Genomic DNA, 57,671 nt, shown 5'->3' with positions numbered 1-57,671 from the left:
CATAATCTTCAGGTAATAACTGATATACATCAAAAATCACTCCGTAATCACATTCATCATATTCGCCGCTATCCATCATTGCCCTAATAAATGGAGTGATTTTTGAACTGATATGTTCCAAATTTCTCTGTGGGTCAACAGATGCTTCCGTATCAATATCAGTTTCCGGGAATACCTTTTCAATTCCAGCAATAATGGAATCCATGCTAATATGCTGATATCCCAATGTTTTTGCAGCTATTTGTGAAGCTGTACTTTTTCCGGCACGAGGTACTCCGGCTAATATTATATACTTTTTCACGTTTCCCTCCGCATACCATGTTTTTCTCACCTTCAGTTATTATTATCGCCCTTTTTATTTATTCAGGTATCGGTTCGAATTCTTTCAAGTCATCATCGGTAATTTCCCGGATTACCTTACAGGGGCTGCCTGCGGCAAAACACATCGGGGGAATGTCTCTTGTTACAACACTTCCGGCGCCAATTACCGATCCCTTACCAACAGTCACACCGGCGCAGATAACAACATTGCTTCCAATCCATACATTATCCTCAATTACCACTCTTTTACAGTACATTTCCCCACGGCTGCGCGCCATATAGTGCATTGGATGATTTGTGGTGCTCATTGTAACATTGGGCGCAATAAGAACCTTTTCCCCTATTATGATTTCATAATCATCAACCAATGTAAGATTGGAATTAATATACGTGCCGTTCCCAATCGAAACGGTTTTTCCCATCGCCAGTGTAAGCGGAGGTTCTATCCACACATTATCTCCGCAAAAAGCCAGCAATTTCTTTAAAATTTCCTCTCTTTTTTCAGTTTCCGTTGCTCTCGTCTGATTGAAATCCTGGCAAAGGCCCCTGGCGTATATTTGCTGATTCATGTTTTCGCCAGTATCAACCCATAATAAGCCTTCCGCCCTTCGCTCAGCCATTGACAGTGTCACAACATCATTTTTCTTCATTAGTTCTTCCTCCACTTTTATTGTCCGGTCTTATAAACCGGCAGTATCCTACGAGATCCGTTTCAGCCGCTTCTTTTCCATGAACCAACCTAACATTTTCCCAACCAGTTCTGATTTTGATTCTGATTAAAGTAATTATACTGTGGATTCCCCATAAGGGCAATCTTTATATACGCAGGCCGCACAGAATTAATAAAAAGATGAAAAAAGCGCCAATCATTATTGACTGACGCTCAGGACTGTTAAATATAAAACCAGCAAAGCAAACTGTTCCGCCATACCGGGACCTGGCAATTACCCCTTTTACCAGGCAGGCATAATACTCATCTAACCTTCTATCAGACCAAAAGCAAGGCCTGCACCCAAAACAAATGAAGGCATCCCCTGAAAATGTCATTATCCAGTATTTCCATCCTACTCACAGGCCCTGTTTATGCGTTTTATCTGCCTGAGACACGCAAAAATAAATGTGAATATATCAAACTTCTCTTATCGGAAAATACATATAGTTTATTCCCACAATACTCCCGTTTGCGTCTTTCTTTGCCAATGACAACAAAATTTTCCTTTATCACCTTAAACATTGTATTCCTCTTCCGTAAATTCAAATTCGAAGAAATACATCAGTTATCGGAAACCCTTATTAAATTTCTATCAATATAGCTTTTCACTGCAAGATCAATTGTTTCCAGGCAAGTATATTTAGGCTGATATTCTAAAAGCTGCTTTGTTTTTTCAATACTAAATACACCACTTCGCACAATATGATAATATGTATGTTCACATTCTTCGGAATTTCCTTCATACTTGCACCATTCCGGCCATGGAAGAAACTTAATTTTAGGTTCATGACCAAAATACTCATACATATGTTTTGCAAAACCATATAATGTTATATGTGTAGCAGCTTCGGCATCAAAAGCCTCTCCAAGTGCTTGGTTTCTATGAGTAATTGCTTTGTAAAATACCTGTGCAACATCATAACCATGAACATGATGCAGGATTTCCTGTCCAAAGTTTGGAAGTGCTATTTCTTTTCCATCAGCAATATCCTGAAATACTCTCATTGAAGTATTTCCCCATGGATTAATAATCGTCCAACCAGGTCCTGATATCTGTCCCGGCATGATAATTGTGGATGGAAAGCCCTCCTTTTGATACTGTTCCTTCAAGTATATCTCACTGGCAAACTTGTCTTTTCCGTATTCATCCAATGGTTCTTTTCTCAAATCATCAGGATTAAACGGTATTGTTTCTGCCATTCCATGAGCCCAGCAAGATGAGCAATAAAGATAATGAAACAATCCTGTCCCCCCGAATCCTTCGACAATCTTCTTGGTTTCCTTAATATTGAAGTTTACCAAATCCACAATAATATCCGGTTCCATAGCCTTTAGTTTTTCAATGAATTCCGAATCATTCTCTCTATCCAATAAGACACGTTTCACCTTATGCCACGCAGGTGCATCTTCATAAGGCATTGACATTTTTCTGGTAATCGCTATTGTTTCATATCCGTTATCTACAAGCATAGGTATAAGATAAGTGCCAATATGTCCTGCTGCACCAATTATTACTACACGCATTTTATTTTCCTCCATAAATTGCAAACTTTTCAGTTCAACAAACTGAAATATTCATGTATCCATCTTTTCCCATAAGCCATATCTTCTCATTAGACACAATAAACATATCCTTCTGAAATCCACTCTGGGAATATATCTTTTTACAGGGGTGCCATCCGTCATGTTTTAAAAATCCCGTTTGGTAAGCCAGCGAAGAAATTGACGATTCCTTCCGAGTTGGAACAAGAACGAATACGCTACGGGGTCTGATCGCTGCGGCGGGCTTTATATACCTCATTTTCCGAAACATAATTCACAATCATTTCTACTGCCTTATCAATACCTATGGAAGAATCCAGAACAAGCTGATAGTTTTTCCCATCATCCCAGCGCTTTCCGGAAATATGGCGATAGTAGGCACTTCTGGCTTTGTCTGAACGGTGGATATTCCACTTGGCTTCCTCGGGTGTGTCACCATAAATTTCCATAACCCGCCTGATACGATGTTTCTTCGGTGCATGGATAAATACACGAACCACATTGTCATAATCCCGAAGCACATAGCCTGCGGCTCTGCCAACGATCACACAGCTGCCATTGTCTGCGATCTGGCAAATGATTTTCTTCTGAGCATCTATAGCGTGGCTGACTGCACCGGTGCTTAGATACAGGTCACGAAGCACCTCGGGAGAATTCTTGTGAATATCAGAAATAAACTCCGCATCCAGTCCGCTTTCGTGGGCAGCCAATGCGATCATCTCTTTGTAATAGAACGGAATGTCCAGGCACTGCGCCACCAGCTTGCCAATCTGCTTGCCAGAGGAACCGTGCTGTCTTGCTATGGTGATAATAACGCCCGGTTTGGATGGCTGTAATGCAGGAGCTGCACCGGAAACGGGAATCTCAGGTCTTCTGTTTTTAACGTAGTCCGCCTCCAGAAACTGACGATAGAATACGATGCCCGCAATACTTGTGATAATTTCCGTTACCGGGAAGGTCATCCAGAACCATGTAAGACCAAAGCGGGAAAATACATATCCCAAAGGTACAAACAGTACCACTGTACGGATAACGGTCAAGGCTGTGCTTTTCAAGCTATAGCCCACAGCCTGAAAGAATACCGGAAAAATCAGAGAAGTGACCATGGGCAGGAAGCTGATGCCGACGAAGCGGAAACCGATGCACCCAATCTCGATTACAAGAGGGTCTGATGTGAATACACTGAGCATCGGTCCGGGAATGGAAGCAAAGCACAGCGTTCCTATTGTCATCATTACAAGACCGAAACCAATCGCAGTCATCAATGTTTTTTTGCAACGGTCAATGTTTCTGGCGGCATAGTTAAAGCTGATGATCGGTACGATACAGGTCTGCATGGCATTCAGCGGAATAAAGAAAAACGTCTGCCACTTATAGTAAAGTCCCAGCGCAGTAACAGCCTGATCGGAGAAGCCCGCCAGGATAAGATTCAGGCCAAGGATATAAAAGGTATACGCAGACTGCATGAGGATGTTGGGCATTCCCAAATGGAAGATCCTTGCAATGTATCGGGGATAAACCGCTTTTGCAGGTGAAGGGCGATAACCCTTCTTCATAACAATCAGTGCGGCAACGATCTGTCCTGCAACGGTGGCAACAGCAGCTCCGGCAATGCCCATTCGGGGCAGTCCAAACATACCAAAAATCAGCAAGGGGTCTAAAATAATATTCGTCACAGCACCGACGATCTGCGCAACCATCGGAGTTTTCATATCGCCGTTGGCCTGCAGAACCTTTGTCCAGATACTTTCTAAAAACAGGCCGAAGCTGAACAGGCAGACGATCCTGCCGTAAGTGATTACATCCTGAATGATCGTTTCGGATTCGGTGGACATCCTGGCATAAGCGGGCATAATGAGCCAACAGATCAGGGCAAACAAAAGCCAAAGGACTGTGGCCAACGGAGTACCCACACCAGCGTATTCATTGGCTTCCTTTTCCCGGCCTTCACCAAGCTTAGCGGCAATGATGGTGTTGATCCCAACACCTGTTCCCACTGCAAGAGCGATCATCAAAAGCTGAAGCGGATATACGATGGACAGAGCCGTTAAACCATCATCGGAGAATCTTCCGATGAACAGGCTATCAATAATGTTATACAGCGCCTGAATGAGCTGTGCCAGCATTACAGGCGGAGCCAATTTCAGAAGTATTTTACTGATTTTCTCTTTTCCGTAAAATGCAATCGTATCCATTTATTCCTGTTGTTCCTCCATAACGGTACATAATGCCTTATTATAATCCGATAAAAGCCCTGTCAGCATGGCCAGCTTTTCATCGCCGAGCAGTTCCAGCGCCCCGGTTTCCATTCCTTCCAGCGAAGCCAGCAATGGCGCGATATAGCCGGTACCCTTTTCCGACAGAACAAATGCCTTTTCACGCCCAATAGAGTGCGCACTGCTGTATTCCAGCAGACCGTCCTTTCGCATTCTGGTAATGACATTGTTCATTGTCTGGCGTGGAAGTAAATAGCTGTCGCAGATTTGTTTTTGGGTACAGAACCCGAACTCTCTGATGGTATAGAGCACGAGCATCTCATGATAGCTGATCCCATGCCGGGCAGACCACTCAGAGTAAATCCCACGGGCTTTGATGATCGCCCGATTAATGTCGTTGACAACTTTCAGTGACTCTTTGTTCATGTGTACCTCCTTCAATATAATCCCAAATGGGATTATACCACGAGTCAGAGTTTTTTCAATGGGGTTCACGGAAATGTTATAAAAAAAATGTCCGCAGGATTTCTCATACGGGCATTTTTAATCAGCTATCCAATGTTTTATATCCAGTTACAGTTTTCAAATATATCTCGGGATTGCCATTCAAGATAAGGTCAGAATATTCAAGAGGTGCATTACAGATCAGATAATCAAGTTCCGCTCGTTTTGATACGCACATACCTTAGGCCTCCGTCTATTTCAGCCGTTCCTGACTGTGCCCAATCATAGCCCCTGCTATGGTTGCAAACCACCTACAAAGCACACTCAATTTGACAACTTATAGTTGTACATCCCGGAAATATGGGGTTTTAAGGTAATTCTCATTAAACTCTATAGCTTCCGCATCATCGTATACAAAAACCAGCTTCTTTGAATTAGTCCCACACAATTTCCAAACAACTAAAATTTTCCGGAATTAATGGTATGCACGAATAAATATCTAGTTCCGAAGGATTTATTTCAATTACCCCGTCAGAACATAACCACTCGCAATTCACCAGTTTTTCCAGTTCTTCAGGCTGGATGTCCGCACATACTACGATAGAATCTCCCGCAAGATTCAATATTTCCTCCCCGCCACATTTAATAATTTCCGTATCATCATGAAGGGCAACACGAACCCACTCCACCTTGGGCAACCGCTCAATTTTTTTCAACAGCTCCCACATTTCACCAAGAGAAGGCCGGCCAAACTCCCATTGATTCGGGGCAATGGAATCCTCCTGCGTATTTCCTTTAAAAAATTCATCAAGGGTTAAAAGAGGAAAGCATTCCCCGTTATCTTCCATCAGTTCTTTGAAGCTTTCTGCATCTATCATATTTACAGCCTTTCTTTTAAAATAAACACTTTCCCCATTTAAAAAGTCGCTTCACACATTGTAATACAGCGCCCAGCAAACACCCAACTTATCTGCTACAGGCCGCAAGCAATGTAACCCACGGATAGAGTTCTTCCTTCTCTCGAACAACTTTATTCAAATATCCTTATAATAGCAATTATCTATAATGAGGAATATAGCCATCTTTATATGTACAAAAACATTCTGAATAGTCATTTTCAAACACACGCAAATATTCATCCATGTGTGGTGCCAAGGTACAGTTTCTTAACAAATTTTTTTCAATCCAATAGACCTTTCCTTCATCAGTAGCTATTCTCAATTCACCGCTATACTCTTTCGCTTTGTATAAATACACAAAATACTTAAAATCATCTTCACCTTCCCAATAATAAAATCCCTTACATTTAAGATTGGAGAGAAACAGTCCTGTTTCTTCCCTAAACTCACGAACTGCAGAATCATATATGCTTTCCCCTGCTTCAACCTTTCCCCCAGGGAAAGCAACTCCTTTAAATCTTTTTATTCTGTCAATTACTAACAGCCTATCTGCAACTTCCAACATCACCATATTAGTCATTACAATCTTTGCCATTTTTCCCTCCACATCAAACCAATAATACTCCCTCTTATTTCTTCTACAGTCCTACCTTTACATAACCAGATTGCGGGTCCTGTCAGCCTGTGGTTCCCGCGGGAGTTTGCCGGGAACCACAGGCTGACAGGGCCCGCAATCGTCCTCCCTCACTGCACTACGTAATCCCGGTACTCCTCCTCCAGTTTTCCCAGGACACCCTCCATCAGCTCCCCACACTTTTCTTCCTCTCCCGAGAAGAAAGCGCTCTTAATCTCAGCTACCACAGACTCATTCCTGGAAGCCGTCCAGCCCTCCTTGCGTTCCACCACAAGCTTTTCCAGCTCCAGGGACGCCTCATAATACTCCGGATGCTCCGTCAGGAAATTCAGATACTCCTGCTCCTTCAGATGCAGCCGCATCGCCGCCAGATAGGAAAGCAGGCTGGCGGGATCTCCTCCCAGACGGCTGGCCTGCTCAAAGGACACAGCCGCTTTTTCAAATAAGAACAGCTTGGCCTGCGCGCAGCCCATATTATGGTAAACCTTCCCCAGGAAAACAGGGGACAGTCCCTCGCCGTCATGAAGCAGCTTCTGGTATTCCTGCAACGCCAGCACATAGCGCCTGCTTTCCAGGAAATAATCCGCCCTGGCCTTCTGCTTCTCTGACAGCGTCACATCCGCGCTCACCTCCACCAGATGCTGTGTTTCCCGGATTTCCCGGTCGTCAAAATACCCTGTATACTCAAAAATTACGGTAACAAAGCTTTCCGGTTTCTCCTTATTTTTTAAAAGCATATTCAGCTTCTGTCCCAGATCCGGCAGGGCGCATTCCTTCCCTATCCAGTCAAAAAGCCCCCGGGTAAAAATATTTTCATCCAGCAGATACGCATTTTCCCGCAGGAAGAAGCACAGCTCCTCTATGGAAAAAACACGGACCCTGGACTTTTCAAAGGTGTATGGATTATCTGCCAGTCTTCCCAGACATAAATGGACCCTGCTCATGCGCCTCCGCCTCCTTTCGCTGAAATATGTTAAAATCGCTCCTGCCGTCCGCCAAGACTGAAAGTCTCCTCCCATATCTTATGGGATGCCGGGAACATTTCCCCAAAGCCCAGATCCTCCATCCGCAGCTTTACTGTATCCACATCCTCCAGAGAAACCGTCAGGCGTATCCTCGTCGTTCTCACAGGCCTCTCCGGAACCCCGTCCAGCGTTACGGTCACTTCCTTTACCTCACGCCCGGAAAGAGGCGTAATCCGCAGGGAAAACGCATGATCCTCGTTCAAAAGGAAATCACATTCCCTTTTTGCATCATACCAGTTGGTTCCTGCATCCAGCAGTGCAAAATAGGATTCCTCCCCCCTGAAGGCCGCCTCCAGCCCGATATTGGCCTTCAGCATGTCCTTGCCCAGATAAACGTAGCCGCTGCTGTTCTCACCGGGCTGCTGCTTGGCCCTTGCCCCATAGCACGCTCCCTTGCTGTACAGGTTGTTTCCCAGGAAAACACGCCTGCCGCGGCAGAGGATCGGCAGCGAACGGGTATACCAGTCACCTTCAAAACCGTCGCCTATCAGATAAACCGTATCAATGATTTTTCCCTCGCACACCTTTCCTAAAATCGCTGCAAAGACGCTGTCCATCCGCTGTTTTACAGCCTCCCGTTCAGCTTCCTCCTCCGGCAGGGCCTCTCTTGGCAGCTGCGGGTAATCATCCTCCCGTATCATCACCGTCACCGGCCTGGTATGCCGGTTTACCTCAAACATGAGCAGCTTCATATGGCTGCCCGAAAAATCGCATACCATCACATGATGCCGCCAAAGCTCCTCCGGCTGGTTGATATTATAATAGAAGAAGCTCTCCGCCCTGCTTTGGCAGGAAACCCGTTCCGGCGGCAGGGAAATCAGCGCCGCCACCCGGGACAGCACCTCCACGGTCTGCTTATCCACTTTTTCCAACGTAAAAAGGAACATGCCCGCTTTTTCCGGATTGACCGCCCCCGCAAGCAGCGAAAGGCTTCGTTTGATAAACAGGGAAAGCAAAACAGCCCCTTCATAGCTTTCCCCGTCCACCTCCACGCTCTCGCCCGCCAGCGCTTTGGAAAGCAAGTTTTCCACAAGGATGCCGTCACCGGCAGACGCATTTTTCAGCGCTTCCCTTCCATAGGTCCACACATCCCGATCCGTGCGCCGGCAGAGCACCGCGGGAATCATGTACTGCTCCTCTCCCATGACCTGGGTCAGTGTTTCCGGTTTATCCGCTCCCGGCATCCAGAAGCTGATCTGGGCAAACCTGTCGCTGATGTCATATCCGATAAACGCGCCTGTCCCGCTTTTCCTGTCCCCATTTCCCAGAAACATCTTCCTTCACCTGCCTTTCTTTTACGGCAGCCCAGTTAAAATTGAACCACGGTAACAGCCCCGATGGGGCTGAACCGTTATAAACCGCCGCTTTTTTTCTGTTACTGCCCTTTTATCTGAAACAGTCCGTCAGTCATCCACTCCGTCATCAGATACTGTTCCAGAAGCTCCTGTGCCTCCGCTTCCTCTCCCATCAGGCGGGCGGAAGCGATATCGTTAATCAAGCCATACCGGCTTTCCTTCACAAAAAGGCTGCAGTCCCCCATTTTCAGCTCGCCGCTGTCCAGGATCTCCCCGCTGCCGGAATTATCCGTGATAAAATACTGCAGGCTTTCTCCTGCAAACAACACAAAACTGGCCGTATAAATGCCCGCATACATATGCTGCAGCTCCAGGGTCCGGTAAGTCTTCTGCGACGCAGAAGGCTCGCTGCCGCCCGTTCCATTTGAAACTATCCGGTAATTGATCACTGCCGGACGCTCCCTTTGGCCCCGGAAAACTACCATGGTTTTATCCATCATGGGTTCCGCGCCTTCCAGGATATCCACATACTCCTGGAACAGAGGAAGCTTCATATTCTTGCTGATAAGCTCCTCCCCGAACTGCTTAATCAGCAAATCAACCCTTTCGCCGCGCTCGTCCCGGTTTCTTGCAAAATATTCCAGAAACGCCAGGCGGCACATATCGCTTAAGGGCTCACCCCTGGCCGCCACCCTGCCGATATCAGTGATGATGTAGCGGTCCATTTTTTCCCCGTTCATCAGATACAGGCCGCTGCACCTGTGCAGGAAAGCCGCTTCCAGCTCATTTTTCCCGCCGCCCACAATATACTGCCGTAAAAGCCCGGTGCGTTCCAGCACATTTACGCCGGTATAGAGCAGCTGCACCAGCAGCCTTTCCGTCAGGTTATAGGTGTCCACCGCAAAGTTCTCCGCAGCCCTCCGGATTTCCGTCAGTTCCTTACAGCTTCCCTCATATTGCTCCACCAGGTGCTGCAGGATATGGCTGTCATATTTTTCCCTGCCGAATGCGCTGTAGCAAAACCGGGTCATGGCCGCATCCTGGGTGCACAGGCCGGTTTCCAGCATTCTGCTGCACAGGCGCAGCAGGATTTTGGCATCCGCACGTCCCAGCTCCATTCCCTGCAGCCAGGCGTAAGCCTTTTCATAAAAGGAACGGAGCACCAGAAAGCCTGCCGCCTCATAAACATCCGACGCGTCCAAATCCTCTTTTTTCAATGTCTCCAGCAGCAGATCCAGCTCCTCCAGGTTCTCCTGTCCATAATAAAAACGCAGCAGCGCTATGCGTATCGCCCGGGCAAAGGCCGGGATCACGTGCTCATCCTCCGCAAGCAGCCGGAACCTGGACGCATTTTTTTCCGTAATCCGTATTTTTCCCTTGCTGCTCTCACAGCAGAACAGATTAAAGCCAAGGGAATTTTCCACAAAGGGCTCCAAAGCGCCCGCGCACCGGGCCGGATACATCAGCCGGTCGAGTACAAAGGGCCTTCCGGCGGCATAACGGTTATGGGCTTCATCCTCCAGAAGGATCTCATAATCCTTATCATAAACCGCCACATAGGCTCTGCCATCCTCCACCGGATAGGCCTGCTCGCCCCGCAGCCGGGTATGGATGACCACCGCCTGCCGGATATCCGATCCCTCGCAGTCCAGCTGCTGCATGAAAAGAAGGGGCGCCACTGCCTGGCAGTTATCCCTGGTCAGCATTTTTTCATCCAGGACGGTCTGATACAGATACGCCAGATGCCGGTTGATGCGGCCTTTATAGAGCTGCTGCAGCACGAAGCGGTCTATCTGGCTCTTGTAGGCCAGGTACAGCTCCGGGAACTCTTCCCTGTGCTTTTGCAGATAGGCATACAGGTAGGCGCAGTGTTCATAATCCAGATTGCTCTGGTAAGCAAAATACATGAGTACAATGCGGGGGATTTCCACTTCCTTATTCAAATCCACCGACATCATATAATATTCATACAGCCTGGTAACCCTCAGCTCCTGCTCCACGCCCCTGCGGTACCACAGGTAATATTCCGGGCCGCTTTTATTTCCCTTAATGAGCAGGGAACAGATGGCGGCAAGCAGCTGCGGATCACTTTTTTTCTCATAGCAGGCCTTCAAAATCCCGAACAGGCACTCCTTATAATATTTTTCCTTTCCTGCAAGATAGACCAGATGCCCCACCAGATCCTCGGAAAGGATTCCGTTCCTGGCGCCGAAATGCAGAAGCTGCAGTTCATAGGTATCCAGCTTCATCATCAGGGTTGGGCTGAAATTCGCCAGGTGCAGAGCCTCCAGATACAGCACGGGGCTCGTCCCGCTGCGCCGGAACTGTTCCTCCAGAAACAGCCATTTCTGGGAAACGCTTCTACCCAGGGGCGCCAGCATAAACAGCAGAAGCCAGGCAATCCGCCAGTTATCCCGGTATACCCGGTAAAAATCCTCCACCTGTATGGTAACCTCTGCGGTAAAAGCCTCATCCCTGTGATACAGGCTGCTCAGATACAGATAATAACAGTAAAGCTCCGGCGCTTCATCGTCCAGGGTGATATCCAGATGTTCCAGAATCCGGCCCGCATCGTCAAAGCGCTCCTCCGTAATCAGAAGATGCGCCTGATAAAGCCGTACCGCAGGATTCTTATCATCCAGCCGCTTCATCCGCTCCACCACCTCAGCGGTCTGCGCCCTCCACAGCACTGCATTCATCCGCTTCATTTTATAATCCTGATAAAGCCGTACCAGCTCCACCGTCAGACGCTTCATCTCCTGCCGGCGCCCGGTTCTCGCCACACGATGCTCCGCCCTTTTGATAATGGTAACAGATGCATACTGTGTTCCATAGGCATGTCTTAAAATGATCCTTCCGAAATTCTTTCCTTCATGCAGCGCCTCCTGATTGACAAACAAAGGCAGGCTGCACTGGTTTCCCAGGAAATCCTCCTCCCGCAGGATTTTTTTCTCCGTGGAAAGAAAACCCCCTTCCGTTTCCACCTCCAGATAGGTACAGCCCCAGCCGTTTTTTACAATCTGAAGCGTCTCCCCTCCCTGTCCCTGAAGGTTTGCCACCACAATTTCTGTCCGGGGAAGCACATATTCCACCGGCTGCTTCTTATGCACGGAAATGAGAAATTCCTCCACGTTATGCACATTTCCCGGATCTCTGGAAAGACCTTTGTACAGATTTCGGTATTTCCGGTCCTGCCCGCCCAGAACCCGCAGGAAATCAGGTGAATAAAACAGCTTCACTGCCTCTTCCCAGCTATTTCTCGCCAGGTTCGTAAACTGGAACAGATTGCCCAGCTCGCCCTCTGAGCTGACCAGCTCCTTATGTACCACCACCGCCTGAAACGGCACCTCATACTCACCCCGGTTGGACACGATCAGGAATCTTCCCCTGCGCTCCTCCCCCTCCCGCATCCCGCGGCTGTCAAACCGGTACTCTATATTTTCCACAGAGCCCGAAAAAAAAGAAGTCAGGCACTCCATACGCTCTTCATCACAGGAAACGTACCCTTCCGTCACCTGTCCGGGTTCCCCGGTTACCGTAAAGAAGCCTTCCTTCACTTCATCCTTTTCCAGGGCCAGACCCACTTCCTGACATGAGAGCTCCAAGGAACCGCCTGTTTCTTCCCAATCCTCTGTTGATATCCGCGCAAAAAGCTCCTTCAAAGTTCTCACCTCCTCATCTGTTTTTATTCAACTATAGCTAAAACACGTTGCATAGGCCTGTATATATTCTTATAGTATAATGCCACAGTGTTTCATAAAAAAATTGTAACTGTTCAGTACCCCTCACAGTTACTGCTAAAATCCATCCTAAATCGCCTTTGGCGATGGATTTTAGCACTCTTGAATCACTTTCTTACGGTCAACGCAAAGCGTTGACCTGCGCAGCTAAATGCGCTGACCTGCTGAACAGTTACAAAAAATTTTTTTTAGTCTGTCTCTTCAATTCAGCCCATTACGCCGTTCAATTTAGCATAAATATAGGTATCTTTCCAAAGAGGCCTGTTTTCGTCATCTTTCCAGAAATAAACATTTTGTCTTAAATGTGCTTCTCTCTCAAACCCCAATGCCTCTAACAATTTCCAGGAACTTGGGTTTTCAGGATCGCACTCAGCAAAGATTCTGTGTATACCCTGTGAAAATGCCTGTCCCACTAAAGCCAGACAGCTTTCCTTTGCATAACCTTTTCCCCAATAATCCTGGTTAAATACATATCCTATTTCAAGCCACTCAAAATCCCTATTTCCCAGATACACATTTCCTATCATTTTATGGCTTTCCTTTAATTCAACAGCAGTCATTTCATCTGTTGAAATCCTCCATTCAAGATTATGCCTTACTTCATCCATGCTCATAGGCCTGTAAGGTTCAAATTTTACCACCTCCGGATTTGATAAATATTCGTACAAATCCTGTAAATCACTTTCCCTGTACCTTCTTAAAATCAATCTATCTGTTTCTGCGATTACAGTTATCCCTTCCAAAAGTATTTCTCCTTAAATCTTTTATGCCCCTGCTGCTTTTTACATTTCAATCCACGAGGTCGTAAAGACCTCGACAAGATTCAACTTTTGTTTTTTTTATCTCAAAGAATATTTCAATCCACGAGGTCGTAAAGACCTCGACTCCGGAACGTGTCATTCGGCTGTTGTTTTTATTATATTTCAATCCACGAGGCTGTATAAGCCAGGTCTTGCTCTATAAACAGTAAATAAATACAACTAATATATCCTTTCGGCATTTACTAACAGCCAACATAAAGCTATTCAATAGACATACTTGTTTTTCAAACCAAAAAGATTTAATATCAGTATACAGTATAACATTACCAATAGGAATCCTGCAACATTTCAAAATAGAAGTTCGCGGACATTATTTCATTTCATACATTCGGATGTTCCGCCGCGGCATAGTCATGGGCTGAAGCGTGCCGCGGCGGTCTCCCCAATATATAAAATAATGTTCCCGAAAAAGGAGGGTATTATGGCTGCTTTTCATGGTAGTGATTTGGAAAAAATAGAACAGATTTACGGGATAAAAAAGGAAGAGATTACGGGATTTGGGGCAAATGTTAATCCGCTGGGTCTCTCGCCTTTCATGAAAGATTATCTGGCCGCTCATCTGGATGTGCTGTGTGCTTATCCTGACCGGAACTATACGGCGCTCCGACGGGCGATAGCTGACTATACCGGCGCGGATGCGGAAAATATTATGGTGGGAAACGGCTCCACAGAGCTTATCTCTGCTGCAATACAGGCCATACATCCTCATGCCGCAGTCGTACTCGGGCCTGCTTATTCCGAGTATGAGCGTGAGCTGACCCTGGCGGGAAGTGTGCTTCACTATTATGATCTGTGTGCGGAAAAGGATTTCGTCCTGGATGTGGAGGATCTGGAACGCTTTATTATGGAACATGCCGATGGTGCCAAGGCTGCCGGAGGGAAGCTGCGCCTGCCCGGGCTGCTTGTGCTGTGTAATCCGAACAATCCAACCTCCAGCGCAGTTCCGGCCTCGCAGATGCGCCTCCTTCTTTCTTTTTGCCGGGAAAATAATATTTTCGTCATGACAGACGAAACCTATGCCGAATTTGCACCCTCCGTATCGGAAATCACTTCCATTCCCCTGGCCGGAGAGTATGACAACCTCCTGGTACTGCGGGGTGTTTCTAAATTCTGGTCCGCTCCCGGGCTTCGTCTAGGCTATGCCGTCACCTCCAACGGGGAACTGCGCGGCAGGATTGATGCCGCCAAAAATCCCTGGACCGTCAGTTCCCTGGCGGATGCCGCCGGGCAAATCATGTTCACTGATAAGGAATACATTGAACGCACCCGTTCCCTTATCGGTAAGGAACGTGAACGCTGTATCCAGACTCTGGCCGCGATTCCTGAGCTTAAGGTTTACCCCGCCTATGCCAACTTTGTCCTGGCCCGCAGCCTCAATCCGGAAATAACGGCCCGGACTCTCTTTGAGGCCGCTATCCGCCGTAAAATGATGATTCGGGACTGCTCCGACTTTCATAGCCTTAACGACAGCTATTTCCGTTTTTGCTTCATGCTGCCGGAGGATAATACACGGCTGCTTACCTGTATCCGGGAGTTGTTCGCGTAACCGAAGCCCTGCTGCAGGCAACGAAATAACAAGGTAACGGTTCAGCCAGGCCTGCTGCCCTGCCGGACGGTGGGATTTTGCTGTCCCACAAAGCGGTGGAATTTTATAATCCTGCAGAGCGGCGGGGTTTTACAGTCCTGCAGAACAGTGGTATTTATCATTGACAGCCGCAGGATACTGCAATAGAATTAAAACAGAAATAATAACGGGAAAAGGTGATGTGAATCCGGCGTATCGGATGCTGTATAACCGGCAGCATGGATATTGCTGGAGAAGAGCGGATAAAATCAATTCAACAGGAAACGAAGGGCTGTTTTAACAGCTTACTTTTTGTGCCTGGCACTTGATTTTATTTACTCTTCAACTAACACTTCAGCTTTTGAGTCTTAGCCGCAGAGTAAAATCTGCGGCTTTTTCTGTTTATGAAAGGAGCAGTAAAATGAACAACAAAATTATCGAAGCCTTGAAAAAACCAGCGGTCTATACACCGTCAGGCACCGCCTTCTGGGATGATGATTACATCTCCGGACAAATGCTTAAGGCGCATCTGGATCCGGACTTCGAGGGCGCCAGCAGGAAGCTTTTATTTATTGAAAAATCAGCAGCATGGCTCAGCGATCTTGTACCGCCATCTGATTATCCACAGCTTCTTGATATCGGCTGCGGCCCCGGCATTTATGCTGAAAGATTTGCCCGGGCAGGCTATCAGGTTACTGGCGTGGATTTTTCAAGACGTTCCATTGACTATGCCAGACAGTCCGCCCGGAGCCAGGGCCTGGATATTTCTTATCTATATCAGAATTATCTGGAGATGGAGCTGCCGCAGTCCTTTGATTTTGCCGTTATGATCTATTGCGATTATGGCGCGCTGTCCGCTGACGGCAGGAAAAATATCATGGACCGGGTTTACCGGCAGCTGAAGCCGGGCGGCTGCTTCGTGCTGGATGTATTTTCCATGGCCGCCTACCATCATTTCCGGGAACGGCAGACCTGGGAGCTTTGCCAAAGCGGCGGCTTCTGGCGTCCCGGCGAATATGCCGCTTTCCAGGGTTATTATAAATACCCCGAAAATGTAACCCTGGATCTGACAGTCGTCGTTTCCGGTAAGGAGATCACTCCCTATTACCTGTGGAACACTTATTTTACCGTGGAAAGTCTGGCCGGAGAGGCCGAAAATGCAGGCTTTAAGGTTCACGGTGTCTTCGGGGATATTGCCGGCGCACCCTTTTGCAGGGAAAACGATACCCTTTCCATATTTTTAAAAAAGTAAAGAATTCTATTGACATTCTATATTTATTGTTATATTGTATTATTAAATTAATACAGAGATACACATTAAGAAAGGAATGATGATATGGCATGGAACCTGGATTCTGACCGCCCCATCTATGCACAGCTGCTGGAACGCATCCAACTGCAGATTGTTTCCGGCACCTATGGACCGGGTGATAAACTTCCCAGTGTCAGGGAACTGGCCGCTGAAGCCAGCGTAAATCCCAACACGATGCAGAAGGCCTTTGCGGAGCTGGAGCGCAGCGGCCTGATTGTAACAAAACGTACCAGCGGCAGATTCGTAACGGAGGACAAAGACATGATTACACAGATTCGGACTCAGCTGGCAAAAGAAGAAGCATTATCCTTTATCGAAAAAATGAAAGAACTGGGTTTTGAAAAAAATGATATCCTGGCACTGCTCTCAGCCGTTGCTGAAGAGCCTGCCGAACAAAGGAGGGAGCGCGCATGAACGATCTTGTGACTATTTCCGGCCTTTCCAAGGCTTATGGTCATTTTATGGCGCTGAACAACCTGAATCTGAATATTCCCAGAGGACGCATTATCGGCCTCCTCGGTCCGAACGGAAGCGGCAAGACCACGCTGATTAAACTGCTCAATGGTCTTCTTACCCCTTCCTCCGGCCAGATCCTGATTGACGGAAAGGCTCCCGGCGTGGAAACCAAGAAAAAAGTTTCCTATCTTCCGGAACGCACCTATCTTACCAGCAGCCGGACCGTAATAGATTTGGTGGAATATTTTGAAGACTTCTACGATAATTTCAACAGGGAAAAAGCCATGTCCATGCTGGAGAGCCTGCAGATTAACCTGAACTCACGCCTGAAAACCCTTTCCAAGGGCACCAAGGAAAAGGTTCAGCTGGTGCTGGTTATGAGCAGGGAAGCCGATCTTTACATCCTGGATGAACCGATAGCGGGTGTGGATCCTGCCGCCCGTGATTTCATCCTGAAAACAATCATCGGCAACTATAACGAAAATGCATCCATCCTGCTTTCCACTCATCTTATATCCGATATCGAGGCCGTGCTGGACGACGTGATTTTCATCAGGGACGGACAGATTATGCTCTGCTCTTCCGTGGAAAATATCCGGGAAACCTATGGAAAATCCGTGGACAGTTATTTCAGGGAGGTGTTTGCATGCTGACGAAATTACTGAAACATGAATGGAAGGAAACCTGGCGCATCCCCGCTTTATGCTGTGCCATTGTCATACTGATGACCCTTACGGCCGTCATCTGTTTTACCAGGATGAGCCCTCCCGCCAATGCAGATGATCTGAATGCAGGCGCTTTTGTATTGATGATGTTCTATGTAATGACCATCACCTGTATCAGCTTTGTCATCACGCTTTATGTAGCGGTCCGTTTTTACAGGAATCTGTATACCGATCAAGGCTATCTTATGCATACACTGCCTGTAACCCCCAGGCAGCTGCTGGTTTCCAAGCTTTTAGTAAGCACTGTGTGGCTGTTCGTAGTTACTCTGCTGGTGCTCTGGGCAATTTTCATGATACTCATTTTTGCCCTGCCGGTTATGGTATTGGAGGATATGAATCTGTCCTTTTCCTTCTTTATGAAATATGCCGCTGAATATTCCAACGCGCTGTTCGGGATGTCGCTGCCGGCGTTTATCGTATTTAACTTTTTTTATTTTCTTGTTTCATCAATGAGCAGCGCTTTGGTTATTTATGGTTCCATATCCCTTGGCCAGATGTTTTCAAAGCACAAGGTGATGGGCTCTGTCCTGTGTTACATTGGCGTTACCATTTTAATCCAGACAGTGACCTCCTTCGCCATGACGCCCTATCTGACAAAAATAGTCATAACGAACCGTTCCGTTTCTATCGGCCCCGGGATCCCGGACTTCATGGGAAGTTTTATGCGCAATACCTTTATATTTTCCTTTATAGCCTCCGTAGTCACGGGCGCCGCCTGCTATGTTCTTTCCGAATACCTTATGAAAAAGCAGCTGAACCTGGATTAAGGATTTCAAACAGTATTTACAGAGGAAGCAGTCTTGGCGGCTGCTTCCTTTTTTGTGCTGACGTTTCACATTTTCAGGTGAAAATCTGCCTTCTGCCTATGTTTCTATCCTCTTTTCGTTTTCAAAGCCCTTTTCAGCTTTCGGCGGAAACTTCCTCCCGTAAGCGCATATAATAACTGTAAGCAATAAATATGAGGTTACCGCAACATATGGCAAACAAACTGCATGCCGCCCAGACATCCGACAGTCCCTATGCAGGTGGGCTGAAAATCAGTCTCACCTCCAGCCTTGGCCCGCTTCCGATAAAAGGCGCTTCCGTTACCATCTCCCTGACAGGAGATCCGGATTCCGTCGTAGAAACCCTGACCACTGATGAATCCGGCCAGACCGATACGGTGGAGCTTCCCGCGCCCCCGGTAGATTACAGCCTGACGCCTACCGACCAGCAGCCTTATTCCGAATACAACATATCCGTTGAGGCATCCGGCTTTGAGCCCGTACTCGTTTCCGGTACACAAATCCTGGCCGATGTTACCGCTGTTCAGCCGATTTCCCTGATTCCTGAGGAACGGCCCGGAAGGGAAGAAGATATTATAATCCCGGCCCATACCCTTTTCGGTATTTTCCCTCCCAAAATTCCGGAGGCTGAAATAAAGCCTGTGGATGAAACAGGCGAAATCGTTTTAAGCCGGGTCGTCATCCCTGAATTTGTCATTGTGCATGACGGTGTCCCCTCCGATTCCACCGCCCCGAATTACTATGTCCGCTATACGGATTACATTAAAAATGTGGCTTCCTCCGAGATTTATGCGACCTGGCCGGAATCCACCATTTATGCAAACATACTGGCAATTATGTCCTTTACCCTGAACCGTGTCTATACGGAATGGTACCGGAACCAGGGCTACAATTTTACCATTACCTCTTCCACCGCCTTTGACCAGAAATGGGTCTACGGCAGAAATATCTTTGAAAATATCAGCTTTCTGGTAGATACTATTTTTTCCAATTATCTCTCCCGCCCCGGCGTGAGGCAGCCGATACTTACCAGCTACTGTGACGGCCGCAGGGTGAGCTGCCGGGGGCTAAGCCAGTGGGGCTCCATGTATCTGGGGGAGGAAGGCTATGACGCCATTGACATCATCCATTATTATTATGGCAGTGACATGTATATTAACTCCGCCGACGCCATCAGCGGCGTCCCTTCCTCCTGGCCCGGCTACGATTTGACCATAGGCTCCTCCGGAGCCAAGGTGCTCCAGATGCAGGAGCAGCTCAACCGCATCCGGCAGAATTATCCTGCCATCCCCTATATAACCCCGGACGGCATATTCGGCCAGCAGACCGCAGCGGCGGTGAGGGTTTTCCAGCGGGTGTTCGGGCTGCCCCGGACCGGTGTGGTGGATTTTCCCACCTGGTACGAAATTTCCCGTATCTATGTGGGAGTTTCCAGAATCGCGGAGCCTTCCTGAAACAGGAAGGGTTTTCTCCTTTTAACCAGCCTTCTTCATGCCTCCTCCTTATGCATAAAGGCGGTACAGATACCTTTTACCGTATCCGTACCGCCCTTTTTTCTCTTTATTCTTCAAAGGTCCTCATGGCCAGTATGGTGTCCGTAATCAGATCATCCAGGCTCCAGCCCAGCATTTCTGCGCCCTGCTCAATCACTTCCCGGGAGCAGCCCGCAGCAAAGCTTTTTGTCTTGAACTTCTTTTTCACGGACTTCAGTTCCAGATCCTGTACGCTTCTGGAAGGACGCATCAGCGCGGCAGCGCCGATCAGGCCAGTTAGCTCATCTACCGCAAAAAGCACCTTTTCCATTTCCTTTTCCGGCTTTACGTCTACGGTCAGGCCATAGCCATGGCTCGCCGTCGCATGAATCAGGGCTTCATCCAGCCCCTCAGCCCTCATGATTTTCTGGGATTTTATGCAGTGCTCTTCCGGATACTGTTCAAAATCCAGATCGTGGAGCAGCCCCACGATTCCCCAGAAATCCACCTCATCTTCATAGCCCAGCTTCTGTGCAAAGTATCTCATAACACCTTCCACGGTCTGCGCATGCTTCAGATGGAATTCGTCCTGGTTGTATCTGGTCAGAAGCTCCCAGGCTTCTTCCCTTGTTGGTATTTTTCCCATGCTGTCATCTCCTTCGCTTTTTCCGGCAAAATTCTGCCCGAAGTATAATCGGCCCGCCGGCGCTTATTTCACAGCTCCCATATTATATAGCCGCTTATATAGCCGCCGCGCGCTTATTCCGCCACTGCCCGGAATGCCTCCTCCAGATCCTGAATGATATCATCAATATGCTCCGTTCCAATGGAAAGCCGGATAGTATTGGGGCGGATGCCCTGTTCCTCCAGCTCCTCTGCATTCAGCTGTCCATGGGTGGTGGAGGCCGGGTGGATTACCAAAGATTTTACATCCGCCACGTTGGCAAGTAAAGAGAAAAGCTGAAGATTATCAATAAATTTTTTCGCGGTTTCCGCTCCGCCTCTGATCTCAAAAGTAAAAATAGATCCGCCTCCATGGGGAAAATATTTGGCATACAGCGCCTTCTGGACCTCATCCGTGGTAACGGAAGGGTGATGGACCTTTTCCACCTGGGGATGGGCCGCCAGCCAGGCTGCGGTTTTCAGCGCATTGGAAACATGGCGTTCCACACGCAGAGACAGGGTTTCCAGTCCCTGAAGGAACAAAAATGCATGAAAGGGGGACAAGGTGGCACCTGTATCTCGCAGCAAAGTAGCCCTGATTTTCGTAACAAATGCCGCGGGGCCTGCAGCTTTGGTAAAGCTTACGCCGTGGTAGCTTTCATTCGGCTGCGTTAAGGAAGGATATTTTCCGCTCGCCTCCCAGTCAAAACGGCCGCTTTCCACAATCACGCCACCGATTGCCGTACCATGGCCGCCGATGAATTTGGTGGCGGAATGTACCACAATATCCGCGCCGTATTCCATGGGCCGCACCAGATAGGGCGTGGCAAAGGTATTGTCCACTGCCAGCACGATGCCGTGGGCATGGGCAATTGCTGCAATCGCTTCCAAATCCACCACATCGGAATTGGGATTTCCAAGAGTTTCTACAAAGACAGCCTTTGTATTTTCCTGAATGGCGCCTTCCAGTTCTTTGAAATTGAAGGGATCCACGAAGGTCGTAGTGACTCCGGAATCGGGGAAGGTGTGGGCAAGGAAATTATAGGTCCCGCCGTATATGTTTTTCGCCGCGACAATGTGATCGCCCTGATGGGCCAGATTCTGGAAGGTATAGGCAATCGCTGCGGCACCGGAGGCCACGGCCAGAGCTGCGCTTCCGCCTTCCAGTGCGGCCATTCTTTTCTCGAAGACCTCTTCTGTAGGATTCGTCAGCCTTCCGTATATATTGCCCCCTGCTGAAAGCGCGAATCTTGCCGCTGCGTCTTCGCAGTCATGGAACACGTATGAGGATGTCTGGTAAATCGGCACCGCCCGCGCGTCCGTCGCCGGGTCCGCCTGCTCCTGCCCTACGTGAAGCTGCAATGTCTCAAATCTGTATGCTCTCTCTGTCCTGTCTTTCATCTCGCCTCTCCTTCCTGCCCGACGGCAGCCTGTACATAGTATGTTTACAATTCCTATTGGATTAGTATGTTTTTGTTGATTATAATGGGGGATCCAGGATTTGTCAAATGGTTTTTGCAAAAGTTGGGGAAATTAGAGAGGATTTTTTTAGGAAATTGGGTCATGGCTTATGCCAGAGCAGATAGCAGGCAGTTCAGCGCAGGCAGCGTAGTGCCAGGCAGTGAAGCGCCACAGCCTGGCGCAACGGCGGCAGCCAGATATTGCGGCGGCAAAAAAGCTGTCCTGAACAAAACAACAGGGCAGCTTTTTATCAGTTCATTATTACTGCGTCTATTTTACCGCAGCCTAAGGTTGTATTTCTTCCCAGATGAAGGATACACGCCGCATTCAGCCAGGGTGTAAAGGGAGCCAGCTCTCCCTGAAATGTCATGGCGCCCAGCAGGCCGCTTAAATCCATTTTTTTATCTCTTCTGGTGGAATAGCGCTCCATATTTTTTACATAAAGCCCTGAGGATGTTTTTTGGATATGCTGCGCCGCTTCCATGAGCCAGACAATTTCCTGCTCGTTTACAAAGCCGCCGTAACGCGCGGTAAGCTCTGTTATCCTTCTGCTTATGCTCCGGAAGATGGTTATAAAATCGAGTTCGGTCAGCAGGCTGCCGCTTCTCCGGATGCGAAGCGGGGTCAGCAGCTGTATGGAGCAGTTGGTGCAGCCTTCGGTTCTGTGTTCTGAGAGGACTTCCGCTTTTATGGCCTCGGGGGCATATAGGCCGGGCTTCCAGATTGACTGAAGCTGATCATACTGCATGATTTCTTCCAGCTGGAATCTTTTGCGCTCCGCCCCTATGGTAAAGCTCCCGGCAGTTATGAGGGCATTGATTAGCTGCTCCGCATACCGGAGGGCATCGCCAAGAAGTATCACCTGAAATCTGAGTTCATCGCCTTTATTGTACTGCTCCCTGTACCCGGGCGGGTTGATGATGTAAGGATTGGGGATATCATAACCGCCTTCAGCCATTTTCCTGTTCTCGTATATATATCTGTATGCTTCCTTGTGATTGAGCAGGGCCCATCCCAGAATTCCATGGAGGGTGGAGCCCAGATAACCGGGAAGCCGGGCCGGCTCACAGCAGCGCAGGCGTATCAGGAGCGGAAGGTATTTCAGGGAGAAGTGGACGGGTTCGTTGTTTATCATGGGTTATTCCAATCTTATCCAGGCAAGGCCGTGGGGGAGTTTGTTTTCTGTGTCGATGTATATTGCGCCGGCGGCTTCGTGGGGGAATACGCCGGATAAGTTAAGGCCCTTATACCCACCAAGAATAATGAGGTATCGGTTCTGGTCGGTTGATGAAATCTCACGTAACAATGTTTCTAACTTTGATTTCATCAAGCACAGAATATCCTTCTCTTTTATCTCCCGGGATTCTCCTTCGTATTTCAACAAAATAGCGTTTATTTGTTTTAAGAGCTGCTTTAATTTATCTGTACTTCTCTGCTGCGCATCCTGCAGCACAGCTACCGGATTTTCTCCAGTAAACAGCTCACCGTTTAATTCCGTACCTGAATCAAGAGTTTCTATTGCCACTTTTGGGAAAAAAATTCCTAATTTAGGTTTTTCCTCTGCTGAATCCGTTCGGATATTCTGTAATTTATACAGATTTCTTAGCGATATGTTTTGTCCATCCACCCTTATATCATCAAATGAAATCAGCGATGAACCTACCGCCCCCTTGATTGAGGAACCAGGTATATAGTATTGTGCATTTGACGGTTCATATTCTTCATACATCCCATACTGATAAAAAGGATAAACGAATTTAATGCTGTCTGTATAGGAAAACCGGCCGTCCTCTCCTTTTATTTTTTTCATTTCTTTATTATTGCATAAAAAACAGCTTTGCTCTCTCGGTGATAAGATTATTGTCGAGAGAGGATTCAGGGTGAACTTATATTTTTTAGTGTCATTCATTAAATAATCTCCATTAATAATTCATAGGAAGCATAAATGCGTTGCCAAAAAGAATTGCATTCTCATCGAAAACTGACTGTATACATTTCCCTGCTGACCCAGGATCCCCAAGAGGGTATATGATGCTTCCCTGTTGGATAAAACTGACCACTTGTCCGCAGACATCCTTTTCCCATCCGCCCGGCATATGAAATGGCCGCCTTTCTGATGTAAATATCTTTAAATAAGACTTATTAAAATCTATTTTATCCGGAAGCAGCATTCCCAGATTCAGATATCTTACTGCATTGGATTCACTTTTCCGTGAAACGGCAGCAATATCCTTTATGACGAAAGTATTCATTCCCTGTGAAGAGCGGGCACCCAAAAAGAATAACCGTTCCTGTTCCTGTGCTTTTTTTATTATCTGAATAAGCTGCTCCATCTTTTCGCCCTTATCCGCTCCTAAATAGAAACAGAAATCTGTTACCTGTGTCCTTTCCTCTCTCCCGTCCCTTGTTCGGACTTCTTCCACAATACATTCAGGTACGGAATATATTTCCGGATCCAGTCCGGGAAGCCCATATTGCAAGCTTTCCAGGGAAGCATGAATCTGGTGGGAATTATAAACACTTATATATGGGTATGAGTTTTCTATCTGCTGTGGATTATCCATCATTTGCATGATTTTATTCTCATCCATATATTGTCTTTGCTTAATCGCTTTATACAGCTTTTTGGGTTCAGCTATTCCATCTGATTTATCCACACGATCCAGAAACCAGGTCTGAGGAACAGGAAGAAAACCCTCCGGCAACATATCTGACAGGGAACAGAAAACCTTTCTTTCTTTTACATCTGCAACAAAGCCGCCCGCATTCTCAGAGGTGGTATATTCCCCAAGCAAATAGGTAAGCGCCCCAAATATTTTTTGTGAATCAGGAAGCTGTGTTAGTCTGCCCTTTAATTTCATCCCGACTTTGTAGGTACGAATTTCCTCCATGTGACACTCACTCTCCCAATATCTTAACATGTATCTTTCCATAGCCGCGGCTTCCGGAATTTCCCAACCGATACACGCCTTCATTAAATTTTAATAATACACTCTCTACAAACTTTTTAATCTCTGCTTCGCTTAAATCATATTCTTCCAATGCATTCAGATGGTAAAAAATGATCTCCCCGCTAAAGGCTATTCCCGGACGCACCGTTTTGTAGGTACGGGGATTAGATGAAATTTTATCCGGATCGTCCTGATTTTTTATTGTATTTTTTGTATCAACAGAAAATGGGGCTTTTTCTTTTGGATCTTTCATATTAAAGTCACTAAAAATAAGCTTGGGGGTATCATTAAATGCTTTGATACCAAAAAGATATTGAGCCGAAGCATTATTAATTGCATCATCCATTTTTGCTTCCAGCCGGCTTAAACGCTCTGCCAAACTGCCATTATTTGTTTCCTGTATTTTTTTATTTTGTTCACAGCTATTTCTTTTTAAATTCTCCAGATATCTTTTATAGCTTTCTTTTATCTTTACGGCAATTTCTTCACTTTCCATATCCCTGACAATTTTGCGCATGGTTCCCTTTATGGAAGATGCGGGAATCTGAGGACGGTTATTATAATCCGTTTTGGTATATAAATCAATGCCTCCGATTTCAAAGGTTGAAGGATTATCACCGATAAAAAGATTAGCCTCTGTGATAATTTCTGCTCTTATTCTTTCCATTTGCTTTCCTTTCTTTACTTTTTGTTGGACGGGTATAATTTTTTATAAGCCAGGAGCATATCATGATACCTATAAAAAAGCATTAGGCTGTCAATATAATCGTCAGTCCATAATCCTGTAATCGATGCAAATTTACAGAAGATATTCCTATCAAACGGCGCCATAGGAGGGACTTTATGCTCACTTTGTTTTTTCTCCAGCAGTTCTTTATATTCTTCCCAGTTTCTGTTTTCGGACATCTCTATCATTGATGCACACATCTCAACATCGGGTCCTGTTTTTTTCATTCTGAAGAACATTGATGGAGTTATTTTTCTTTTCAGGAACACCGGAATTCGTTTATCATCTGAAGTCATATAAGATGTATCGCTAATAAAAGACGACCTTATCTTTTTAGCAGCCGAAAATGGTTCTTTGCGCCATTTTAATTCTTTATCCAGATTCTGCTTATATAAATACTGTAATACCCGATCGAATACAGCTTTTCTGATTCTTTTTGAGACCCTCCCGTCATACTCACTCCAAGATAGCGCATGCTCATCCGTCAATTTAAACCGTTCATCGCAAAACAGAAGAAGCAGCCTTACATATGCTTCCAGCTTTCCGCGCTTTTCTCCGTCAAAATTCAAACTGTAAACAGCTTTGTCTGATGCATTTTTTGTAATGACAGTCACCTGCCTCAACAGGGCTTCCAGCAGCAAAAGCTCTCCTTCTCTCAGCTGTTTATCCGCACTGCCAAGATATTGAGGAATCATATGGTACAAAACAGCATTACTGTATTTGACAGAAGTACTGCAAATGGATGGATCCGTAATTTTGTTCAACAAACCATAAAGGAAATAATGTGCCGGGAATTTTTTTACTATTAACAAATTAAGCGTATGTACTGTCTTTATAAAATTGGGCCAGCTTAAATAACCTGCATCATCGCCATCGGCTATTTTACAAGCCGAATCGTAAAAAGTATATCCGCCCAAACACAGCTTGGCAACAGATTCATTTACTTCACTTTCGAACGTAAGCTTCATCTTTTTAGCCGTATCCAGTTCATTCTGTACACGTTCAAAATAGTATCTGATGGGTTCTCTGTTAAAAGATATATCTATCCCCAGGCTTATTGAGAGCTTATCATTCCATTCCAACTTCTCAAGCTTATCATTTATGTTATTCAATAATATCTTGCATAAGTCCACGCCATTTTGCAAATGCGAAACAGGAACTGCAAACATGATATCGTCCCCGGCTAAATATAAAGGGTAAATCTTAAAGTCGGGATTTTTTTCCTGCAGCTTTTCTGCCTCTTTTTCCAGGGCATCCAAATTGATTGTCTCTGAAAGGATTTTGCTGACCGAATCATATATTCTGTAATCGCTGATATTTTTAAAAATATTTCCCATACCATCCAGGTCGGCCTTGATGACTGCAATTCGGAAATGGTTTGCATTTACATCCTCTGTATCAGGACATAGCTTATTAATATTTTTTACAAAAGCATGGTATTCACTGTTATCGTAGAAATACAAACTTTTTTCTGTTTTTCGGAATTGGAAAAGCAGTTCCTTATGCTCCTCAATGATTTTATTCATGCATTCTTTTTGACGAATACGGCTTTTACTCTCCTTAACAGCCTCCAGCCTGTCATTTTCAGATGTAATATCTTTCTGAAAACATTCATATTTCATCAGCAGCTTCCCGCCAAAATTTACATAATACCATTGAAAAAGCTCTCCCAGTTTTTCCCTGATTTCTTCTTCCCGCAAAGTTGTTGTAAATACACAGGAACCGGAGCACTGAAGCAAAATTTCGCTTATAAATCCGGAAAATACGCCTTTTTCACCATCTATTCCCACCTTCCGGTAAAAATCGTCTGAAATCATCCGTGATGAGCTGATAATGCTTTTCAGCGTATTATTATTTGACTGCAATTCCTGTTCCTGCGCATGAATTGCATAATACAAAAAAACCTGCACTTTATCGATTGCTATCGAAACTACATTAACCGTCATTCTTTCTATTTTCTCCTTTTTGGTTGAACATTCTTACATATTCCCGGTGTGGAAACAGTATAGGATTATTGATCAGCATCAAAAGCTGATTCAGCTGAAAATTAAACGTCAGAAGTGAAGCCTGTCTATTTTTTTCTCCCAAGATCTCATAATCTTTAAGGCTGATAGTTTCTAACTCTTTTTCTCCATTGATGTTGGTAGTATTGATTTCCTGACTACATTGATAGAAATTGAGCTCTCTGTACCAGTCTTTCAATGTTCTAAAGGCTTCGGTAACAGTGATTTTCAAATGAGAATCCGTCCTGTCACGTTTGACTGCCGTAAGGATAAAATCGAACATATTCGATTCTATTACTTCTTTACCAACGTTTTCGCTCATACTGCATAATATTCTGAGCGGTCTTGTTGACTGTTGTGCCGGGGCCGGCCCTATTGCGATATAATTCGCAAGCCTTGCTATGGATCCGGTCGCTGTTCTCAACTTTACTATGCTGTCATACCAGGCTTTTATTGTTTCAGTTTTAATATTCTGGCTTTTGCATTCTACAATTGCTGCTACTGCTTCTATCGGAATAAACTTAATTCTTCCGTAACGAAATATGTATGGCGTATAAGTCTCATCAAAAATAGCGAGATCAACCTCATGGGAAACATTTTCCTGAGAATCAATGATAAAAACAGAGCGTTCTATCACAAACTTTTTGGGTAAAATCGCTTCAAACACCTGGCTCCATACTTCTTCTCTTTCAGTTCCTATCGTGGTTCCATGTAATGCGTGTTTCATATATAACTGCTCAACAATCGAACTTTCCAACTGTTGATAATTTGTGATAATGTCTGGTATTATTTTTTCTTTTCGTTCTTCGTCATTCATTGTGCTTCTCCTTATGTATTTGAGTGTCTTTGCAGGTGGGCAATGGGAGTTAAATTATAATATATTGGTAATCGATGTAGGAATTCGATATATGAAGCTGTATAAGCCTCGACGAGCGTGAGATACCATAAATACAACTTTTAGGAGATTTCAATCCACGAGGCTGTATAAGCCTCGACTGTGGGAAGCGCTGGAACACAGCAGAAGTACGAATATTTCAATCCACGAGGCTGTATAAGCCTCGACCTCCCCTGCTGAGCGGCCTGACCCTTCTCCTCATCATTTCAATCCACGAGGCTGTATAAGCCTCGACTGGTCTCCATTGGATAATACAGACTGCGGAGTATATTTCAATCCACGAGGCTGTATAAGCCTCGACAACTGAAATTTAACGGGAAAGAAGGCGTGCTATATTTCAATCCACGAGGCTGTATAAGCCTCGACAGCAAAAATACACAACAAAATTCCTTTAAATTCTCCCAATAACATACCTATTATACAACTCTCCCCGAAAGTTGTCATTATTATATTATTTTATATTTATATTATCCTATATTTCATCATTATACAAGTGCGAATCCCCCCCGCAAATCTATGGGCACTTATGATTCGCACCAGTATTTTTCAGTTTTTCTTTACTGTTTCAATTATACACTGATGATGTTTCGCGTTTTTGACATAATTTATACCAACAAGATAAACCTCGTGTATACCCTTGTCAAAAACTCTTATATAGTTTCTTTCTTTAATCTGAGTTATCGCTTTTTCTGCACTGCTGTTATATTTTAATTCCAGTAAGATCCCTGGCCGATCCGGCTTTTTAGGTATCATAATACAATCTGCATACCCTTTACCTGCTGTTTGTTCAAATTTCAGTACATAATCATCTGCGGCGGCATAAAATGCCAAATGTATTACACATTTTAAAGTATGTTCATTATTATATTCTTTAAATTCCTGCATTCCGTCATGGACGTCTTCAAGTAAAAAACCAACTTTTTCTTCTTCACAATTTAAAAGTGCTTCCAAAAGCTCTCTTGATTGTTTTAGCAGCTGTGAAACCGTTCCCCAGGACAACTTTTTAATTGTGTTGGCAAATTCCTCCCGGATTTCTTTATTCGGAATCCTCACTTTATCTTCTGAATAACTGAGATAACCAAGATGAATCAACGCCGTGATTACCTCATCTTTATCATTAAAACTATCCAAATCATTGGAAAAACCTAACACATCAACACTTATTTCATTACCGGCTACCAGTTCAGTCACAGCTTCTCCCAAACCGTCAAAATTCATTGTAATATATTCTTCCAGTTCGGAAAAACCACCGGTTTTATTCCAATAATCTCTGCAGACACCCTCTTCCAACGCCTCTACAACAGAACGAGGATTGTAAATTCCTCCAATTTCTGCCATATGATAGCCATTGTACCATTCCCGCAATTCTTCAAAACACAATTTCACATCCTGCGAACATAACTTTTTTATCTCATTTTCAGTAAAACCAAAATAAGGCGCAAGCTTTTTAGGTTCCAGCATAGTGTATTCACGAAACATATTCAGCGCAGATCCTGTATTATACTTTTTGATAGGAAGAATCCCTGTCATATAAACCAGCTCTACATATGATTTATCCTTAAACAGCAGTTTCAAAAAACTGAGAAATTCCTCCTGTTCTTTCTTTTTACCTTTATGGAATCGAAAAACACAGTCCCATTCATCAATTAAAAAAATAAATTTGTATCCATACATCTGTTCAATCATATCTAAACAAAGCACTAAATCCTGTCCCTCCGGTAGAACTCCTGGACAAAGCTGTCCCAAATCATGAATCAGATTTTGGGAAATCCTTTCTATCCCCTGCTTAACGGTATTATTTTCAAAATAATCATTAAAGTTTATCATGATTACATTATGAGCATTTAAATGTTCATAATAAGTTGATGCAGATTTAATCTGCAGTTTTTCAAAAAGAAAGTCTGTATTAAGGCCCTTAGTATAATATGCTGCCAACATTTCTACAGCCATTGTTTTACCAAACCGGCGAGGCCTGCTCAGGCACACCCACTTTTCTTTGGTTAAAATCTTCTCACTAATAGTCTGTATAAGCATGGATTTATCAACAAAAAAACGGCTATTAAGCGATTCACGAAAACCATTCGCTACATTTTTTCGGTTCAAAAAATAAAAATAATCCTGCATAATTAAATTCGCTCCATTTATGAGTTAACTCTTCTAACACTAACGAAAATTAACATTGTTTCAGTGGACCCAGTTTACTACAGATATCAAAGTATGTCCAATAGACATTTCTTTGATTCGCTTAACTAACAAGTGTGAAAACGATTAAAAATAAATATTTATTTTTAATTTAGCAAATCAAGCGTTCACACCGACTTTCGCTCTCAATAATCAAACTAACTTTAATGTAAAGACTTACCATAAATTATTTGATTTACTCATTACATTTTAAGCTTTTCACACTACTTTTTACAATTATTTTAGTACATTAACATTTTTTATATTTTTGTTTTCAATTGTACCTTATCCTTACAGAAAAAAGTATTCAATCAATGGGACTATATAAGCCTCGACGTATTTGGACTTTCTACATCTGCCTTCTCAACCATTTCAATCCACGAGGTCGCAAAGACCTCGACCTAAACAGAGGAAACCATCATGGAGGATATTTCTATTTCAATCCACGAGGTCGCAAAGACCTCGACGGCAAACTTTGGGTATGAAGTAACCTGTGGGGCAATTTCAATCCACGAGGTCGCAAAGACCTCGACATTTCATCAAGCGCCGGAAAGACACAGTGTTAATATTTCAATCCACGAGGTCGCAAAGACCTCGACAGCAAATCCCTCCAAAAACCCAATCCCTTCCCCTGCAAAATCTATATCTATTATACAACCACCCCACGATTATTTCCACCAAATAATCATCTCCACACTATATTTCATCCATTTCTCCCCAAAAACAGGTGCGAATTCCCCGGCAAATCCATGGGAACTTACGGTTCGCACCAACTAAAATCATACTCCCGTCCTAAAAAAGTCCCCTTCTCTTCATCTCTAAATACTTCCCTTGTCTGTCCTCCCCAGCCTGAGCTTAAATTACTCTTCCCTCTTCTATTCCGCCGCAACGCCCTTCCTGCCCGCATCAACTATCTCATAAAACCACACATACATATCCTCCGGCCTAATCGAAAGCAAACGTTCTTTATCAAGCAAAATTCTATCCCCTTCTCTGTGAAAAACAGAATGAAGCGGTTCATAATTAAGAGCCTCCAGCCCCTCCATTGCCGCCCACTCCTGCAATGTATATTCTTCCTTTTCAATCAGCTTTTTTAAAGACTCATAACCAGCCTTCCGCACAAAATTCAGCCGGTCATCTGTTCCTGTCATTTCACAAAGCCTGTCATTCATACCGTTCCATAGCCTGTCGATACACATCTGCCTTTCCTGAAGGCTTTGGACTGAAAAATCTCCGGTATTTAATGCGCCCTGCAAATCCTTCTCCCAGCTGTCCGGTTTCCAGGCCAGGCTTCTGCTCATGTGAATCAGCCATTTATCATGAGGTATATATTCCCTGTTTACAATAAAAAGCGCACTAACCAGCGGTTTTATCGCATTATTAAAAACATAATGCCCCTGCATCGTATCCTGCCTGTATATCCAGATATCACCTGCCAATCTGTAATTCCAATATGCTTCCCAAAGCAATCCCCCGGCACTGTCTATATCAACCGTACAAGCCAGCTTCCTGGATTTAAATTCTGCAATTTTTCCTTCAGGATCATAAAGAATATCAGCATAGGATAAATCCCATAAAGCGGTTGAGTCATAGCTTCTTTCCAGCTCATCTTCATAATTTACCAGCTTTATATCATATAAATAACCGTCAATTACCGTAATCCCCAAAGCAACCGGACAATTTCCGTTTTTGTACCAATAAAAAGCTTTTTCATCTCATCATATCCCTAATGCAAACATAATAGCCGCTCTGACATACGCTTCCCGGATCCTGTTGAAATCCTCAGTTCCCCACTTCCATCCGCTTTCCGTCTCTGAAAGCGGATGTTTATCCGAACACAGCAGAACTGCTGCCGCAGGCATGGAATAATACCTGCTTACGGATAAAAGTGCAGACGCTTCCATATCCACGCCCACGCATCCCTTTTCCCGCCAATACGCTTCCTTGGCAAAGGTCTGGCGATAAAAGGAATCCGTCGTAACGGTAGAATTCACAACCGTATGGAATTTTCCCTGAAAATATTCCCTTACCTGATTAAAAAAAGCTTCCTCCGGCCTGACAAATTCCACCGTTTCAAAATAATGATGTGAGGTGCCTTCCTCACATAAAATGCTATCCGGCACCACCACATCGCCAACCTGGATTTCTTTCCCGAACCCGCCGCACATACCGACGACAAGGATCCGTTTCACGCCAAGCGCCCTGACCGTTTCCAGTGTATCAACAGCCGCCGGGCAGCCATATCCGCCTTTGGTAAAGCAGATGTCCGGATGCCCTTTTACCGCAATACACTCCGGATTGTCCAGAAAACAAGGAAGTCTGTCATAAAGAGTGACCGTGTCAAAATTTTCTTTCAGGAACCGCAGCCCGATTCCAAGCTCAAATATCACACAGGTTTCCGGCAGCTCCCTTATATCCCCGCTGCCATGACTGCTCCTCACATGCTTTTCCGCCGTTATAACCGCTGGCGTATTGTCCTCTGAAAATGCCCACCTCATGCCTTTCCCTCCCTGCCTGCTGCACCGCGCTTATCCCATATTTTTAATTACTATAACATACTTTTCCACCAATTACAGCGTTTCTCATCTGTATAATATTTTCCGCACCGTCTCAACCGACAGCCCATACTCCTCGGCCAATTCCTGCATTTTCTGCTTTTCCACATAAAACCTGCGCCGGATCTCTTCATTGCGCTGCTCATAATATACCCTGGCCCCGGATACGGCGCCCCATCCTTTTTTCTCTTCCTTTTCCGGAATATAAACCAGTTCACCGGAGGAATATTTTTGTATTTCCCGAAGCAGTTCGTCCGGAAAAATTTCAGAGGCATTCCGATATTTCATTTCACTCCCCTTCCTTTCTAAAACCGCTTTACGAGATTTTGTTTCGCGCGGCTTCTTCCCTTTAGTTCCGTGAAAGGAAATCCTCCAGGGAAGGGTACTCGTTTATTTTTCCTCCACGCTCTATTATAATCGCTCTCACCGCTTTTTCCAGCTCACAGCTTTGCCTGCTCACTTTTTCCAGGCAGTCAGGGTCAAAAAAGCCTAAAAGATCCATTTCCTCAAAGCCAAATTCCTCCGCAGCCACAACCAGCTCGGTCTGCAGATAGACGCAGTCATGAAAAGCTTCCTCCGGCATGTTCTGCTGGCAAAAATAGCGGATTCTTCTCCAGGTAAGGCTCATTTCCTCATACCAGCCTGACAGCTGTTCATAACCGTCTTTTTTCTCTTTTTTCATTTCAGCCGGCCTGCGCTGCTGCAGGAAGCTCCGGGCAGACTGTATCAGAAGATAAATCAGCTCCCTGATTTCTTCAATCGTATCCGCCCGAAGAAGCTGCTTTGAATAATCATAAAATTTTTCAGGAACCTCTTTCAGTTCGGGACAGTGATACATTCTGCTTTCCGCGCTGCCCTGCTCCGCCTGTTTTTCCGAAAAAATACCGCAGTCCGCAAAAGTTTGGTTCATAAACGCGGCCGCCTGCGTAAGGAGGCTCTGGATATATCCTGCTGCCATCCGGCATTTGCATAGCTTTTCTTCAAACAGAAGCGTACGGTAAATGTCCATGGCCATATCCACCCGTTCCAGAGCTCTCTGATACATCAAACCTGGATTCCTCAGGTTTTCAAACAATCTGTTTTTCAAAGAAAGAAAACGTTCCTCCTCCTCCCGGGTCCTTGCATACAGGATTTCTGAGGCCGCAAGGCACAGTGTCGGGAATTCCTCCAGATTTGCCGTCCTTTCCGTTCTTTCCCAGGAACGCGGGTACAAATCATGCCCAACTCCGTCAATAATAAAGGTCTGCGCCAATTCGTTTCCCCGTTCATTGACAGGCACATAATAGTCAAAACACTCTCCATGACCGTCGCCGTTTGTGGCATGTCCTGTTACTCCTATAAGGAGAGCAATGTCCTCCCGGTATTCTTTTTCAATTTTTTCTTTCACCCACTGCGTCAGTCTGTTTTCTGCTTCCATATTTTCCTTCTCCTTTGCCCCGCTTTTTTATTTGTTTCTTTTATAAAAAGGCCGTCCATGCTTAACTTCCGATTTATGCTTTGAACACCCTTCCTATCTCAATTATAGATAAATCCTCATTTTTCTCAATGCCGAATCCCATTATAATCATTTGTTCCCAAATGCAGCTCCCGGCATAAAAATAAAAACTTTGTAAACTTTTGTCGTAATACGCATAAAATAACATAAACAATACTAAGCCTTATAAAAGGGGGCACGAATCCAATGTTAGGAACCATACTTTTATGCGTAGCATGCATTTTGATACTTGGTTTCATTTTGTTTATATGCATATGGAAAATACGCACCAGGAAATTCAAACCTTCCAAAGATAAAACCGGACAGCAGCAGCAGCTGAACCAGGATTTGAAAGATGCAGGCTTTGCTTATGATCTGAAAAATGATTTGTTCTACTCCGTCATGGACTGCTGGCAGCGTGAAATGGGATATTGCCGGCTGTATGACGAAGGCTCCGCCGATTTTAACATGGTTATGCACTGTGAGCCCGTCTGTTTTACGTACAACGGGAAACGATGGATGATAGAATTATGGAAAGGCCAGTACGGAATAACAACCGGCGCTGAAATCGGCATTTACAATACCGCTTCCGATGATATTAAGACGAAGCAGTTCACCGGAACCTATTACGACTGCGCCTCGGACGATGAACGTCTGGATATGAGCTTTGTCCTCCGCAAAAACGGAAAGGTTCTTTTCAAACGCAGCGGGATTCACTGGTGGCTTACCGGGTTTAAGCTGGGAGAATTTTCCCACCTTGATACTCTCACCATGGATGCCAAAATCAAATTTCCAAACAGAACCATGCGGGACGCTTTTGTAAATGGCCTGGTGGATATCGGTTACCGCAAAAAAGAATACAGTGTTCATTCAAATACGGTTACCATCCATTACACAACGCCCCACAGTCCCCAGCCTCTTTCCAACAGTACGCCTCAGGGAATTCTGGTGCAGAATACAAACTCCATCAACTGCGGCCTTTACAGGCAGGTGACCGGAAAATATACGGAAACTCTCGATAAACTTGAATATCTTAAGACAGCCATGCCCGAACTGTATGAATTCTGTATGCATTCCCTGTATGCGAGATCCTTCTATGAAGCTTTTGACTGGCTGATTGACCTTATTCACAAGGGTCACAACCCCGACCCAGGTCCGGAGCCAGGTCCCAGTCCTTGTCCCGGCCCTGAACCCTGTCCTTGTCCCAAGCCTTGCCCTTGCCCTAAGCCCTGCCCTTGCCCTAAGCCCTGTCCGAAACCCTGCCCGAAACCTTGCCCCAAACCCTGCCCCTGCTCTCCTGCCACTCATACAAAACGGCTTCCCAACAGGATCTGTACTCCCTGTAACTGCCAGAAGCCGCAGAATCCCTGCTGTCCATGCACAAACAGCACAGCATGTGAATGTGAGGAAAAAAATACTGAAAAAGGGATGTGCCGCTGATGCCTTCGCTTGCCGATAAACTGAATAAAGTCTACACCTCCGCTCCCGTTCTTCCCTATGATAAAAACTCCCGCATCGTAATTATGAGCGACTGTCATCGGGGCCAGGGAAACGGAGCCGATAATTTTCTTCCGAACAGCCCGATTTTTCAAGGCGCCCTGGAATATTACTACAAGAATGGCTTTACCTATATCGAACTTGGCGATGGTGATGAACTCTGGGAAAACAGATGCATCCACACAATTATCAGAACCTACAGCCATATTTTCCGGCTCATGAACCGCTTTTATCAGGATAACCGGCTTTACATGATATACGGTAACCATGATATCGTAAAAAAAAGGAAAAATTTTTCCACATCAAACTGTACAAATTATTCCTGCGATGTCACAGAACCGGAAGATTATTTTTATAAGGATTTGAAAATTACAGAAGGAATTATCCTCGAAAATAAAGATACGCTACAGCGCATTCTCCTAATCCACGGACACCAGGGAAGTCTGCTCAACGATGAGCTTTGGCCCCTTGGCCGGTTTCTGGTGAGATATGTCTGGAAACCGCTGGAAACAATTGGCTTCCGCGCTCCCACAGGCTCCGGCCGATCCGTAAAACTGGTGGAAAAGATAGAGAAAAAACTGTGTGCCTATTCCAGGGAAACTAACCGAATTGTCATAGCCGGCCATACCCACCGGCCGGTATTCCCGAATCCGGGTTCCTGCCCATATTTCAATGACGGCAGTTGTGTACATCCGTACAGCATCACATGCCTGGAAATAGAAAATGATCAAATAGCCCTGGTCCGCTGGTCCTTTTCCACGACGGAGGATCGATTACTTTTCATCAGCCGCGAAGTCCTGAACGGACCGGAAAACCTGTCGGATTTTATACTGGACTGAAGTCCTTGCCGGGAAACCTTATTCCTTTGAAACCGTGCTGTCCCTTACTTTCCGATAAAACCAACTTCCGGCAGCTTACCTGGCTGCCGGGTCTGGGCGAACTGTATGAAAAAACTATCAGGCTGTTTGCAGCTCATTTTTCCAGAAGCATCCTGTAATGATTTTCCGTTTCTTCAACAATAGAAAAACCCAGCCGATGATATAGATGGATAACAGGATTCTTTTTAAATGCCTGAAGCCTGACTTTGGAAAATCCGCTGCTTTCAATTGTTTCTGCCAGTAAACGGGAGCCAATACCCTGATTCCGGTATTCCGGAAGAATACAGATATTTTCCAGTTCACAGGTATCTCCGTCCACACTCCAGTTTATCATGCCGATCCGTTTTCCCCGGGAATAAATTATGTTCATATTTTCCTTTGCATTTTCCATGAAGGCATTGAAATAGTCTGTCTGCTTTTCTTCATCCCAGCCCCAGATCTCAGAAACATAGGGATAATAGCATACTTTCTTCAGCTGATAAACAAAATCGTAGTCCACCGGCGTGTATTTTTTCATTGTGATTTCCATAAGCTTTCCTTTCCATAGGAAGGAATTAATTCCCGGGGCATTCCTTCACATAATTTTCCATAATGTCATCCGGCAGGTTGACTTCATAGGTACATACCATATCGCTTTTTAAAGCGGAAGTGAGGACGCGGCCGTTTAATTTTCTGTCCAGAAACGCTTCTGCAAAATTCATTGCATGTCCCAGGCTGCAGCTGCACAGGCATAATTACCGCTCCTGATACCATGAGTAATACAAATTCATATCAAAATCAGGAATCGGGCTGAAACGGTTCCCATCAAAAATCATTCTTAAATTTTCCTCCGGTTTTATTTCAGCTGTAAAAATTCCCGGCTCCTGGGATAATTCTTCATTACAATAATAATGTATCGGTTTTTCCGTTTTTCGCACAGGTCCCGCAACACAGCTTCCACCGGAAAATTTATCACCGTTTTGTATCCCGCAGACATTGGAACTCGCAATATAAATACCGTTGCTTAAAACATGATACTCTATCACGCGTTTTAAATAGCATGCATCGCACTGCGCATCCTCCGTAACCGCCGATAAATTTACATATAAATTAACTCCTTTATAACAGTAATAGCGAATCAGCTCAGGGTAACGAATCGTGTCATAGCATATTCCAAAGCCTATTTTCCCATATTCCGTATTAAGAATAAGCGGCTTACGCCCTTTAGAGAAAATCTGATGCTCATATCCACAAATATGAATTTTTTTGTAAATCTTCACTGTATTATCCGGACATGTAATAAACGCTGCATTATAAATAAGATCAGCCTCATAATATGGCGCACCAAAACATATAAGCGTTCTTGACAAGGGTACAATGCAAAGTGAAAAGTTTTAGATCTTCCATTCAATAGCAAGCTCGGTGCGAGTGGCTTCAACTTTAGAAACCAGCGTGTCAAGAACGCGCCGTTTGTCATCGAAGCTCACATCTTCCCAATGACTTAAATACCCCGTTATGCTATCGACCTGTGAGGAAGAAACAGAGTTAGCGGTGAGGTCGGCCACCAGCTTTAACTGCTTTTGCCGTTCCGCGTCCAGTTCTTCAATCCGGCTGTTTGCGTATTGCAACAAAAGCGGGTTTGCCCCAGTCAGCGTGTCAATGAGCTTTTCAATCTCGCCCTCAATTTTGGCAAGTTTAGCGCGGGCGGCGGTCAGTTTGGGATTGTACCCCTCCGCCTTATTACTACCTTTCAGCGTTTGAAATTCCCGCATCTTCTTAACCATTTCCTCATAGACCGATTTTTCCAAGTCGTGCTTTGTGAGAGTGCCGGGCCCTTGACAGCTTTTGTTTTCCAGCCGTTGCTTGCACCGCATATAAGTGACACCGTTTGGAGCGTTCAGACTGGCCAGCGCATACCCACAGCATCCACACTTGATTTTCCCGGCCAGCCATGTATTGTGGCATTTGCGGCCATTCTGGAACGTGGTATTTTGGGACAGCTTGTGCTGGACGGCCAGCCAGAGGGACGAGGGGATGCGGCCCTTGTGGGGCGCAATCACCAGAATGTTTTCCTCCCCCTCGCGGCCCTGGTACAAGTAACAGCTAAATTCACCTGTGAACAGTTCCGGTGGGCTTTCGATTTTCGCGCCCTGGGCCTTGAAATATTCGTAAATATCCATATCGGCCTGAACGTAAACCGGATTTCTCAAGAGCTGGCCCACAAAACCGCGCTTCAATGTCTTTCCATACACCATGATTTCATTCTCGGTAAAATACCGGGTAATGTCGCCGTAGGAGTTCTCCGGCTCGGCATACATTTCATACATAAGCTCGGCGTAGTCCATCTCAGCGTTTTCAACCAGCCGCTTTGTTTTGATACCGTCCATGACGATGGGCTCCGTATCAAAACCGTATGGAGCCCGGCCCCGCATATAGTAGCCCTTGGCACACCGGGAATAAAAAGCGTCCTGCACACGCATCTGGATGCTTTCCCGTTCCAGTTGGGCGAACACGATGCAGATATTAAGCATCGCCCGGCCCATCGGGGTTGACGTATCAAATTTTTCGGTGCAGGAGACAAATTCCACGTTGTACTGCTTGAACAGTTCCATGAGCTTTGCGAAGTCCACAATGGAGCGGCTAATTCGATCCAGCTTGTAAACAATCACCCGCCGGATCAGTCCGGCCCGGATGTCCCGCAGAAGCCGCTGGAAGTCGGGGCGTTCTATGTTCTTCCCGGAATATCCCTTGTCTTTGTATTCTTTCGCTTCACCGCCTTTTAGTTCATATCGGCAAAATTCAAATTGACTTTCAATGCTGATACTATCCTTTTTGTCAATCGACTGCCGCCCGTAAATTGCATCTATTCTATTATCCATAATTAGCTCCCTTCTGTTTATACGGGAGCCAACCTACAATAATATTATACCTCTGCCGCCCCCATCCAACAAGGATGCCTTTGACTACCCCCCTCTGTCCGGCATATTTGCGGAACACATCAAAAAGCTGTTATTCCACCTCGCGCCTGCGATTTTCCCGTTCCTGCGGGGGCAGAATGGGAGTAAGATTTTTAATGGTAATCGTCCGATCACCAAGTACAGCCGTTTTCATTTCGCTTTTGTATTTGGTCTGTGCGTGCATAGAATACCTCCCATTTCAGAAATGACAAAAAGGCCAGCACCGCGAAAGTGCTGGCCCTTGTCTTGACCGGGACTTCGGGACAAAATGTCTCGAAGCCAGCCGGAGCCCTGCTCATAAAGCGGGCTCCGCTTTCATAAGATAGAGGGAGGCCGCGCCCGTTTCCTTGACCTGTCCAAAGACAACCACACTCGGCTCAGCACTCCCACACAGCAGGGGACGGAGGCCTGGAGGGACAGGCGGCCAGCCTGTCCTGTGACGGATCGTGGCCGTGGGATGGCCCGGCCCACCTGCGGCGCAGGTGTTTGTCGCTCGTTCTCTTGTGGAGAAGTCACCGCGCACCCGCCGCCCGGCTCCCCGCGCTATGCTCGGAGCCGCCGCCGTTCTGCTGTGGAGAGGTAGGCAACCTACCTCTCATATACCACCAGAAAAACAGGGGGTAATGGAGATGCTTTTTAGAAATTTTCCCGCAAATATTTTTTCATGCGTTTGATCCCGCAAAGGACGGAGCACCTAACGGCGCTTTTATTCACGCCCTCCTCGCGGCCAATCTCCCGGTAGCTTTTACCGAGAATAAGGTGGGCATCCACCCGGCGGCCCTGGAGCTCCGGCAGGGAGTTGAGTGCGTTCCAGAGTCGGAAAAACATTTCCTTGCGATCCAGGAGCTCCTGGGGGCTGGGCTCATGCTGGCAGGCGGAATATTCGATCCCGTCATCACAGTCCAGGGAATAATATGCCTTGTTGTACCGGGCCCGCTCCACATAGGCGGCCTCCTGGCGTCTGCTGGCGGTGAGAGCCTCGGCCACCTCGTCAGCAACCTCGATAAATTGATCTTGTATGTACCAATAATAAAAATCTTTCAGATTGATGGTTGTCATAGCTTGTCCTCCATTTCGTTTTGTTCGGGTTGAGGGGAAACGAAATGGAGGGCAGGCGGGGATCGGCACCTGGGAGGGCCGCCCCGTACCTTGGGACACTTTGTCTCAAAGTAGACATAACAAAATGCGCCTGTACGACATAAAGCCGCACAAGCGCATAAATTGAGATATTCACCTACATTATAACAATTTTCGCAGCTACGATTAAAATATCCTTGTCCGGGGCCCTGGCTTTTTTTGATAAGTTAGGGGGGCGGGTAAGGATTGTGCGGGACACGGCGTACCTCCTTTGTTACCGCCGTGTGATATAAAAAGGCGGCGGCCTTGAAATGGTTAATTTCAAAACCGCCGCTTAACTTTAGTTTAGGCGCACATCAACACAGCCGCCAAGCCAACGGTTTTTTTATATGCCGTTTCCGTTGGCGACTGATGAATAGCAACAAATTTCAAAAAGATTTATAATGTGAAACCAATTTTTCTCTGTGCAGGCCAGGGGCAATCACGCCATTGTCCGTTGTCCTGCTCTGCTTTTCCGGTCAATAGGTCTGTGGCGGCGTCTGCAAGATAACCCAGGTAACTTCCTGCGGAGCTGTCACCGCATAGCAATTTCCACATTAGACCGCCAAAAAGATAAGATTGCGCAAATTCGCGCCAGCTATGCAGTTCCTCAACAACCTTTTGGGAGAGATCCCACAGAATACCAACTGCCTCGCTTTCTGTGATCCAGCCTAAATAGCATCCCCAGCGGGTCAGCATGGCCGCCCGGCCAACATCCCACCCAGCCATAAAGCCAGGGGCATATTGACTTTTATACCGTTGTGCAAACCTCCATACCCGGCTGGTAGACTCGCGGTCGTCCTCGTCCATCGTTTCGTCCATCAATTCCTCCGGCGAAGATGCCTCACTATAAAGCTGATACCGCAGGATATAACCCTCCTGCGCCAGATAACGGATCATATCCAAAAGATTACTCCGGCCATCTATCCCCCAGGAGCGGCGCACAAGGGACACGATTTTCTGCTCCATAACAGGAATATGTTCCTCCACATCCATACCATCCAGATTATGACTGTTAAGGGTCGATAAAATCCCGGACAGCAGGATGCCAAAGTGTTCCCATTTTACATCGTCTTTTTGATATGGGATCGCTTCTGGCTCAGGCATGGCCTCAAGCCGGGCCATTGTTTCTTCCAAGGTAGTATAAAGGTTTTCTTCCAGTTCCAGATCGAATGAGAGTTCTTCCTCATCGTCCGCATCTTCCATTTCCAGCGTTTCCAGAGCAGCCGCAAGTATGCCCATATCTTCTCCGAAAAGTTGTCCCATCAAGTCCCCAGCAGTAGCCGAAGTTGCCTCGGCAACTTTATCATTTACCATCTTTTGCAACAATTCCTCATTAACAGCCATTTGAGCCATACTGTCTGGCCCAAACATCTGTCCAAGAATTTCTACTTGACGTTGAGTATTAGCGGCAATCTGTTCTTCCACTTCGGCGGCAGATACAGATGCGCTTTTTTCAGAACTGGGAACCTCGATTTTACTAATTCGTTCTTCGTTTTTTTCCATGGTTTCTTTCATAGAAGCGAGTGCCTGCTCTTTTGCTTGCCGTGTCTGTTTCATAATCTCGTCTATATCGAACATTTTCAATCCTCCTTGTCCGGGGGGAGCGGATGCCATGCCGGAGGTTTTTTGTGACGTGTAAATAGCTTTTTAATCTGCCGTAGTATTGCTTCTATGAAATGAAACCATAGATTTCCAACTATAAACACGATCACAAGAAGCAGCAGGAACGCTCCAATTTCTCCAATAGGCATCTTTTACCTCACTTTGTTGCAAAGCGATTCATAAAGAAATCGGTAAAAGCGGCCAACTCATCATCCTGTGATACATAAACATATAGCTTTTCATCTTCCAGCCAGTCATAGGCATTGATCCCAATGTACCCTTTTTTGTCTGGATAAATGATAAAAGCATCGGTAGGGTATTTGTTCCGATAGGCTTTCAAAATTTCAGAACGGCGATAGTAGGTCGGATCGCCACAGCCGGAAAGATCGGGTACTGTGGGAATGACCACAATCGTCTGGCTGGCTTCGTTCCAGCCGACAATTAAATTTCCAATCTTTGTTTTGCTCCCATGAACAAACCCATAGTTAAACCGACTAACATCCTCGGTATATCCGAAAATCAGTCTGTAATTGTCCCCGTTCTCTACAACCTGATTAAATAGAGCACGCATTTTCTTTGCATTTGCGTTGCTCTTTTCCATGTCAATTTCAGGGCCCTTAAATAACTTGCTAAAAAATCCCATGATTTTTTCCTCCTAAATGTTTGAATATTTTTATATGAAACTGAATGGGATAGTACCCACAGCATCATAAATGAAATGATTTTGATAATAGCTATATCACTTCGGGACACTTTGTCCCAAAGTAGCGGTAAAGCAAGTCTATTGCTCTGTCAGAATATGCTCCATCTCTGCCAAACTCAAGCCGCGAACTAATATGTGATCTCCTCTCGCTTCTACAATGTAGGGTTGTAATTGTTTCAAAGCCTTGCGGTACTCCAAAAAGCCAAGGTTTTCATCTTTTGTTAAGCTAACAAAAGTCAACGCCCACAGCGAAATAGTCTCTCCCTCAATCTCGTACATTGTTTCTGGTGCTAACGGCAGGATGGTATCCACAGTTTCCGAAAGGGTGAAGCTAACCATAAGCCCACCGTTATCCAGTTCAAACACATGGGGATTTGCTTCATAGGCTTGCGACCACATATCATCCGCTTCTGTGTCATCGGAATGATCCACCCCCATTTCAAACAACAAGTGCTGATGAACAACGGCATTTCCCTTTTCGATATATTGAATGGACTCAGTTCCCCCAAAAGCCAAAGCCGGAGCAAAGAAGAAAATCTCGTTTTCTGAAAGGCCGCCATGTTTAGCAAATGCTTCTTGAAATAGACCCACTCTCAGAAACTGCGCCGCAAAATTTTCGGCGGGAATAATACGCTCAAAAAAATCGGAAAAGCTGGTAGAGAAACTGCCCGATCTGCGGTTGTGAATATCAAGCAGGCACATATCATCGGCTGTATCAGACAGCTTGCGGTAAATAAAAAGCGTTCCAAATCCAGTCATTAGAATGGGAAGGCACCCCTCCTGTTCGCCCAGCCAAAGAGTGAGCATATCAATATAATCGGTTGGATCAATAATTTTTAGCAAACCTTCACCATAATTTCCGAAACCATATTCCTGCCAAAAGTTCAGAAGTTCTGCTGGCACTTTCCCTTGAAATTGCTCCAGCGTTTCCGCAGTAGGTTTTCGCAAGTTGTTATCCGGTGGATATTTGCTTACAAAAGGATCAAATACTTTCATCGCGTGTTCTCCTTTGCGTTTTATTTTAGGTTTTATCTCTCAAAAATAAGAGCAAAAAAATCAAATTTGTTTTTATTCTGGCTAAAATGAAATCCGTCTGAATATATGGCCGAAACATGATATTCGGACGGATTATCTCATTCCAATCACTCAAGCGGTAGGCGTTGCTTTTAATTTCTCCAAGGCATCCACAATAGCGTTTATTTGAAAGTCAACTGTTTCATCGGCAACTTCGGAAACAAACAGAGGTAACGTATCAGGGATTGCCTTGCGTACAACCATCGCTGTCAGACTCAAATTTGTAAATAAATTGATCCTTGCCGCATCCGCCTTTATACCAAAGTTTTCTAAAATTTCTCCAAAAAGACGGAGCTGCTTTTGACGGAACATTTGATAGCTTTCCTTTGACAAACGTTTGAAAATGAGTTGCTGTTCTTCAATCGTTAAAACAGCGATGCCATTTTTCTCTCCGTAACAACAGGCATAGAGAAATTTCTTCACAGCATCACGCCAGCTTAAAGCAGGATCGGACATCAACCTTTGCACTTGTTCAATAATTTTAGGTTGTTGTAAGTATAGTGTTTCAACGATCAAATCTTCTTTCGTTGCAAAGAAAGAGTAAAAGAAGGTTCGTGAAATACCAACCTTTTTATATATTTGCTCCACAGTAGTATGCTGTATGCCCTGTTTTGCCATCAGCTCAAAACCAACTGTAACAAGTTCCGTTCTGATGCGCTCTCTATCCTCCTCAGAATAAGCTACCTTTGGCATCCCGTCACCTCTTCCCTGCAAAATAAAAACAAATTCTAAAAATCAACTTTATTTTAGCACATCCAATAGAACAATACAAGAGTGAAATGACATAAGTCCGATGTTTTAACGCGGGTACTTCCGAGGCCCGCACGTTTTGGCAAGCAATTCGAGTGTGCCCACACTCGAAATTTTTGCCGGGCCGCAGGCCCGCAAAAATGCTTGTTGGGGAGCTCCCCAAACCCGCAGGACTTCGGGACAAAGTGTCCCAAAGTCCCGGCGCTATGCGCCTGTTGTCTGCGGCCTGTCGCTACCGCTCCTGGGCCTTATTTTCCCGCCCGTCCGTCACGCCGAGCAGGTGGTCAATATTCGCCTTGACCGCCACGGCCTGCCGCATATCGGCCTGGGCCTGGCGGTACTCGGCATAGAGGGCCTTTTTCTTTTCCGCCAGCTCCCGGCGGGATTTTTTCAGCGTGTCTATTTTGGGGAGCTTTACCCCGTCCAGGATTTCATTCATGGCCGCCTTTGCCGCCCGGTAAGCGGCCAACTCCGCCTCATGCTGGGCCAGGTATTTTTTACTGTACCGGGTCGCCTTGTAGCCATCGAACACAGGCCGGGTCTTGGCATAGTCCACCGTGGCCTCCATAAGCCGGGCCGTTTTGGAGAGGGCGGCCTCCGTGTCCCGCAACTCCCCGGCCAGCTTGTGAAAGCGATCCACCGCCGCTTCGGTGCTGGCCTCCAGTGCGGCATAGTCGGCCAGTTCGTGCTCCCGCAGATACTGGAGCGCGGCGGCCATCTGCTTTAGATTGTAGACCTTGGCCCACCGCGCATAGGCCGGGCCCTTGCCCTGGGCCATGCGCTGTTGAATGTCAATCACCAGATCAACACGCCGGGGCGGGGCCGGAGCGTCCTGGGGAAGCTCAGGGATGGGCCGCTCCCCGGCAATTACTGCCCGGATGTCCTCCGGGTCAAAGCCCGCGCCCAGGGTAGAGGCCCGGAGCCGGGTCGGTTTATCCTGGCCGGAAGCCAGGAACGAGATCATGCCGCCCCGCCCATGCTTAACGGCAAAGCCGGACTCCTCCATGAGCCGCAGGAACACCGCAAAGTCGGCGGGCTTTTTTTCCAGGGCCGCGATGACAGCCAGCCGCACCCTCTGCTGGGCAGAGGGCGGCTTTTCCCCGATCCATTGACCGTAGTGGAGAAAGCGGCCCTTGCTGTGCAGTTTGGGATTTTGGATATAGGACAGCTCGTGCTCGATGCACACCCGGTCAGACAGCCGCCGGAGGGCAAAGGACGAGCCGATAAAATTATGGAATTTCCGGGAGCAGTCAAAGGCCATGGAGTTGTAATAAATATGATTGTGAATGTGGCCTTTGTCGGTATGCGTACAGACGAAAAACTGGTATTTGCCTTTCGTCCAGCGCATCGCCGTTTCATAGCCGATTTTATTTGCCTCCTCCGCCGTCACCTCGCCGGGCGGGAACGCCTGCCGGATCTGGAAGAACAGGGTCCCGCGCTCCACGGGCCGGGCCGTTTCCGCCTGGTACTGGCTTTTTACCAGCAGGAACTCGGCGGGAACTGTGGACGGATCGCAGAGATAAGCGGACACAGCCCCCAGCTTTTTGGGATTGAGCCCATAATCAAACCGCCCCTCCATCGTCTGGATTGCACTTTTTCCAGCCGCTACCTTGTAGGGCCGGATGTAGGTTGTGGCCGTGAATACCCCTCCTCTCTGTATGCGGCTTTCGCCACCTTGGGACAAAGTGTCCCAAAGTCGTGAAAACCGGGGAGCGGCACAGCACCGCTCCCCGGAGGGTCAAAGCTCCACCACGGCGGAGAGCCTTTCCAGTAAATCAGACAACGGCCCCCATAAGGCCGCATAGTCCCTTTGCAGGGCGGCGATCTCCTCCGGGTAGATGCCGCCGTAGGTGTTGGCCTGGATCGCCACCTGGTTTAGATTGTTTGAGCACCGCCGCTGGAGCGACACCAGCTCCCGGACGGGCGAGAGGTCAACGTGGAGCACATAACCGTTAAGGGCCATTTTCCGCATATAGGCTCCCATGTTGCGGATGCCAGCCTCGGCCATGCGCTCCCGGATCAGCTCCTGCTCCTCCTCGGACACCATGACATGAAGATGGACAGGGCGGCGGCGTTTCTTTGTCACCGCTCCTCCCGTTCCCGGCTCCGATAGGGGCGGGGCGGCTCTTTGACCTTATCCACGGGCTTTTCCTCCACAGGGGGCAGGGGCGCGCCGAACACGCCGCAAAGACGCTTGACCTCCAGATGGGCAAATTCCTGGTCGTTCTGTTTTTCCATAGATACCTCCTCAATCATAACAGCCTGGGACTTCGGGACACTTTGTCCCAAAGTCCCGTTTTTCCATGTTGACAGCATTTCGGCCATTCCGGGGCAGGGCATATAAAACTACGGCCCGCCCCAAAAGCGGCCCAAAAAAGCCTTGAAATCAGCGGGTTTTCCGGGGGCTAATTGTCAACAGATCACCCCCCGTTTCCGGCGCATATATTCCCGCTGTTGGCGGCGGTGGGCTTTTAAGGCACAAGCCTCTGAACAATACGCCTGCCGCCTGTCCGGGGCCACGGCCCCGCCGCAGATGGGGCAGGGCTTGAAATCCGGCCTGGGGCCCTCGGTAGTAAGGGCGGCCTCCAGCGCCGGATCAAGGGGCAGGACGGTCTCCCGGAAGTAGCGGCAATAGGCACCTGTCCAGCACTTTCCCAGCATATAGCACTCACAGTCCAGGGGCAGGCATCCACAGGCCCGGTCATAGTTGGCGCACCATTTCACCACCAGGGAGCGGATGGCCGCCTTTTCCTCCCGTGTCAGTTCGCGGGCCAAAGCGTCACCTCCCGCCGCCCGGCCTGGGAGAAAGTTTCTGATAACAGCAAACACAGCGCAGGCCCCGCCAGTAGGGACAGCCGGAGCAGGCGGAGCCCCTGGGCGGTTTGGCCGGGCCGGGAGCCTGGGGCCGGGGCTTTTGTTTCATCATCCGTTCAAAAGAGCTTGCTGTGAAATTCATTCCCCGTCCTCCGTATCCTCGTTTTCGTCCTCGTCTTCATCCTCGTCTTCATCCCAGGGCGGGCCGTCCTCCTCGCCGTCATAGTCCTCCAGTTCCTCGCTGTAGTCCTCCTCCGGCTCTGTTGCCGCCTGCTGTTTGGGGCGGTACACCTTAAAATAGAACGCGGCCCCGCCGCCCAACACCGCCACGGCCAGCACCAGCAGGAGCATCCCGGCGTTGCCTTTTTCTGTTTCCGGCTCCGGCTCGGCGTCGGGCTCGGCCACAGGCTCCGGTTCTGGTTCCGGCTTTTGCTCCACACCCGCGCACTCGGTCATATTGGCGGCGCACACCGCGCAGTCGGTATTGACAGCCCCCGCCACGCATTTGTCCGAGCAGGAGCAGGAGGCCAGCTCCGCACCAGCGGCCTCGGCAGCGGCCAGCAGATCGGCCTCGTCCACCGTATTCAGAAAATACGTCTGGTACTGTTCGCCGTCCTCGTCCACGGGCTTGTCGTAGTCAATGACAATGTAAAAGGTGGCCCCGCCGCTGGTCTGGACGGTAATAAACTGCTTGTTGGTATGCTTGTCATATAGCAGATCACGGGTCACAAGATTACCGTCCTCAGAAAAGCCCTCGCCGGGCTCAATCACCGGCTCCTCCGTGACAGTGGGCTCCACGGGGTCAAGCCCCTCCCAGTCCTCGCCGCCCCCGGCGTAGGCCGTTACGGGGGCAAAGCCACATAAAAGAACAGCGGCGCAAAGCGCCGCCGTCAAGACTCGAAAGCGTTTCATATTCAGTTGTCCTCCTTTCCCTCGGTAACAGGCGCGGGCTCGGACTTCGGGACACTTTGTCCCAAAGTGCCATCGTCCCGGAGCTTCTGGAGCACCAGGGAGAGCTCCGTAAGAGGGATGCTCATGCCCCGCACGATGTCCACGATCTCGCTGTTTTCGGCCTCCAGTTTCTTCTGCTCCAATTCTTTCAGCCGGGCCTGCTGTTCGCTGATTTTGGCCTTGACCTTATCAATCTCGGCCTGGATTTTCATACTTTTTGCTGTTGCCATTCAAAACCTCCATTCAAGGCAAACGCCCGTAGGCGTAAAAATGAGACTGCCAGTAGCTGGTATTTAAGTTTGCATAGCTGATGGGATCGCCACAATGGATCATCATTCCGTCCCCCACATAGATGCCCACATGGGAAACGCCCGGCGTGTCATATGTGCCCTTGAAAAAGACCAGATCGCCGGGGCGCGGGGAGCTGGTGCGGGTGCAGATGTTATAGAGCCCTTGGGCCCCCAGGCGGCCCACATTCCAGCCAGAGTGATTGATTACCCAGGACACAAAGCCGGAGCAGTCAAAGGACGTGGCCGGGGAGCTCCCGCCCCATACATAGGGATAGCCCAGGTATTTTTCCGCCTCGGAGAGCATAGCGGCGAATGTTTCATCGTCCAGATACTCCCCCGGCACCTCATATCCGGCGGGCGGGTTTGTCACATAGCGATCCACATAGGCGGAGCCGGGGAACAGGTCGGGGCGGTTTCCCAGGGTAGACATATAGAGGGAGTATCGGGCCAACTGCTCCTCGCCCATGAAATACACAGGCAGATGGGACAGGTAAAAATTTTCCAGCGTCACATAACAGATATACCAGGAATAGGGCTCGTCGTCGCTGTCATACCGTGTCTCCACCACCACGCGCTCTGTAAGAATATACTGGCGGTCAAAGAGCATCCCCAGCGTACCCTGCACCTGGGCCGCCGTCCATTCCCCCTCGTGGAGCACACAGAGAATGGAGATCAGCACATAGGGATCGTGTTCGATTTCATCCAGGTCAAAATGGTACTCGTCATAATTGTGGGTGCTGGTGTAGGTATCAAGATAGTTTTTGAGCTCCGCCTCCAGATCAAGGTAGGCCGCCTCCGCCGTCAGGATTTCCCCGTCCGGGGATGGGTAGGTGGTAGCCCCCACAGCCCCGGCCCCGGCGTTGCCGAGCAAAACCAATGCAGACGAACAGGACTGCATAGACAGAATGAGCAGGACACAGGCCAGGGCCAGGAGCATACCCAGGGGATGCCGCTTCACAAAGCCCACCGCCTGGGCCGACAGCTTTTCGGTGGCGGCGGCGGTCTTTTCAGCGGCCACGGCCCCCTGGCGGGCGGCCTCCTTTGCCCGCTTTTGGTACTGCTTGCGAAGCCGCCGTTTCTGCCAGTAGCGGGACAGGGCATTTTTCGAGAGCTCCGGGTGCTCCTGGGCGGCGGTGTAAAATTGATAGTCCGCCGCAGCCTTACCATACCGGGCCTCGGCCCGCCGGACGGCCCGCGCCGGGTGCTCCCGTATGCGCCGCCCCACGAAGCGGGAGCCCTGGCGGAACGCGGACTCGCCCAAAAGCTCGGAGTGATGGGCCCCCTCGGTGCCTACATTTTCCTGCTCCACCTCGTAAATCTTCCCATGCACAAAGCCGTGGACGGAGCCCCCCAGGGCCCCGCCCGCCCGTTTGACGGGGCCGGGCTTTTTGGGGGGCTTCTGTTTTGCCAGTTTGCCCTTTGCCGCCTCCAGTTTCTCCCCGCGTTTTTCCATGCGGAGCTTGGACGCGGCGGCCTGTTCCTGCCTGCTCTTTTGCCGGAATTTGGACTTTGGGACACTTTGTCCCGAAGTGCCCCCGGCCTGTTCTTTCGTGCCAGCCCCGGCCTCCGGGCCCGGAGCCCCGTGGGGCGCGGCCTGCTCCGGGCGCACACGGGGCCCAAGGCCAGCCTTATCCCGCCGCGCCATCTTTTAAATCCTCCGGGCGGGTGGTCAGAAGATCGTAAATCTCCCCACGGGGGAAACGATCCATAAAGGGGATGGTCACATTCCCATAGAACAGCAGGCCCTCGCCGGAATTGCTGTGTGTGATATAGGAAAGCTGATGCTCGGAAATGCCGAGCTGTTTTGCCAGAATCGCCCGGTCACTCTGCGCCTGGGACAGCAGGATCATAAAATCCGTGTTGTCCAGAATATTCTGGATTTCCGGGCTGGCCAGCAGGTGCTTGACGTTCTGCGTCAACGCGCTGGGCACACAGCCCCGTTTGCGGAGCATCTGCCAGATGGAAACAAAATAGCTGGCGGTGAGCTGATCCCGGAGCAGAACATGGAACTCGTCAAAGTAGCACCAAGTCGAGATGCCGCTCTGATAGTTGGTATTGACCGAGGAATTGACAAACTCATTTGTGACGTGCATCGCAATTTTTCGGAGATTGTCTCCCATGCCCTTGAGCACGATGCACACCACACGGCAGTCGGTTTTGACATTCGTGGGATGGTTGAACAGGTTAAGGGAGCCTGTGCAGTAGAGCTCCAGGGCCGTCGCCACGCGCCGGGCCTCCGGCTCCGGCTGTTTCAAAAGCTCCTCGTACAAGTCCTGGAGCAAGGGAATCCTACCGTCCCCCACGCCCAGGGCCAGATCCCGGTAGACCAGCCGCACACAGCGGTCTATGACGGTTTTCTCAATCGGCTGTAAGCCCTCCTTGCCGCCCACTACCAACTCGCACAGGGACAACAGAAAATCCGCTTTCATGGAAAGGGGGCTGTCCTCGTCGTTGCCGCCCATCTGGATGTCCATAGGGTTAATGTGATTAGGGCTGTCCGGGGCAATTTCAATCACCTGGCCGCCCAGCCGCTGCACCAGCGGGGCATATTCGCCCATCGGGTCTACAATGATAATCCGATCCTGGGGAATGGTAAGAAAGACGTTGAGCAGCTCCCGCTTTGCCGCGAAGCTCTTGCCGGAGCCAGTAGAGCCCAGGTAGAGCCCATTCGCGGATTTCAGCTTTTTCCTGTCCGCCATAATGACGTTGTGGGAAAGTGCGTTCATGCCATAGTAAAGGGACGGCCCGGCCATGCGGAGCTCCCTGGTCATAAAGGGAATGAAGATCGCCGTGGAGCTGGTAGTCATGCCCCGCTGGATTTCCACCTCGTTCCCACCCAAGGCCAGGGAGGATACAAAGCCCTGCTCCTGTTGCCAGTCCAGCCGCTTCAATGTGCAGTTGTATTTCTGCGCGATGCCGCCCACCGTGAAAATATCATTTTCCAGCCGCTGGCGGGTGGGGGCCAGATTTACCACGGTAAAGGTCAAGAGGAACATCCGCTCGTTGCGAGACTGGAGATCGGCCAGAAGCTCCGCCGCGTCTTTGGAAAATGTGATAAGGTCGGGCGGCAGAATGTCCGGGTCATATCCGGCCCGGACAGCTTTGCGCTGTTCCTCCACTTTCATTTTTCCAATGTCAGAAATTTTCCCCTTGATGGTTTTAATTGCCTTTAGCTGATCCACGGTCTGGATATGGAGGGTCACGGTCATTTCCGCGTCAAGCTCCAAAATTTCCGCCAGGAGCTTGTCAGAGAGCTCCGACGCCAAAATCTGCAAGTAGGAGGCCGCGCCCCAATACTGGCCCATGCGGAACAGCCGGGGCTGGCGGAAGTCAAAGCTGTCGGGGGCAATAAAGTCCTTTGTGCCAAGCCCCGTCTTTGCAATATCCCCCCAGGAGAAGCGGAACGGCTCCCGGCTCCCAGGATGCATCTGGCCGTGAAGCAGGGCCAGACGTGCCCGCCCGTCCATAGGCTCGGAGGGCACGCCCAGCCGCTTAAAGTTGCTCATAACGTCCGCCTCCACGCGCTCCAGCCGGGGCCGCGCCTCGTCCAGACTTTCCGCCGGGATGCCAAAGGTAATATATTTTGAGCGTTCAATCCCATTGTTTGACCGGGCAATCTGATTTTTCAGCATCCCGGTAAACTCGGCCCGGACGCTGTTAAAATCATCCTCGGCCTGGGGGATGTTCACCTTGTAGCGGCTCCGGGAGTGGGAACGGCGGTTAATGAAAGAAAGCTGGAACGGCAGAGAGCTGTCAAAGTAGTTGAGGAATGAGCTCCAGCTGCTAAAGATAGCCGTCTGATCCTCGGTGCTTGCCACAGAATAATTGATGTCCTCATATTCCACGGTTTTTGTATAGAGCCCGCCGGGGAGCTGGCACACGCCGTCCGGGAGCATCCGCACATAGGGGATCGTCTGCTGGGCGGACAGGGCCGCCCGGTTTTTACCCTTTGCGGCGGGGCCGCGCCTGGGTGTTTGCTTTTTTACTTGTTGCAATCGCATCCTCCTTTCCCACAGAGCCCCGCATGGTAAACGGGGCGTATAAATTCTGCGTCTGATAGGGCCTCGCGCCGGGCCGCAGGAAACGGGCCCGGATGATATTTCTAACCACCTTTTCAAAGGGGAGCCCGTCACGCTCATACATCGCCAGCAGAAACGCCGGGAGCATAACGGCCAGCATAAGGAACATGGCCCCGGTGTTGCCGATAGAGCTGCGGGCCAGCAGGTAGGACGGGATGCCCACCGCCGCCGCGCCGCCAAAGCAGACAAGCTGACGTTTGGTAAGGTTAAAGGCCATTTTCGTTTTGATTTTGGATAAGTCGTTGGGTACATTTACATAGGGCATGAAAGACCTCCTTTCGGGCCGCCCACCTTGGGACAAAGTGTCCCGAAGTCCGGGACGGTGCTCTCCACCTCGTTCCCCCACACGTCCCAGCCGGGCGGGGTCTGTCTTGCAAAGAGCTCCACGCGGGGCAGGTCGCCCAGGAGGGAAACAATCTTGTCGCGGGCCTCGTCCGGCTTTTTGCTGTGGACTTCAACGGGGGAAATGATAAACTGATGGATATTTGCGGCTTGCCGTTTGGGATGGCCCCTGGTCGCCAGCAGGCAGATTTCCGCGTTGCCCCGCGTCCAGAAGCCCAGGCCGTAAAACCAACTGTCCGCCTTTTTGTTTTTCTTCAGCCAGACAAAAGCCACGGTTTTATAAGTGAAGCCCCACGCCTTAATGAGCCGCAGGGCCTCCGGCAACTGCGGGAACGTGGCCCACAAAAAAAGTGCGCTGTCCGGGGCCGCCAGATCAGCCACCGGGAGCGCACATAGCTCCTCGATCCCCATTGTGGGGTAGTGATTTTCCGCCGCCCCCTGTACGTTCTTTGCAGAATATCGCCAGGGCGGATCGGCGTAGATGATAGAATAGTTTCCGATAGTCAGACTCCTTTCCCCCCGGCCTCCACCGCCGCCTGCGCCAGCCGGATGCGCTCCGTGGCCGGGGCATAAAAGGCCGGGGCGGTTTCAAAGCAGATAAAGCGGCGGCCCGTGTTGACGGCGGCCACGGCAGTTGTGCCGGAGCCCGCGCAGATGTCCGCCACCACCTCGCCGGGGCGGGTGTAGGTCTTGATGAAATACTCGCACAGTTCCACGGGCTTTTGCGTGGGGTGGACGGTGCGCTGTACCGATGGGAATGTCAGCAGATTTCCGGGAAAGCGCAGGCCGTCCTCGGAGCCGCCGCCGGAACGGACAAATTTCCCATAGTTGGAGCTGTTGCCGCCCCGGTCAGCGGTTTTCTTGTAGGGCTTGCCCTGCTCGAACTGCGGATCGTAGTAGGGTAGTTTCTGATAGAATACCAGAATCGTCTCCGTCCGCTTGAGCGGAGCGCGGCGGGCATTGAGAAAGCCTGTGCATCTGCTCTTATACCATATCCACTCATAGCGGAGCATGGACAGGTTAGAGGCCCCCAGCACCTTATCATAGGGGCATTGAGCAAAAAACAGCACCGCGCCCTCCGGCTTGACCGCCCAGCGCACCGCCTCCCAAAGCTCCGGGAGCGGCAAGGGCACATCCCAAAAGTTGCGGGTTGTGCCATAGGGCGGATCGGTCAAGAGCATATCTACCGAGTGCCGGGGTAGGGAGCGCAGGCCCTCGATGCCGTCCATAAGGAACAGCCCCTCCGGGGGAGTCGGAGACTTCGGGACACTTTGTCCCAAGGTTGAATGTTCTGCCATACGCGCCTCCCCTCTAATGCGCGCCGAAAATGCGCTGGGAGATACCGCCCGTTTTGAACAGCATATAGCAAAGCAGCACCGTATAGCCAACGGTGCCCCATATCGCCCCGATGGGATCTCCGCTTGTGGCGATCCCCTGGACAAGCACCGCGTAAATTGCCACACACACCAGAATGAGCATCCCCTGGAATCCCACGGCGAACAGCGAGCGCAGATAGTTCTGGCCCGTGTGTCCCAATTCCCGGTTGGCAAGGGTCGCCACAGGGATGGGGGATAGGCTGGTGAGCAGATATATTTCAATCATGCGGCCATAGACCAGCACGAAAATAATGATATTCAGCGCCCACATGGTAACGCCGATAATGGAGGACTGGAGCCACAGCCCCAACAGCGGCCCTAAATCCATACCCTCCAGCGTCGTCTCAAGCTGGGTCAGCATATCCGGCGTGATGTCCGTGGAGCCCTGGATGAGCCCCGCCGATTGTGCGATCACGCTCTGGGACACGTCAAACACAGCCATCACGATATTAAATGTGTTTGACAGGATAAGAATGGCACAGGACGTTTTGAACATCCATTTGTAGATATTCGCCACGTCAAACTCGTGCATATTGTTTTTTTCCAAAAGCATCTGGATCAGTTCATAGGTCGCAACAAAGGTCAGCACCATTCCGGCAATCGGCAAAATTACCGTTTCGGAAAGCTGGCGGATAAGGGAGAACACCCCGGCATGCCATGCCGCCGGGGTCGTTCCCACTTGTACCGCAATCTCTCCGACTTGGGCGTTTACGTTATCAAAGAGCCCCGAAAGGTTCCCCATGATCCCGCTGATTAAAAGCTCCTTGAGCCAATCCGTGAGCCAGTCGGTGAGAAAATCCATAGGCCGCCGCCCTTAAAACAGGCCAGAGAGCAGGGGGATCAGCGTTGTGCCCAGCAGGATGATGCCGCCGCCAGCCATGAGCTGTTTCATGCCTTGGCTTTTGGAACCCGGATTGTCCGAGCCGTAGCCCTCCAGCAGATTGACCACGCCCCACACGCCCAGGCCAGCGCCGAGGGCCACAACAAGGGTCTGTAAAGTGTCGATAGCAGATGCGAAAAACTGCATAGAGCCTCCTTTTCTCCGGGAAGATGCCCCGGCCATGAAAAAAGCCGCCATTCCTGGCGGCAGGTTGCCACTTCGGGACACTTTGTCTCGAAGCGAATTTATACAAAAGCGTCCGGATCGTCCACATCGTCATAGTTGAGAATGTCCTCGTCCTCGTCTGTGAGCGAAGTTTCCGACACGTCCACCTCGTACACCTCACAAGCCTCATTCAGCCCAGGCCGCCTGCGGCGGTTTATGAGCTTATCGAGGTCAAAGGCGTTTTTATTGTTATCGGCTTCCGCCGTTTGCTTATAGTTGGGATGCTGCTTCAAATCGTATTTGGGCGAGAAAAACGGAGGCAGGCCCCGCAACTGCAAAATGCACTTGTCGCCCGGCATGGTCGCCAGTTCGCTGGGGGTCATAAGCTCCCGGCCCAGCCGCTGGGTATTTTGGTTGTAGCTTTCCGACTGGCCGCGGGAGTGGCCCTCGGTCTGCATGGAGATGGTGGCCTTTCCCAGCCAGTTCTCGGAAATTTCCTTGATCGTGCTGGCCTCCCGGCCTCCCAGGAAGATCACGCTGTCCATATTTCCGAGAATGGTTTCCGCGTGCTTATCATAGATGGCCTTGCATTGTGCCAACTGCTGATAGAACAGGCACAGGCTCACCTCGCGGGAGCGGATCACCGCCACCAGCTTTTCCAGGTTTGGCACCTGGCCCGTGTTGGCCGCCTCGTCCCACAGTACCCGCACATGATGGGGCAGACGGCCCCCGTGTACGTTGTCCGCCCTCTCGCAAAGGAGATTGAACATCTGCGAAAAGGCCAGGGCCACAATAAAGTTATAGGTGGGCGTGGTATCGGAAATGGTAAAGAAAACCGCCGTTTTCCGATCCCCGATGCGGTCAAGTTCCAGCTCGTCATAACTCATAATTTCCCGGAGCTGGGGGATGTCAAAGGGAGCCAGGCGAGCTCCGCAGGAAATCAAAATGCTTTTTGCGGTTTTGCCGCTGGCCAGCTTGTATTTTTTGTATTGCTTGACAGCAAAGCAATTCGGCTTGCGCTTTTCCAGACCCTTGAACATATAGTCCACGGTGTTTAGGAAGTTTTCATCATCCTCCTTGACCTCCATGCCGGAAATCATATCCACCAGCGTATTCATGTTCCGATCCTCGGCGGGGCCCTCGAAAATGATATAGGACAGCAGGGCGCAATACAAAAGCGTTTCCGATTTTGTCCAGAACGGATCGCCCTCCTTGCCGTCCCCCTTTGTGTTTGCTATGAGCGTATCCACAAATTTGAGGATGTCCGCCTCGTTTTTGAGATAGGCCAGCGGTTCCGATAGGTAAGCCTTTGATGTTATCTCCGGCTTTTCCCCCGGTTAGC

56 protein-coding genes, 1 pseudogene and 1 CRISPR repeat array (1 of these 58 running past the window's edge) are annotated in these 57,671 nt (G+C 48.3%); of the genes and pseudogenes, 8 read left to right on the top strand and 49 right to left on the bottom strand.

Annotated elements, in window-relative coordinates; all coding sequences use genetic code 11:
- The 12 genes from DXC51_RS20930 to DXC51_RS20875 form a co-directional block, all read right to left on the bottom strand.
- Positions 1 to 301 carry the 5' portion of a hypothetical protein gene (locus DXC51_RS20930; protein ID WP_117545341.1) on the bottom strand. 275 nt of this gene lie to the left of the window's left edge, so the window shows 301 of its 576 coding nt (coding positions 1-301); it begins with the start codon at positions 299 to 301; its stop codon lies beyond the left edge, outside the window.
- Between the two features lie 58 nt (positions 302 to 359).
- Positions 360 to 971 (bottom strand): sugar O-acetyltransferase, encoded by a 612-nt coding sequence (locus DXC51_RS20925; protein WP_102289675.1) that lies wholly within the window; start codon positions 969 to 971, stop codon positions 360 to 362.
- A 623-nt stretch (positions 972 to 1,594) separates the two neighbouring features.
- The gene (locus DXC51_RS20920; RefSeq protein WP_117545340.1) at positions 1,595 to 2,557 is read right to left on the bottom strand and encodes an NAD-dependent epimerase/dehydratase family protein; all 963 of its coding nucleotides are present in this window, start codon (positions 2,555 to 2,557) and stop codon (positions 1,595 to 1,597) included.
- Between the two features lie 236 nt (positions 2,558 to 2,793).
- Positions 2,794 to 4,770 carry an MATE family efflux transporter gene (locus tag DXC51_RS29610; protein ID WP_181970150.1) on the bottom strand — a complete coding sequence of 659 codons (1,977 nt, stop codon included), beginning with the start codon at positions 4,768 to 4,770 and terminating at the stop codon, positions 2,794 to 2,796.
- On the bottom strand, positions 4,771 to 5,217 hold the full coding sequence (locus DXC51_RS20905; RefSeq protein WP_117545338.1) for a MarR family winged helix-turn-helix transcriptional regulator: 447 nt from the start codon (positions 5,215 to 5,217) through the stop codon (positions 4,771 to 4,773).
- A gap of 121 nt (positions 5,218 to 5,338) precedes the next feature.
- Entirely contained in the window at positions 5,339 to 5,473 is a 135-nt protein-coding gene (locus tag DXC51_RS30110) for a DUF6061 family protein (protein WP_330413862.1), read from the bottom strand.
- 196 nt (positions 5,474 to 5,669) lie between these two features.
- Positions 5,670 to 6,113, bottom strand: coding sequence for a YfbO family protein (locus tag DXC51_RS20900; RefSeq protein ID WP_117545337.1), 444 nt, complete (start codon positions 6,111 to 6,113; stop codon positions 5,670 to 5,672).
- A gap of 178 nt (positions 6,114 to 6,291) precedes the next feature.
- On the bottom strand, positions 6,292 to 6,729 hold the full coding sequence (locus DXC51_RS20895) for an 8-oxo-dGTP diphosphatase (protein WP_117545336.1): 438 nt from the start codon (positions 6,727 to 6,729) through the stop codon (positions 6,292 to 6,294).
- Positions 6,730 to 6,878: 149 nt separating this feature from the next.
- Positions 6,879 to 7,712, bottom strand: a complete 834-nt coding sequence (locus DXC51_RS20890; protein WP_021637269.1) for a hypothetical protein — start codon at positions 7,710 to 7,712, stop codon at positions 6,879 to 6,881.
- Between the two features lie 29 nt (positions 7,713 to 7,741).
- On the bottom strand, positions 7,742 to 9,067 hold the full coding sequence (locus DXC51_RS20885; RefSeq protein WP_117545335.1) for a DUF5716 family protein: 1,326 nt from the start codon (positions 9,065 to 9,067) through the stop codon (positions 7,742 to 7,744).
- 101 nt (positions 9,068 to 9,168) lie between these two features.
- Positions 9,169 to 12,750 (bottom strand): DUF5717 family protein, encoded by a 3,582-nt coding sequence (locus DXC51_RS20880; RefSeq protein WP_117545334.1) that lies wholly within the window; start codon positions 12,748 to 12,750, stop codon positions 9,169 to 9,171.
- A 284-nt stretch (positions 12,751 to 13,034) separates the two neighbouring features.
- Complete coding sequence (locus DXC51_RS20875) at positions 13,035 to 13,571, bottom strand: GNAT family N-acetyltransferase (protein WP_117545333.1); 537 nt, start codon at positions 13,569 to 13,571, stop codon at positions 13,035 to 13,037.
- Positions 13,572 to 14,070: 499 nt separating this feature from the next.
- Between DXC51_RS20875 and DXC51_RS20870 the strand changes: the two genes are divergently transcribed.
- The 6 genes from DXC51_RS20870 to DXC51_RS20845 all read left to right on the top strand — a co-directional run bounded on the left by DXC51_RS20870 (position 14,071) and on the right by DXC51_RS20845 (position 19,945).
- Positions 14,071 to 15,195, top strand: a complete 1,125-nt coding sequence (locus DXC51_RS20870) for a pyridoxal phosphate-dependent aminotransferase (RefSeq protein ID WP_102289682.1) — start codon at positions 14,071 to 14,073, stop codon at positions 15,193 to 15,195.
- Between the two features lie 439 nt (positions 15,196 to 15,634).
- The gene (locus DXC51_RS20865; protein ID WP_117545332.1) at positions 15,635 to 16,465 is read left to right on the top strand and encodes a class I SAM-dependent methyltransferase; all 831 of its coding nucleotides are present in this window, start codon (positions 15,635 to 15,637) and stop codon (positions 16,463 to 16,465) included.
- Positions 16,466 to 16,549: 84 nt separating this feature from the next.
- Positions 16,550 to 16,939 (top strand): GntR family transcriptional regulator, encoded by a 390-nt coding sequence (locus DXC51_RS20860; protein ID WP_021639932.1) that lies wholly within the window; start codon positions 16,550 to 16,552, stop codon positions 16,937 to 16,939.
- Positions 16,936 to 17,634, top strand: coding sequence for an ABC transporter ATP-binding protein (locus DXC51_RS20855; RefSeq protein WP_021639933.1), 699 nt, complete (start codon positions 16,936 to 16,938; stop codon positions 17,632 to 17,634). Before DXC51_RS20860 ends, DXC51_RS20855 begins: the two co-directional genes overlap by 4 nt.
- On the top strand, positions 17,628 to 18,473 hold the full coding sequence (locus DXC51_RS20850) for a hypothetical protein (RefSeq protein WP_117545331.1): 846 nt from the start codon (positions 17,628 to 17,630) through the stop codon (positions 18,471 to 18,473). Before DXC51_RS20855 ends, DXC51_RS20850 begins: the two co-directional genes overlap by 7 nt.
- A 209-nt stretch (positions 18,474 to 18,682) precedes the next feature.
- Positions 18,683 to 19,945, top strand: coding sequence for a peptidoglycan-binding protein (locus tag DXC51_RS20845; RefSeq protein WP_025491237.1), 1,263 nt, complete (start codon positions 18,683 to 18,685; stop codon positions 19,943 to 19,945).
- A gap of 106 nt (positions 19,946 to 20,051) precedes the next feature.
- On the opposite strand, the gene DXC51_RS20840 is transcribed toward DXC51_RS20845, so the two are convergent.
- The 13 genes from DXC51_RS20840 to DXC51_RS20780 form a co-directional block, all read right to left on the bottom strand.
- A complete protein-coding gene (locus DXC51_RS20840) occupies positions 20,052 to 20,609 on the bottom strand; it encodes a hydrolase (RefSeq protein ID WP_117545330.1) in 558 nt (185 codons plus the stop codon).
- Between the two features lie 113 nt (positions 20,610 to 20,722).
- The gene (locus tag DXC51_RS20835; protein ID WP_102289688.1) at positions 20,723 to 22,027 is read right to left on the bottom strand and encodes an O-acetylhomoserine aminocarboxypropyltransferase/cysteine synthase family protein; all 1,305 of its coding nucleotides are present in this window, start codon (positions 22,025 to 22,027) and stop codon (positions 20,723 to 20,725) included.
- 310 nt (positions 22,028 to 22,337) lie between these two features.
- On the bottom strand, positions 22,338 to 23,222 hold the full coding sequence (gene cas6, locus DXC51_RS20830) for a CRISPR system precrRNA processing endoribonuclease RAMP protein Cas6 (RefSeq protein ID WP_117545329.1): 885 nt from the start codon (positions 23,220 to 23,222) through the stop codon (positions 22,338 to 22,340).
- Between the two features lie 3 nt (positions 23,223 to 23,225).
- The gene (locus DXC51_RS20825; RefSeq protein WP_117545328.1) at positions 23,226 to 23,996 is read right to left on the bottom strand and encodes a hypothetical protein; all 771 of its coding nucleotides are present in this window, start codon (positions 23,994 to 23,996) and stop codon (positions 23,226 to 23,228) included.
- A 13-nt stretch (positions 23,997 to 24,009) separates the two neighbouring features.
- Positions 24,010 to 24,978: a hypothetical protein gene (locus DXC51_RS20820; protein ID WP_117545327.1), complete on the bottom strand. Its 969-nt coding sequence runs from the start codon at positions 24,976 to 24,978 to the stop codon at positions 24,010 to 24,012.
- Between the two features lie 7 nt (positions 24,979 to 24,985).
- Positions 24,986 to 25,705: an RAMP superfamily CRISPR-associated protein gene (locus DXC51_RS20815; protein ID WP_117545326.1), complete on the bottom strand. Its 720-nt coding sequence runs from the start codon at positions 25,703 to 25,705 to the stop codon at positions 24,986 to 24,988.
- Positions 25,706 to 25,719: 14 nt separating this feature from the next.
- Complete coding sequence (locus tag DXC51_RS20810) at positions 25,720 to 27,291, bottom strand: Cas10/Cmr2 second palm domain-containing protein (protein WP_408608872.1); 1,572 nt, start codon at positions 27,289 to 27,291, stop codon at positions 25,720 to 25,722.
- A 409-nt stretch (positions 27,292 to 27,700) separates the two neighbouring features.
- Positions 27,701 to 28,585 carry a DUF6602 domain-containing protein gene (locus tag DXC51_RS20805; RefSeq protein ID WP_117545324.1) on the bottom strand — a complete coding sequence of 295 codons (885 nt, stop codon included), beginning with the start codon at positions 28,583 to 28,585 and terminating at the stop codon, positions 27,701 to 27,703.
- Positions 28,586 to 28,666: 81 nt separating this feature from the next.
- Positions 28,667 to 29,029: a CRISPR direct-repeat array (repeat unit 32 nt; unit sequence ATTTCAATCCACGAGGCTGTATAAGCCTCGAC).
- A 180-nt stretch (positions 29,030 to 29,209) separates the two neighbouring features.
- Entirely contained in the window at positions 29,210 to 30,787 is a 1,578-nt protein-coding gene (locus DXC51_RS20800; protein ID WP_117545323.1) for an AAA family ATPase, read from the bottom strand.
- Positions 30,788 to 31,719: 932 nt separating this feature from the next.
- Positions 31,720 to 32,511 carry a hypothetical protein gene (locus tag DXC51_RS20795; protein ID WP_117545322.1) on the bottom strand — a complete coding sequence of 264 codons (792 nt, stop codon included), beginning with the start codon at positions 32,509 to 32,511 and terminating at the stop codon, positions 31,720 to 31,722.
- Positions 32,512 to 32,562: 51 nt separating this feature from the next.
- Positions 32,563 to 33,342, bottom strand: coding sequence for a nucleoside phosphorylase (locus tag DXC51_RS20790; RefSeq protein ID WP_117545321.1), 780 nt, complete (start codon positions 33,340 to 33,342; stop codon positions 32,563 to 32,565).
- 84 nt (positions 33,343 to 33,426) lie between these two features.
- Positions 33,427 to 33,687, bottom strand: coding sequence for a CD3324 family protein (locus tag DXC51_RS20785; RefSeq protein ID WP_021639961.1), 261 nt, complete (start codon positions 33,685 to 33,687; stop codon positions 33,427 to 33,429).
- A 61-nt stretch (positions 33,688 to 33,748) separates the two neighbouring features.
- Positions 33,749 to 34,816: a hypothetical protein gene (locus tag DXC51_RS20780; RefSeq protein ID WP_021639962.1), complete on the bottom strand. Its 1,068-nt coding sequence runs from the start codon at positions 34,814 to 34,816 to the stop codon at positions 33,749 to 33,751.
- 264 nt (positions 34,817 to 35,080) lie between these two features.
- Here DXC51_RS20780 and DXC51_RS20775 point away from each other — a divergent pair, with 264 nt between their 5' ends.
- Entirely contained in the window at positions 35,081 to 36,313 is a 1,233-nt protein-coding gene (locus tag DXC51_RS20775) for a DUF4474 domain-containing protein (RefSeq protein WP_021639964.1), read from the top strand.
- Positions 36,313 to 37,209 (top strand): metallophosphoesterase, encoded by an 897-nt coding sequence (locus DXC51_RS20770; protein WP_035324187.1) that lies wholly within the window; start codon positions 36,313 to 36,315, stop codon positions 37,207 to 37,209. The genes DXC51_RS20775 and DXC51_RS20770 overlap by 1 nt, the downstream gene beginning before the upstream one ends.
- A gap of 133 nt (positions 37,210 to 37,342) precedes the next feature.
- Here DXC51_RS20770 and DXC51_RS20765 read toward each other — a convergent pair whose 3' ends face one another.
- From DXC51_RS20765 to DXC51_RS20660, 24 genes and pseudogenes are all read right to left on the bottom strand, one after another.
- Positions 37,343 to 37,777, bottom strand: a complete 435-nt coding sequence (locus DXC51_RS20765) for a GNAT family N-acetyltransferase (RefSeq protein WP_021639968.1) — start codon at positions 37,775 to 37,777, stop codon at positions 37,343 to 37,345.
- 25 nt (positions 37,778 to 37,802) lie between these two features.
- On the bottom strand, positions 37,803 to 37,949 hold the full coding sequence (locus DXC51_RS29605; RefSeq protein WP_021639969.1) for a hypothetical protein: 147 nt from the start codon (positions 37,947 to 37,949) through the stop codon (positions 37,803 to 37,805).
- A 33-nt stretch (positions 37,950 to 37,982) separates the two neighbouring features.
- Positions 37,983 to 38,597 carry a carbon-nitrogen hydrolase family protein gene (locus DXC51_RS20760; RefSeq protein ID WP_181970149.1) on the bottom strand — a complete coding sequence of 205 codons (615 nt, stop codon included), beginning with the start codon at positions 38,595 to 38,597 and terminating at the stop codon, positions 37,983 to 37,985.
- A 24-nt stretch (positions 38,598 to 38,621) separates the two neighbouring features.
- Positions 38,622 to 40,106, bottom strand: a complete 1,485-nt coding sequence (locus DXC51_RS20755) for a recombinase family protein (RefSeq protein WP_117545319.1) — start codon at positions 40,104 to 40,106, stop codon at positions 38,622 to 38,624.
- 130 nt (positions 40,107 to 40,236) lie between these two features.
- Positions 40,237 to 40,368 (bottom strand): hypothetical protein, encoded by a 132-nt coding sequence (locus DXC51_RS30315; protein ID WP_278336990.1) that lies wholly within the window; start codon positions 40,366 to 40,368, stop codon positions 40,237 to 40,239.
- Positions 40,369 to 40,820: 452 nt separating this feature from the next.
- Positions 40,821 to 41,243: a sigma-70 family RNA polymerase sigma factor gene (locus tag DXC51_RS20750; RefSeq protein WP_117545318.1), complete on the bottom strand. Its 423-nt coding sequence runs from the start codon at positions 41,241 to 41,243 to the stop codon at positions 40,821 to 40,823.
- A gap of 456 nt (positions 41,244 to 41,699) precedes the next feature.
- Entirely contained in the window at positions 41,700 to 42,881 is a 1,182-nt protein-coding gene (locus DXC51_RS20745) for a DUF1266 domain-containing protein (protein ID WP_181970148.1), read from the bottom strand.
- 181 nt (positions 42,882 to 43,062) lie between these two features.
- Entirely contained in the window at positions 43,063 to 43,548 is a 486-nt protein-coding gene (locus DXC51_RS20740; protein WP_117545316.1) for a hypothetical protein, read from the bottom strand.
- Between the two features lie 138 nt (positions 43,549 to 43,686).
- Entirely contained in the window at positions 43,687 to 44,604 is a 918-nt protein-coding gene (locus DXC51_RS20735) for a DUF4299 family protein (protein ID WP_117545315.1), read from the bottom strand.
- A gap of 150 nt (positions 44,605 to 44,754) precedes the next feature.
- Complete coding sequence (locus DXC51_RS20730) at positions 44,755 to 45,375, bottom strand: TetR/AcrR family transcriptional regulator (RefSeq protein ID WP_117545314.1); 621 nt, start codon at positions 45,373 to 45,375, stop codon at positions 44,755 to 44,757.
- A gap of 289 nt (positions 45,376 to 45,664) precedes the next feature.
- Positions 45,665 to 47,011: a relaxase/mobilization nuclease domain-containing protein gene (locus tag DXC51_RS20725; RefSeq protein ID WP_117545313.1), complete on the bottom strand. Its 1,347-nt coding sequence runs from the start codon at positions 47,009 to 47,011 to the stop codon at positions 45,665 to 45,667.
- A 159-nt stretch (positions 47,012 to 47,170) separates the two neighbouring features.
- Positions 47,171 to 47,518: a plasmid mobilization protein gene (locus tag DXC51_RS20720; protein ID WP_117545312.1), complete on the bottom strand. Its 348-nt coding sequence runs from the start codon at positions 47,516 to 47,518 to the stop codon at positions 47,171 to 47,173.
- Positions 47,515 to 47,670, bottom strand: coding sequence for a hypothetical protein (locus DXC51_RS29600; RefSeq protein WP_181970147.1), 156 nt, complete (start codon positions 47,668 to 47,670; stop codon positions 47,515 to 47,517). The genes DXC51_RS20720 and DXC51_RS29600 overlap by 4 nt, the downstream gene beginning before the upstream one ends.
- A gap of 174 nt (positions 47,671 to 47,844) precedes the next feature.
- Positions 47,845 to 48,207: a cysteine-rich VLP protein gene (locus DXC51_RS20710; protein ID WP_117545310.1), complete on the bottom strand. Its 363-nt coding sequence runs from the start codon at positions 48,205 to 48,207 to the stop codon at positions 47,845 to 47,847.
- A 177-nt stretch (positions 48,208 to 48,384) separates the two neighbouring features.
- Positions 48,385 to 49,158, bottom strand: coding sequence for a DUF4366 domain-containing protein (locus tag DXC51_RS20705; protein ID WP_117545309.1), 774 nt, complete (start codon positions 49,156 to 49,158; stop codon positions 48,385 to 48,387).
- Between the two features lie 2 nt (positions 49,159 to 49,160).
- Positions 49,161 to 49,427: a DUF4315 family protein gene (locus DXC51_RS20700; protein WP_117545308.1), complete on the bottom strand. Its 267-nt coding sequence runs from the start codon at positions 49,425 to 49,427 to the stop codon at positions 49,161 to 49,163.
- Between the two features lie 13 nt (positions 49,428 to 49,440).
- Positions 49,441 to 51,132, bottom strand: a complete 1,692-nt coding sequence (locus DXC51_RS20695; protein ID WP_117545307.1) for a C40 family peptidase — start codon at positions 51,130 to 51,132, stop codon at positions 49,441 to 49,443.
- Positions 51,116 to 53,488: a VirB4-like conjugal transfer ATPase, CD1110 family gene (locus tag DXC51_RS20690; RefSeq protein WP_408608871.1), complete on the bottom strand. Its 2,373-nt coding sequence runs from the start codon at positions 53,486 to 53,488 to the stop codon at positions 51,116 to 51,118. The genes DXC51_RS20695 and DXC51_RS20690 overlap by 17 nt, the downstream gene beginning before the upstream one ends.
- A complete protein-coding gene (locus DXC51_RS20685; RefSeq protein ID WP_117545306.1) occupies positions 53,430 to 53,831 on the bottom strand; it encodes a PrgI family protein in 402 nt (133 codons plus the stop codon). The genes DXC51_RS20690 and DXC51_RS20685 overlap by 59 nt, the downstream gene beginning before the upstream one ends.
- Positions 53,819 to 54,409, bottom strand: coding sequence for an MT-A70 family methyltransferase (locus DXC51_RS20680; RefSeq protein WP_330413865.1), 591 nt, complete (start codon positions 54,407 to 54,409; stop codon positions 53,819 to 53,821). The genes DXC51_RS20685 and DXC51_RS20680 overlap by 13 nt, the downstream gene beginning before the upstream one ends.
- A gap of 2 nt (positions 54,410 to 54,411) precedes the next feature.
- On the bottom strand, positions 54,412 to 55,206 hold the full coding sequence (locus DXC51_RS20675; RefSeq protein ID WP_117545304.1) for a DNA-methyltransferase: 795 nt from the start codon (positions 55,204 to 55,206) through the stop codon (positions 54,412 to 54,414).
- A 13-nt stretch (positions 55,207 to 55,219) separates the two neighbouring features.
- Positions 55,220 to 56,086: a VirB6/TrbL-like conjugal transfer protein, CD1112 family gene (locus tag DXC51_RS20670; protein ID WP_117545303.1), complete on the bottom strand. Its 867-nt coding sequence runs from the start codon at positions 56,084 to 56,086 to the stop codon at positions 55,220 to 55,222.
- Positions 56,087 to 56,098: 12 nt separating this feature from the next.
- Positions 56,099 to 56,311: a Maff2 family mobile element protein gene (locus tag DXC51_RS20665; RefSeq protein ID WP_117545302.1), complete on the bottom strand. Its 213-nt coding sequence runs from the start codon at positions 56,309 to 56,311 to the stop codon at positions 56,099 to 56,101.
- A gap of 98 nt (positions 56,312 to 56,409) precedes the next feature.
- Positions 56,410 to 57,624 (bottom strand): annotated as a pseudogene (locus DXC51_RS20660) (VirD4-like conjugal transfer protein, CD1115 family); the annotation flags it as partial.
- Between the last annotated feature and the right edge of the window lie 47 nt (positions 57,625 to 57,671).

This window comes from Eisenbergiella massiliensis (assembly GCF_003435485.1).
Note: the sequence above shows the minus strand (reverse complement) of the source record. Positions and strands in the feature narration are given on the sequence as shown.

What these genes read in the sequence shown, in the direction of transcription:
- DXC51_RS20925 (WP_102289675.1), bottom strand. Translation starts at nt 971, where the DNA reads ATGAAGAAAAATGATGTTGTGACACTGTCAATGGCTGAGCGAAGGGCG.
- DXC51_RS20920 (WP_117545340.1), bottom strand. Translation starts at nt 2,557, where the DNA reads ATGCGTGTAGTAATAATTGGTGCAGCAGGACATATTGGCACTTATCTT.
- DXC51_RS29610 (WP_181970150.1), bottom strand. Translation starts at nt 4,770, where the DNA reads ATGGATACGATTGCATTTTACGGAAAAGAGAAAATCAGTAAAATACTT.
- DXC51_RS20905 (WP_117545338.1), bottom strand. Translation starts at nt 5,217, where the DNA reads ATGAACAAAGAGTCACTGAAAGTTGTCAACGACATTAATCGGGCGATC.
- DXC51_RS30110 (WP_330413862.1), bottom strand. Translation starts at nt 5,473, where the DNA reads ATGTGCGTATCAAAACGAGCGGAACTTGATTATCTGATCTGTAATGCA.
- DXC51_RS20900 (WP_117545337.1), bottom strand. Translation starts at nt 6,113, where the DNA reads ATGATAGATGCAGAAAGCTTCAAAGAACTGATGGAAGATAACGGGGAA.
- DXC51_RS20895 (WP_117545336.1), bottom strand. Translation starts at nt 6,729, where the DNA reads ATGGCAAAGATTGTAATGACTAATATGGTGATGTTGGAAGTTGCAGAT.
- DXC51_RS20890 (WP_021637269.1), bottom strand. Translation starts at nt 7,712, where the DNA reads ATGAGCAGGGTCCATTTATGTCTGGGAAGACTGGCAGATAATCCATAC.
- DXC51_RS20885 (WP_117545335.1), bottom strand. Translation starts at nt 9,067, where the DNA reads ATGTTTCTGGGAAATGGGGACAGGAAAAGCGGGACAGGCGCGTTTATC.
- DXC51_RS20870 (WP_102289682.1), top strand. Translation starts at nt 14,071, where the DNA reads ATGGCTGCTTTTCATGGTAGTGATTTGGAAAAAATAGAACAGATTTAC.
- DXC51_RS20865 (WP_117545332.1), top strand. Translation starts at nt 15,635, where the DNA reads ATGAACAACAAAATTATCGAAGCCTTGAAAAAACCAGCGGTCTATACA.
- DXC51_RS20860 (WP_021639932.1), top strand. Translation starts at nt 16,550, where the DNA reads ATGGCATGGAACCTGGATTCTGACCGCCCCATCTATGCACAGCTGCTG.
- DXC51_RS20855 (WP_021639933.1), top strand. Translation starts at nt 16,936, where the DNA reads ATGAACGATCTTGTGACTATTTCCGGCCTTTCCAAGGCTTATGGTCAT.
- DXC51_RS20850 (WP_117545331.1), top strand. Translation starts at nt 17,628, where the DNA reads ATGCTGACGAAATTACTGAAACATGAATGGAAGGAAACCTGGCGCATC.
- DXC51_RS20845 (WP_025491237.1), top strand. Translation starts at nt 18,683, where the DNA reads ATGGCAAACAAACTGCATGCCGCCCAGACATCCGACAGTCCCTATGCA.
- DXC51_RS20840 (WP_117545330.1), bottom strand. Translation starts at nt 20,609, where the DNA reads ATGGGAAAAATACCAACAAGGGAAGAAGCCTGGGAGCTTCTGACCAGA.
- DXC51_RS20835 (WP_102289688.1), bottom strand. Translation starts at nt 22,027, where the DNA reads ATGAAAGACAGGACAGAGAGAGCATACAGATTTGAGACATTGCAGCTT.
- cas6 (WP_117545329.1), bottom strand. Translation starts at nt 23,222, where the DNA reads ATGATAAACAACGAACCCGTCCACTTCTCCCTGAAATACCTTCCGCTC.
- DXC51_RS20825 (WP_117545328.1), bottom strand. Translation starts at nt 23,996, where the DNA reads ATGAATGACACTAAAAAATATAAGTTCACCCTGAATCCTCTCTCGACA.
- DXC51_RS20820 (WP_117545327.1), bottom strand. Translation starts at nt 24,978, where the DNA reads ATGGAGGAAATTCGTACCTACAAAGTCGGGATGAAATTAAAGGGCAGA.
- DXC51_RS20815 (WP_117545326.1), bottom strand. Translation starts at nt 25,705, where the DNA reads ATGGAAAGAATAAGAGCAGAAATTATCACAGAGGCTAATCTTTTTATC.
- DXC51_RS20810 (WP_408608872.1), bottom strand. Translation starts at nt 27,291, where the DNA reads ATGAATAAAATCATTGAGGAGCATAAGGAACTGCTTTTCCAATTCCGA.
- DXC51_RS20805 (WP_117545324.1), bottom strand. Translation starts at nt 28,585, where the DNA reads ATGAATGACGAAGAACGAAAAGAAAAAATAATACCAGACATTATCACA.
- DXC51_RS20800 (WP_117545323.1), bottom strand. Translation starts at nt 30,787, where the DNA reads ATGCAGGATTATTTTTATTTTTTGAACCGAAAAAATGTAGCGAATGGT.
- DXC51_RS20790 (WP_117545321.1), bottom strand. Translation starts at nt 33,342, where the DNA reads ATGAGGTGGGCATTTTCAGAGGACAATACGCCAGCGGTTATAACGGCG.
- DXC51_RS20785 (WP_021639961.1), bottom strand. Translation starts at nt 33,687, where the DNA reads ATGAAATATCGGAATGCCTCTGAAATTTTTCCGGACGAACTGCTTCGG.
- DXC51_RS20780 (WP_021639962.1), bottom strand. Translation starts at nt 34,816, where the DNA reads ATGGAAGCAGAAAACAGACTGACGCAGTGGGTGAAAGAAAAAATTGAA.
- DXC51_RS20775 (WP_021639964.1), top strand. Translation starts at nt 35,081, where the DNA reads ATGTTAGGAACCATACTTTTATGCGTAGCATGCATTTTGATACTTGGT.
- DXC51_RS20770 (WP_035324187.1), top strand. Translation starts at nt 36,313, where the DNA reads ATGCCTTCGCTTGCCGATAAACTGAATAAAGTCTACACCTCCGCTCCC.
- DXC51_RS20765 (WP_021639968.1), bottom strand. Translation starts at nt 37,777, where the DNA reads ATGGAAATCACAATGAAAAAATACACGCCGGTGGACTACGATTTTGTT.
- DXC51_RS29605 (WP_021639969.1), bottom strand. Translation starts at nt 37,949, where the DNA reads ATGAATTTTGCAGAAGCGTTTCTGGACAGAAAATTAAACGGCCGCGTC.
- DXC51_RS20755 (WP_117545319.1), bottom strand. Translation starts at nt 40,106, where the DNA reads ATGGATAATAGAATAGATGCAATTTACGGGCGGCAGTCGATTGACAAA.
- DXC51_RS30315 (WP_278336990.1), bottom strand. Translation starts at nt 40,368, where the DNA reads ATGCACGCACAGACCAAATACAAAAGCGAAATGAAAACGGCTGTACTT.
- DXC51_RS20750 (WP_117545318.1), bottom strand. Translation starts at nt 41,243, where the DNA reads ATGACAACCATCAATCTGAAAGATTTTTATTATTGGTACATACAAGAT.
- DXC51_RS20745 (WP_181970148.1), bottom strand. Translation starts at nt 42,881, where the DNA reads ATGTTCGATATAGACGAGATTATGAAACAGACACGGCAAGCAAAAGAG.
- DXC51_RS20740 (WP_117545316.1), bottom strand. Translation starts at nt 43,548, where the DNA reads ATGGGATTTTTTAGCAAGTTATTTAAGGGCCCTGAAATTGACATGGAA.
- DXC51_RS20735 (WP_117545315.1), bottom strand. Translation starts at nt 44,604, where the DNA reads ATGAAAGTATTTGATCCTTTTGTAAGCAAATATCCACCGGATAACAAC.
- DXC51_RS20730 (WP_117545314.1), bottom strand. Translation starts at nt 45,375, where the DNA reads ATGCCAAAGGTAGCTTATTCTGAGGAGGATAGAGAGCGCATCAGAACG.
- DXC51_RS20725 (WP_117545313.1), bottom strand. Translation starts at nt 47,011, where the DNA reads ATGGAGGGGCGGTTTGATTATGGGCTCAATCCCAAAAAGCTGGGGGCT.
- DXC51_RS29600 (WP_181970147.1), bottom strand. Translation starts at nt 47,670, where the DNA reads ATGGAAAAACAGAACGACCAGGAATTTGCCCATCTGGAGGTCAAGCGT.
- DXC51_RS20705 (WP_117545309.1), bottom strand. Translation starts at nt 49,158, where the DNA reads ATGAAACGCTTTCGAGTCTTGACGGCGGCGCTTTGCGCCGCTGTTCTT.
- DXC51_RS20700 (WP_117545308.1), bottom strand. Translation starts at nt 49,427, where the DNA reads ATGGCAACAGCAAAAAGTATGAAAATCCAGGCCGAGATTGATAAGGTC.
- DXC51_RS20695 (WP_117545307.1), bottom strand. Translation starts at nt 51,132, where the DNA reads ATGGCGCGGCGGGATAAGGCTGGCCTTGGGCCCCGTGTGCGCCCGGAG.
- DXC51_RS20690 (WP_408608871.1), bottom strand. Translation starts at nt 53,488, where the DNA reads ATGCGATTGCAACAAGTAAAAAAGCAAACACCCAGGCGCGGCCCCGCC.
- DXC51_RS20685 (WP_117545306.1), bottom strand. Translation starts at nt 53,831, where the DNA reads ATGCCCTATGTAAATGTACCCAACGACTTATCCAAAATCAAAACGAAA.
- DXC51_RS20675 (WP_117545304.1), bottom strand. Translation starts at nt 55,206, where the DNA reads ATGGCAGAACATTCAACCTTGGGACAAAGTGTCCCGAAGTCTCCGACT.
- DXC51_RS20670 (WP_117545303.1), bottom strand. Translation starts at nt 56,086, where the DNA reads ATGGATTTTCTCACCGACTGGCTCACGGATTGGCTCAAGGAGCTTTTA.
- DXC51_RS20665 (WP_117545302.1), bottom strand. Translation starts at nt 56,311, where the DNA reads ATGCAGTTTTTCGCATCTGCTATCGACACTTTACAGACCCTTGTTGTG.